The 57,671-nt window shown below is 70.0% G+C and carries 36 protein-coding genes and 1 pseudogene (1 of these 37 running past the window's edge); 18 read left to right on the top strand and 19 right to left on the bottom strand.

Features of this window, described 5'->3' with window-relative positions:
* Positions 1–201, bottom strand: partial view of an ABC transporter permease gene (locus tag ACH4U7_RS48120; RefSeq protein ID WP_398534077.1) — the start only. The gene continues 801 nt to the left of window position 1, outside the view; the window shows 201 of its 1,002 coding nt (coding positions 1–201); the start codon lies at positions 199–201; its stop codon lies off the left edge, out of view.
* Between the two features lie 12 nt (positions 202–213).
* Positions 214–2,223, bottom strand: coding sequence for an ABC transporter substrate-binding protein (locus ACH4U7_RS48115; protein WP_398534076.1), 2,010 nt, complete (start codon positions 2,221–2,223; stop codon positions 214–216).
* Between the two features lie 315 nt (positions 2,224–2,538).
* Between ACH4U7_RS48115 and ACH4U7_RS48110 the strand changes: the two genes are divergently transcribed.
* Together ACH4U7_RS48110 and ACH4U7_RS48105 are read left to right on the top strand one after the other, a co-directional pair.
* Complete coding sequence (locus ACH4U7_RS48110; RefSeq protein ID WP_398534075.1) at positions 2,539–3,267, top strand: GntR family transcriptional regulator; 729 nt, start codon at positions 2,539–2,541, stop codon at positions 3,265–3,267.
* Positions 3,268–3,334: 67 nt separating this feature from the next.
* Positions 3,335–5,263: a glycoside hydrolase family 127 protein gene (locus tag ACH4U7_RS48105; RefSeq protein WP_398534074.1), complete on the top strand. Its 1,929-nt coding sequence runs from the start codon at positions 3,335–3,337 to the stop codon at positions 5,261–5,263.
* Position 5,264: 1 nt separating this feature from the next.
* Here the strand turns inward: ACH4U7_RS48105 and ACH4U7_RS48100 are convergent, their stop codons facing one another.
* The 8 genes from ACH4U7_RS48100 to ACH4U7_RS48065 all read right to left on the bottom strand — a co-directional run bounded on the left by ACH4U7_RS48100 (position 5,265) and on the right by ACH4U7_RS48065 (position 16,862).
* The gene (locus ACH4U7_RS48100; RefSeq protein WP_398534073.1) at positions 5,265–7,550 is read right to left on the bottom strand and encodes an Ig-like domain-containing protein; all 2,286 of its coding nucleotides are present in this window, start codon (positions 7,548–7,550) and stop codon (positions 5,265–5,267) included.
* A complete protein-coding gene (locus ACH4U7_RS48095; RefSeq protein ID WP_398534072.1) occupies positions 7,547–8,767 on the bottom strand; it encodes a carbohydrate ABC transporter substrate-binding protein in 1,221 nt (406 codons plus the stop codon). The genes ACH4U7_RS48100 and ACH4U7_RS48095 overlap by 4 nt, the downstream gene beginning before the upstream one ends.
* 257 nt (positions 8,768–9,024) lie before the next feature.
* A complete protein-coding gene (locus tag ACH4U7_RS48090) occupies positions 9,025–10,899 on the bottom strand; it encodes a right-handed parallel beta-helix repeat-containing protein (protein WP_398534071.1) in 1,875 nt (624 codons plus the stop codon).
* Positions 10,900–10,928: 29 nt separating this feature from the next.
* A complete protein-coding gene (locus ACH4U7_RS48085; protein WP_398534070.1) occupies positions 10,929–11,696 on the bottom strand; it encodes a ribonuclease activity regulator RraA in 768 nt (255 codons plus the stop codon).
* A 69-nt stretch (positions 11,697–11,765) separates the two neighbouring features.
* Positions 11,766–13,688, bottom strand: a complete 1,923-nt coding sequence (locus tag ACH4U7_RS48080; protein ID WP_398534069.1) for a hypothetical protein — start codon at positions 13,686–13,688, stop codon at positions 11,766–11,768.
* A gap of 3 nt (positions 13,689–13,691) precedes the next feature.
* Positions 13,692–14,495, bottom strand: coding sequence for a carbohydrate ABC transporter permease (locus ACH4U7_RS48075; RefSeq protein WP_398534068.1), 804 nt, complete (start codon positions 14,493–14,495; stop codon positions 13,692–13,694).
* Between the two features lie 77 nt (positions 14,496–14,572).
* Positions 14,573–15,496, bottom strand: a complete 924-nt coding sequence (locus ACH4U7_RS48070; protein WP_398534067.1) for a carbohydrate ABC transporter permease — start codon at positions 15,494–15,496, stop codon at positions 14,573–14,575.
* Between the two features lie 91 nt (positions 15,497–15,587).
* Positions 15,588–16,862 (bottom strand): ABC transporter substrate-binding protein, encoded by a 1,275-nt coding sequence (locus ACH4U7_RS48065; RefSeq protein ID WP_398534066.1) that lies wholly within the window; start codon positions 16,860–16,862, stop codon positions 15,588–15,590.
* Between the two features lie 201 nt (positions 16,863–17,063).
* Here ACH4U7_RS48065 and ACH4U7_RS48060 point away from each other — a divergent pair, with 201 nt between their 5' ends.
* Entirely contained in the window at positions 17,064–18,206 is a 1,143-nt protein-coding gene (locus ACH4U7_RS48060; RefSeq protein ID WP_398534065.1) for a helix-turn-helix domain-containing protein, read from the top strand.
* A 19-nt stretch (positions 18,207–18,225) separates the two neighbouring features.
* Here the strand turns inward: ACH4U7_RS48060 and ACH4U7_RS48055 are convergent, their stop codons facing one another.
* The 5 genes from ACH4U7_RS48055 to ACH4U7_RS48035 form a co-directional block, all read right to left on the bottom strand.
* Positions 18,226–19,458, bottom strand: a complete 1,233-nt coding sequence (locus tag ACH4U7_RS48055) for a hypothetical protein (RefSeq protein WP_398534064.1) — start codon at positions 19,456–19,458, stop codon at positions 18,226–18,228.
* 9 nt (positions 19,459–19,467) lie between these two features.
* Complete coding sequence (locus ACH4U7_RS48050; protein ID WP_398534063.1) at positions 19,468–21,009, bottom strand: pectinesterase family protein; 1,542 nt, start codon at positions 21,007–21,009, stop codon at positions 19,468–19,470.
* Between the two features lie 142 nt (positions 21,010–21,151).
* Positions 21,152–22,483: a Gfo/Idh/MocA family protein gene (locus ACH4U7_RS48045; RefSeq protein WP_398534062.1), complete on the bottom strand. Its 1,332-nt coding sequence runs from the start codon at positions 22,481–22,483 to the stop codon at positions 21,152–21,154.
* Positions 22,480–23,997 carry a glycoside hydrolase family 28 protein gene (locus ACH4U7_RS48040; RefSeq protein WP_398534061.1) on the bottom strand — a complete coding sequence of 506 codons (1,518 nt, stop codon included), beginning with the start codon at positions 23,995–23,997 and terminating at the stop codon, positions 22,480–22,482. The genes ACH4U7_RS48045 and ACH4U7_RS48040 overlap by 4 nt, the downstream gene beginning before the upstream one ends.
* Before the next feature lie 27 nt (positions 23,998–24,024).
* Positions 24,025–26,553, bottom strand: a complete 2,529-nt coding sequence (locus ACH4U7_RS48035; protein ID WP_398534060.1) for a glycosyl hydrolase family 95 catalytic domain-containing protein — start codon at positions 26,551–26,553, stop codon at positions 24,025–24,027.
* A gap of 205 nt (positions 26,554–26,758) precedes the next feature.
* Between ACH4U7_RS48035 and ACH4U7_RS48030 the strand changes: the two genes are divergently transcribed.
* Positions 26,759–27,463, top strand: a complete 705-nt coding sequence (locus tag ACH4U7_RS48030; RefSeq protein WP_398534059.1) for a signal protein — start codon at positions 26,759–26,761, stop codon at positions 27,461–27,463.
* Position 27,464: 1 nt separating this feature from the next.
* On the opposite strand, the gene ACH4U7_RS48025 is transcribed toward ACH4U7_RS48030, so the two are convergent.
* A complete protein-coding gene (locus tag ACH4U7_RS48025; protein WP_398534058.1) occupies positions 27,465–28,058 on the bottom strand; it encodes a TetR/AcrR family transcriptional regulator in 594 nt (197 codons plus the stop codon).
* A 198-nt stretch (positions 28,059–28,256) separates the two neighbouring features.
* Between ACH4U7_RS48025 and ACH4U7_RS48020 the strand changes: the two genes are divergently transcribed.
* Together ACH4U7_RS48020 and ACH4U7_RS48015 are read left to right on the top strand one after the other, a co-directional pair.
* Entirely contained in the window at positions 28,257–29,276 is a 1,020-nt protein-coding gene (locus ACH4U7_RS48020; protein WP_398534057.1) for an aldo/keto reductase, read from the top strand.
* 25 nt (positions 29,277–29,301) lie between these two features.
* Entirely contained in the window at positions 29,302–30,192 is an 891-nt protein-coding gene (locus ACH4U7_RS48015; RefSeq protein ID WP_398534056.1) for an LLM class flavin-dependent oxidoreductase, read from the top strand.
* 31 nt (positions 30,193–30,223) lie between these two features.
* On the opposite strand, the gene ACH4U7_RS48010 is transcribed toward ACH4U7_RS48015, so the two are convergent.
* Positions 30,224–31,735 carry a glycoside hydrolase family 3 protein gene (locus tag ACH4U7_RS48010; protein WP_398534055.1) on the bottom strand — a complete coding sequence of 504 codons (1,512 nt, stop codon included), beginning with the start codon at positions 31,733–31,735 and terminating at the stop codon, positions 30,224–30,226.
* Between the two features lie 258 nt (positions 31,736–31,993).
* Between ACH4U7_RS48010 and ACH4U7_RS48005 the strand changes: the two genes are divergently transcribed.
* The 5 genes and pseudogenes from ACH4U7_RS48005 to ACH4U7_RS47985 all read left to right on the top strand — a co-directional run bounded on the left by ACH4U7_RS48005 (position 31,994) and on the right by ACH4U7_RS47985 (position 37,359).
* Positions 31,994–33,067 (top strand): phytanoyl-CoA dioxygenase family protein, encoded by a 1,074-nt coding sequence (locus ACH4U7_RS48005; RefSeq protein WP_398534054.1) that lies wholly within the window; start codon positions 31,994–31,996, stop codon positions 33,065–33,067.
* Positions 33,049–34,374: a DUF6271 family protein gene (locus tag ACH4U7_RS48000; protein ID WP_398534053.1), complete on the top strand. Its 1,326-nt coding sequence runs from the start codon at positions 33,049–33,051 to the stop codon at positions 34,372–34,374. Before ACH4U7_RS48005 ends, ACH4U7_RS48000 begins: the two co-directional genes overlap by 19 nt.
* Positions 34,371–35,609: a type III PLP-dependent enzyme gene (locus ACH4U7_RS47995; RefSeq protein WP_398534052.1), complete on the top strand. Its 1,239-nt coding sequence runs from the start codon at positions 34,371–34,373 to the stop codon at positions 35,607–35,609. The genes ACH4U7_RS48000 and ACH4U7_RS47995 overlap by 4 nt, the downstream gene beginning before the upstream one ends.
* Positions 35,606–36,037, top strand: a pseudogene (locus ACH4U7_RS47990) (GNAT family N-acetyltransferase); the annotation flags it as partial. The gene ACH4U7_RS47995 and the pseudogene ACH4U7_RS47990, both read left to right, overlap by 4 nt.
* A complete protein-coding gene (locus tag ACH4U7_RS47985; RefSeq protein WP_398534123.1) occupies positions 35,965–37,359 on the top strand; it encodes an MFS transporter in 1,395 nt (464 codons plus the stop codon). The pseudogene ACH4U7_RS47990 and the gene ACH4U7_RS47985, both read left to right, overlap by 73 nt.
* Here ACH4U7_RS47985 and ACH4U7_RS47980 read toward each other — a convergent pair.
* Together ACH4U7_RS47980 and ACH4U7_RS47975 are read right to left on the bottom strand one after the other, a co-directional pair.
* Positions 37,325–38,761, bottom strand: a complete 1,437-nt coding sequence (locus ACH4U7_RS47980; RefSeq protein ID WP_398534051.1) for a glycoside hydrolase family 28 protein — start codon at positions 38,759–38,761, stop codon at positions 37,325–37,327. The two genes, ACH4U7_RS47985 and ACH4U7_RS47980, sit on opposite strands and share 35 nt — an antisense overlap.
* Before the next feature lie 75 nt (positions 38,762–38,836).
* Positions 38,837–41,818, bottom strand: a complete 2,982-nt coding sequence (locus ACH4U7_RS47975) for an alpha-L-fucosidase (RefSeq protein ID WP_398534050.1) — start codon at positions 41,816–41,818, stop codon at positions 38,837–38,839.
* Positions 41,819–42,025: 207 nt separating this feature from the next.
* On the opposite strand from ACH4U7_RS47975, the gene ACH4U7_RS47970 reads away from it, so the two are divergent.
* The 7 genes from ACH4U7_RS47970 to ACH4U7_RS47940 form a co-directional block, all read left to right on the top strand.
* Complete coding sequence (locus ACH4U7_RS47970; protein ID WP_398534049.1) at positions 42,026–43,030, top strand: LacI family DNA-binding transcriptional regulator; 1,005 nt, start codon at positions 42,026–42,028, stop codon at positions 43,028–43,030.
* 155 nt (positions 43,031–43,185) lie between these two features.
* Positions 43,186–45,021: a flavin-containing monooxygenase gene (locus ACH4U7_RS47965; RefSeq protein ID WP_398534048.1), complete on the top strand. Its 1,836-nt coding sequence runs from the start codon at positions 43,186–43,188 to the stop codon at positions 45,019–45,021.
* Between the two features lie 35 nt (positions 45,022–45,056).
* A complete protein-coding gene (locus ACH4U7_RS47960; protein ID WP_398534122.1) occupies positions 45,057–46,727 on the top strand; it encodes a hypothetical protein in 1,671 nt (556 codons plus the stop codon).
* Between the two features lie 526 nt (positions 46,728–47,253).
* Positions 47,254–48,414 (top strand): acyl-CoA dehydrogenase family protein, encoded by a 1,161-nt coding sequence (locus ACH4U7_RS47955; RefSeq protein ID WP_398534047.1) that lies wholly within the window; start codon positions 47,254–47,256, stop codon positions 48,412–48,414.
* 9 nt (positions 48,415–48,423) lie between these two features.
* Complete coding sequence (locus ACH4U7_RS47950) at positions 48,424–51,591, top strand: amino acid adenylation domain-containing protein (protein ID WP_398534046.1); 3,168 nt, start codon at positions 48,424–48,426, stop codon at positions 51,589–51,591.
* Positions 51,584–56,215, top strand: a complete 4,632-nt coding sequence (locus tag ACH4U7_RS47945; protein ID WP_398534045.1) for a beta-ketoacyl synthase N-terminal-like domain-containing protein — start codon at positions 51,584–51,586, stop codon at positions 56,213–56,215. The genes ACH4U7_RS47950 and ACH4U7_RS47945 overlap by 8 nt, the downstream gene beginning before the upstream one ends.
* Positions 56,212–57,671 (top strand): beta-ketoacyl synthase N-terminal-like domain-containing protein (locus ACH4U7_RS47940; protein WP_398534044.1); only part of this gene is annotated, 1,460 nt, incomplete at its 3' end. The genes ACH4U7_RS47945 and ACH4U7_RS47940, both read left to right, overlap by 4 nt.

Genomic DNA, 57,671 nt, shown 5'->3' with positions numbered 1-57,671 from the left:
GAATGGCTGGTCGAGTCCGTACCGCTGGCGCAGCGCGATCAGTTCCGCGTCGCTCATGAGCTCGCCGCGGTTCTCCGCCTCGGCCTGGAGGGTCGAGACATAGTCGCCGGGCGGCAGGCTGATGATGAAGAACGAGGCGAGCGAGACGGCCCAGAGGGTCAGGACCATCAGCAGCAGTCGGCGGATGAGGAAGGACAGCATGCCGGCGGTCCGTCACGCCTTGCCCGAGATGAAGTACGTCGAGGGGTTGCTGGGCCCCGGCGCCTGGTGCATCACGGCCCCGCTGAACTTCTTGGGCACGTTGTGGACGTTCTTCTTGACGATGCCGTATTCGGAGGGCGGGGTGGAGATGCCGAGGTAGTAGAACTGTTCCTTGGTGATGGCCAGGACCCGCCGGGCAAGGGCGAGCGCCCGATCCGAATCGAAGGTGAACCGCATCTGGTCGAAGAGATCCAGCTGCTTTTCGATCTCGGCGGGCGGCTTTTCGCCGTCCTTCCCGTTGCGGGTGTACCACCTGGCCCAGGCGCCGCCGTAGCGAGAGGAACCACGGGGGTTGGTGGGCAGGTAGTAGTGGTCCCCGCCCGGGCCGGTGCGCAGGTCGAAGGGGCCCCCGGCCCAGGTGGCGGCCTCCGACGCACCGGCCTCGACGCGCTCCCAGTACAGCGTCTCCGCGACCCGCTGGACATTGGCGTCGACGCCGGCCTTCTTCCAGTCGGTGCGGATCAGGTCGAGCGCGTCCACATGGTCGGGCATATCGGAGACGACCAGCACATTGAACGCGACGGGGGCGCCGTCCGCGGTGCGTCTGATGCCGTCGCCGCCGCGCCGGGTCAGCCCGGCCCGGTCCAGGGCCTCGTTGGCTTTGTCGATGTCGTACTCGGTGTACTGGCTGCCCAGTTCCTCGTCGAAGAGTTCGTTGCCGGGGAGCGGGGCGCACTGCCAGGGGCGGCCCTGACCGCCGTAGAAGGTGTCGATGATCTTCTGCCGGTTGATCGCGTACGACAGGCCGATCCGGAAGTCCTTGGTGGCGAACAGCGCTCGCTTGGCCTTGTCGGGGTGGGTCTGGTTAAAGCCGATGATCATGGTGTTCACCAGGTCCGGGGCGATCTCGATCAGTTCGTAGCCGCCCTTGCTCCGGTTGCGGGCGACCACCGGTTTGTTGCGGACCGTGCCGAAGTTGTAGAGCTGCATGCCGAGGTCGCCGTTGGACACCTTCAACACCTCGACCTCGACGTCCTGCACCACATCGACGATGACCTTGTCGATATACGGCAGTTGGCTGCCGTCCGGGTCCACCTGCCAGTAGTAGGGGTTGCGCTCGGCGACCACGCTGCTGCCCTCGCCTACCGCGTTTCTGGCCACCCACGGGTTGAGGGTGGGCAGGTCCGGGTTGGCCCAGGGGTCCGCCTGGATGACCATGTAGTCGATCCAGCGATTCTGGCCCGCCTTCTTGGCCAGGGCCTGGGCGCCGTCGTTGTGCCCTGCGTGGAACTTCTTCAGATAGTGGGCGGGCAGCACCATCGTCACACCGGAGGTGCCGGCGATCTCCTCCAGGAAGCCGGGCTTGGGCTCCTCGTACACATAGCGCACGGTGAGGTCGTCGACCTTCTCGAAACGGGCGGGGCGGCCGGACTTCGACAGCCACAGCTCGTAGACGCCCGTGGTGTGCATCTCCTTGTCGGCGTTGAAGTCGGCGAAGGCGAAGGCGAAGTCGTCGGTGGTGACGGGCTTGCCGTCGGACCACTTCAGACCATTGCGCAGATGGAAGACGAACTCCTTGCCGCCGCCGCGCACTTCGTACTTCTCGCAGACGTTCGGCAGGATGTCCGTACGCGCCACTCCCCGCCACTCGGGCGCCCAGCGCACCAGCGGCTCGTATCCCATGCTGTAGCGCAGCCAGTTCATGTCCTCCTGGGTGAGCATCGCCGAATGCCAGGTGCCGCCGTAGACACCGGCCTTCTCCAGCGGTGTTACCTCGCGGGGCTTGTCGGGCAGGCGCTCGGCCACCGGAGGCAGGTCGCCCGCGTCGACCCGCTTCTTGAGCGAGGGCGCCTCCTTGCCCTTCTTCCCTTCCGACTCACCGTTGTCGGCATCCGTCTCGAAGAATCCGCAGCCGGGCAGGCCGGCCACCGCGAGCATGCCGACACCGGCGCGCAGCAGGGCGCGTCGATCGAGAGTGGCGGCGCGGTACCGGGTGGCCCCGGGGGTACGTTCGGGAGTCATCTCCACGCTCCAGATAGTCCACGGGGTGGGATTCCAGTTCGCATTCCAGTTGGCATTCCAGTGCGGACCGATCCACCGCGCCTCACGCCGTCGTGATACGGGACGGCAGAGCCGATGTTCCCGTGCAGCAGGCTCTGGACGGATGCTTCAAGGGGCATGTCGGTGGTATGCCATGAGTTTGTTGGCGGTCTGAGGGAGCGTCAACCCCCCTCGCAGGAGTATTTCTTTGCCTCCGCCAACCCGCAGACGCCCGGTCTACCAGCGGCATACCATAGGGGCGGCACATCGTTCGGGAGTGGGAACAGGGGAGGCGGCATGATCCGACCGCGAGCGGCGGGGGCCCGCGAGGAGGAGTCACCGGCTCCGGAGCCCGGCCCCGCCGAGAGCCTGGAGACCCGGGCCCGCACGGCGATCGTGGAGTGGCTGACCAAGGAGAACCCGGCGCCCGGCCAGGCCGTGCCGGTGCGGGAGTTCGCCCGCCGCCTCGGCATGAGCCGCACCCCGGTGCGCAGCGCGGTCGGCCGGCTCTACGAGCGCGGTCTGCTGGCGTACGACGCCTCGGTCGGCTTCACCGTCGCCATACCCTCCTTGTCGAGCCTGTACGAGCTCTTCGAGCTGCGGCTGATGCTGGAGTCGCACAGTCTGCGGCTGTTCGCCGAGCGCACGGACCGCCAGGTCCCGGCCCGGCTGCGGGAGCTCGTGGACGAGGCGGCCGAACTGGCCCGGCTGTCCCTGGAGGACCCCAGCCGCTATGGGGAGTTCCGGGAGAACGACGCCCGTTTCCACCGCGAGCTCGTCCGTCTTGGCAGCCTCCCCATGCTGCTGGAGCTTCACGACGATCTGCATCTGAGCCTGCATGTGACCCGGGCCGGCATGGAGGCGCCGATCACCGCCTCCCGGCTGGACATGGCCGTCGCGGAGCACCGCGCCGTGGTCGACGCACTGGAGGGCGGCGACCGGACGCGGGCCAGGGATCTGCTGGAGGCGCATATCCTGCGGGTCCGCGACCAGATGATCGCCTTCCTCGCCCGGCCCCGTATGTAGCGCTCCGCACCCGCACACCGCACCCTTCCGGCAAGCCCTCACGCCCTCTTACACCCAGGAGGCAACCGTGGACGGCCCCGTACTCCCCTCCCCCGGCGCGCGTACGGCACACCGCCCACCGCGCGGCGGGCGGATCCGCGTGACGGGCGGCCTGTGGCGGCTGTGGCAGCGGGTCAACCGCAGCAGCAGCGTGCCGCTGGCCCTGCACTGGCTGGAGAAGTCCGGCGCCCTGGCCAATCTGCGCATCGCCGCGGGCGAGGAGCAGGGCGCCTACCGCGGGCCCGTGTACGCGGACTCCGATGTGCACAAGATGCTGGAGACGGTGGCCTGGGAGCTCCAGGCGGGCCCGGAGGACACGCTGGCCGGGTTCCTCTCCCACACCACCGGGCTGCTGGAGCGGGCCCAGCAGGACGACGGCTACCTCGACTCGTACTACCAGGTGGCCGAGGTCGGAGCCCGCTACGGCCGGCTGGTCGACAGCCACGAGCTGTACTGCACCGGCCATCTCCTCCAGGCCGCCGTGGCCGCCCACCGCGCCACCGGGGACGGACAACTGCTCACGGTGGCGCGGCGGTGCGCCGACCACCTGTGCGCGGTGTTCCTCGAGGACCCCGGGCCCGGTCTCGACGGCCACCCCGAGGTGGAGACGGCGCTGGTGGAGCTGTTCCGGACCACCGCCGATACGCGGTATCTGACCCTGGCGGCGCGGCTGGTGGAGCGGCGCGGACACGGCCTGGTGGGACGCCATAAACACGGGGCGCGGCACCGTCTCGACCACCTTCCGGTCCGCACGGCACCGACGGTGACCGGGCATGTCGTACGGGCGCTGTACCTGGAGGCCGGGGCCGTGGACGTGGCGGTGGAGACGGGCGACGACACGCTGCTCCAGGCGTCGGCCGCTCGCTGGGAGGACATGGCGGCGACCCGGACGTCGCTGACCGGCGGTCTTGGCTCACGCCAGGTCGGGGAGGTCTTCGGCGAGCGCTACGAGCTGCCGCCCGACCTGGCGTACAACGAGACCTGCGGATCGGCGGCGAGCATCCAGTGGAGCCGGCGGCTGCTGCTGGCCACCGGCGAGGGGCGCTACGCCGATCTGGTCGAGCGCACCCTGTACAACGCCTTCGCGGCGGCCCGCTCGCTGGACGGACGGAAGTACTACAAGGGCAATCCGCTGCAGCGGCGCCCCGACCACGCGGAGGCGGTCGGCGATCCACGCAGCCGCGACGAGTGGTTCTACTCCGCCTGCTGCCCGCCGTCGGTCACCCGGCTGGTGGCCTCGCTCCCCCACTACGCCGCGACCACGGCTGGGGACACGCTCTTCCTCCATCTGTACGCGCCGATGGCCCTGTCCTGCGCCCACGCCGGTGGCACGGTGGGGCTGCGGATCGACACCGACTATCCATGGCACGGGACGGTCACCGTCGCCGTGGAGCACGCGCCGGCCGACGAGTGGGCGCTGGGGCTGCGGATTCCGCCGTGGAGCACGCGGACGTGGCTGACCGAGCCTGGCGGCGTACGAGAGCCGGTGGTCGGCGACGCACAGGGACGAGTGGTGGTCAGGCGGCGCTGGCGGGCCGGGGAGCGGGTGGTGCTGGAGCTGGACATGGCGCCGCGGCTCACCGTGCCGCATCCGAGGATCGACGCGGCGCGCGGCTGTGCGGCGATCGAGCGGGGGCCGCTGGTGTACTGCTTCGAGCAGTTGGACCAGCCCGCGGACACGCTGGTGGACGAGCTGGCGCTGTGCGCCGACACCGCGCTGCGGGTGCGGGACGAGGCGGACCTGCCGGGTCTTGGCCGTACGGTGACGATCGAGGCGGACGCGGTCGCCGTCACCGGCCCGCACGAGGCGGGGCTCCCGTACCGCACCCACGGCGCCGTCGACACGCGTCGGCCCACCACCGCCACCGCGGTGCCCTACTTCCAGTGGGACAACCGCGGTGACGGCGCCATGCGGGTGTGGGTGCCCCTGGACGAGAGCGGCCAGGTCAGCCGTTGATTCAGTTGTTGATGCGGACCTTGCTGAACTTCGCCGTCGGGTAGTGCGCGACGTCGTTCGCCTCCTTGTTGCCTTCCACCACCAGCCCGGCGTAGACCCGTGGCCCCATGGGGACGCGTTCGTAGCCGACGCGTGTCCACTGGAGGGAGTCCGGTGAGACCTCGGCCGTGAACTCGTCCCCGCGCAGGGTGATGCGCAGCCAGTACGGCTTGTTGTTGAGCATCTCGTCCTCCTCCCAGGGGTAGTTGCCGACGTTCATCTCGGTGCCGTGGGAGTGCATACGCTTGGCGGTGGCCTTGATGCCGCCGTTCGCGATGTAGATGCCCATGAGGCAGAACGGGGAGTCGGGCGTCAGGTTTTCGCGGATCATGATTCCGGCGAGGACGTCCTGGTACACCACGCTGATCGAGTCCAGGCGTGCGATGAGCTCGACGACCTCGTCGTCGGGGGCGTCGATGGCCCGGTACACGAAGTGGCAGGAGTCCTGACGGCCCTTGATCTTTCCGGAGCCGCGCACGGTGAACACCCCGCCGTCCAGCGCCGCGGCCCCCGCGATGGGCACCGCGCCGATGTCGACCGCCGTCCAGGGCGCCACCGAGGTGGAGCGGTTGACGTGGACGGGCACCATGCTCGATGTGGTGGCGGTGCCGGTGCTGTCGGTGGCGCGGGCGGTGAGGTGGTGGGTGCCGGCGGGGGCGCCCTGCCACACGATCTCGTGCGGGGCGGCGGTGGTTTCGCCGAGCTTCTTGTCGTCGGCGTAAAAGGCGACGGAGGCGATGTTCGCACCGTCGGCGGCAGTGGCGGTGGCGCGGACGGTGAGGTCGCTGGTGCCGCTGTCACTGGCGAATACCTGGTCGATGGCCGGGGTGGTGAGGGCGACGGCCGGGTTCGGGGCGCCGGTGGGCCCGATGGAGTTCAGATAGAGCTCCAGGTTGCTGTAGCCGGTGTCCGGGTCGATGGCCCGGCCGTCCGCCGGATCGTCGGGGTCGAGGCCGTGTGCGCGCTCCCAGTCGTCGGGGATGCCGTCGTGATCGCTGTCCTTGGGAGGGTCGGCGGAGACGAGCGGCACCGGACCGCCCACCTCCTTCTGCGAGTTGATGCTGCGTCCGGTGCCCTTGTGCACATCGTTGACCAGCCGCGCGTCGATCGCGTCCCGGCGCGGCAGGGTGGCCCCGGCGCCCGCCAGGACCGCCTTGTACGCCTGCTTCGGGGTCTGCTCCACGATGGGGCTCGGGAAGGCCACGGGCTCGTCCAGCAGGGTGGCGCCGCCGGGCGGGAAGCGGACGCCGAGCCGGTTGTCGGCGGTGACCTTGCGGTGTCCCTCGATGAGGTTCCCGTCGACGTACCAGATCCCGCCGCGGTTGGGGGCGATGATGACGGGCGCGATCTCGGCGACGGTGTTCGGGCCCGGCTTGTAGTAGTTGCCGACGATGTTGATGCCGTCGGCCCACTCACCGCCGTACGCGGATGTGTAGCCGTAGTTGTAGATCACGTTGTTGCGGTGGTCTGCCTTGAGGGCCATGTCCTCGACGAAGCTGAACCGCGGATTGCGACCGCCGTTGTGGACCAGCAGGTTGTGGCGGTACGTGACGTTGTCACCGCCCCACAGCCCGCCGTAGCCGTGTCGTCCCTTCTCGTGCGCGGACATGGTCAGCCCCTCGGCGATGACGCACCACTGCATCGTCACGTTCTCGTTGCCGTACGGCGAGCACACCTCGTCGACCGCCCAGCTGAAGGAGCAGTGGTCGATGATGACGTTCTCGCAGCGCTCCATGCCGAAGGTGTCGATGGGGGTGCCGAGGGTGTCCGTGCCCCGGAACCGAAGATGGCGCAGGATGATGTTGCCCACGTCTCTGATCTTGGTTTCATTGCCGACGACGCAGATGCCGTCGCCGGGCGCGGTCTGGCCGGCGATGGTGAGGTTCGACCCGGTGATGTCCAGGCCGCCCTTGAGTTCGATGGTGCCGGAGACCCGGAAGACGATGGTGCGGTCGCTGCCGGACACCGCCTCGCGCAGCGAGCCCGGACCGGCGTCGGCAAGCGTGGTGACCTCGTAGACCTCGCCGCCGCGGCCACCGCTGGCGTATCTGCCCCCGCCTTCGGCCCCGGGGAAGGCCAGGACGCCGTCCACGGCATCGGCGGCCGCGGCGAGCTTGTCGTCCGCCCGTGCCGACGGCGTCCACAGTGCGGCGGCGCCCAGCAGCGCGCCGGTGCCGGCCACGAACGCGCGCCGGGCCAGCGGCGGCGCCCCGTCCCGTGGCGCCTCCCGTCTGTTTCCTTCGCTCATGTCCCGTTTCCCTTCGGTCGCAGCAAGCGGTCAGGTCGCCGTGTCCGGTCGCGGAAGCCCTCGTTGAGTTCGGTCAGCAGCCGGCCGAGTGGCCGCCCGTCGGCCAGCCCTTCGCGCAGCAGCCGGGAGGCGGACCGCTGGAAGTCCGGATAGCCGGCGGCGCGCGGACGCACCCAGGCGCGTTCGACGGTGGCGAGGGTGGCGCGGTAGAAGCCGCCCCAGCGGCTGTTGGTGCGCGGGTCCAGCCAGGCGGCGCGGTCGGACGGCTGGCCGCCGGTCACCGGAAACAGCTCGCACTGCACCGGCTCCGCGAGCAGCCGCCGCAGATGGTCGCGGATGGCCTCGCGCACCAGCGGGTCGTCGGTCCGGCGGCGCGAGACGGCGAGCCCGGCACCGCCGAGCACGCTGCCCGGCCGTCCTCCAGGGTGGTGGGCCGGGGCGTCGGCGAAGGTGAGCGGGTACGGTCCCGACTGCGTGGCGGGGGCGTAGCCGTACACCAGCGGGCAGTAGGCGGGCCCCTCGGCGGAGGCCATCGCGGCCAGCAGCCCGACCGGGCCGAGCTGCCACAGCCGCGGGTCGCCGCGCGCCAGCAGCCGGGCCATGGTGTCCAGGGCCACCCCGCCCGTCTCCCGCGAGACGAACTCCGGTCCGCGGCCCGGCTCCTCCCCCAGCGCCACGCACAGCGCGCAGAAGGTGAGCAGGGCGTGCGGGCCGCCCAGGCAGAGGGTCAGCGGGACGGGCAGCGCCAGCACCTCGTCCCAGGTCCGCGGCATCGGGTGGCCGGCCATCAGGTCGGGGCGGGCCGCGGCGACCTGGGCCGCGGCGTCCAGCGGCAGCGCCCAGAGCCGGCCGCCGAGCACATGGCTCTCGTAGCAGGCGCCGACGGTACGGCCGCGCCAGTGTTCCAGCTGGGCCGCCGGGAACAGGTCGTCCATCGCCACCAGACATCCGGCCTCCACCGCGGCGCCGAGGCCGATGTGTTCGACGACCAGGAGGTCGTAGTCACCGGCGAGGCCGTCGATCGGCGCCGTCTCGAAGGCGGCCGGTGGCTGCCTGTCCCAGCGCAGCGGCAGACCGACGGTCTCGCAGCCGGGCGGGACGGCGGCGTCCAGCCGGGCCAGTTCCTCCAGCGGCGCGTAGCCGCGCGGGTGGTCCCAGGTGAGTCCGCGCAGCTCGTCCGTCACGGCGGGCGGCGAGCCGGTCGGCATGATGTCCATGTCATCTCCTGACGGGCGTGGGCCGGGGCCCGCCGGGCCGCTCGCAAGGGAGTGGCGGCCCGGCTAGGGCCTGTCGTCAAAGGGGGCGGCCGGCCGCGAGCGGTGTCTGGCGCGGTGGATCGCAAGGCGGAGCATCGTCCTCGTACTGGGCGTACTCGGGCGGTGCGACAACGCAGCGAGGCGCCGTGCCAGGCGTCGGGAGCAGGGCGCCCCCTTTGACGACAGGCCCTAGGGCCCACGCGGGTGCGCCTGTGCGCTCAGCCGTCCGAGCCGGGCAGCGGATAGGGGAAGGAGGGCTTGACGCCGATCTTGTCGTACCTCATACGGGAGGGATCGAAGCCGTCCTGCCAGTTGGCGTTCTCCACGGTGTTGCACTGGTAGCTCTGGTACTTGTCGTCGGTGACCTTGCCGACCTGGATGTCGGTGAAGGTGAAACCGCAGCCGCCCGCGTCCATATGCACCCCTCGGGTGCCGCTGTCGGGCATGGAGTCGTCCGGTATGACATCGCCGATGACGAGCTGCGAGACGCGGTTGTTGCTGGTGTGCGGCTCGGTGTTGTCGACGCCGTAGGTGTAGAAGGCGCCCATGTCACCGCTGTCCAGACCAGCTTTCTCGATGCGCAGATACTTGAAGGTGTTGTTGCGCGCGTACGAGTCGCCGGGCCCCACCTCGGGCATCACCTCCAGGGTGACGCCGTAGCGGGCGCTGTGCTCGAAGTAGCTGTAACTTACTTCGTTGGAGCCGGTGTTGACGAGTTCGACACCGGCCGCGTCGCCGGGGACGAGCTCTCCGTAGTGGGTGATGCAGTTGTCGGTGAACAGGTGGTGGCCGGAGATATCGCCCTCGCCCGGGTAGCCACCTTCGACCTTGATGCCGTCGCCGCCGAGGTTTTCCAGCAGGCTGTCGCGGACGGTGAGGCGGTCGTTGGCGAAGAGCGCGTAGACGGCGGTGAAGCCGGTGTCGGAGATCCGCATCCGCTGGAGGGTGATGCCACTGCTGTTGGTGACCGTGACGGCCCCGAAGCGGTTGCGGTTCATCTCGATCTGCCGGTCGTACACCGGGTACTTGTGGACATCGCCCGAATCCCCGTCGCTGATCCAGCCGTAGCGGTACCAGTCGACGAAGTCGGTGTACTGCAGGGCGAGGCCGTCCAGGGAGATGTCCGCCACCCGCCGATCGGCTGCCGCTCCCGCGAACTTGAACAGCGTCTTGACCGTGGGGCGCATGATGGTCACGTCGTCGATGTCGCCACGGGGCTTGTAGTACAGCTGCCCCTTGCCGTAGTCGAGGTAGTACTCCCCGGGCTGGTCGAGGAAGTCCAGGGAGTTCTGGAGGAAGTAGCGGGAGCCGCTGCGGGAGTTCATCAGCGCGTAGCGCGTCCAGTGGGACAGCGTCATCTGGTTCTTGGCTGGGTTCCAGTCCCTGATGGGCACGGTGTCGGTGAACCAGCTCCAGCTGCCGCCGGACCAGACGACCGCCTGCGCGTTGCTGAGGTCCCAGGAAGCCTGCCAGTCACCGGGCTTGGAGTACAGCCACTGGTGCACGGCCTCCTTCTCCGGCTCCTTGAGCACGGAGAAGAGGTACGGGGCCCAGGTGTCGTCGGTCCCGCGGTTGGGGTAGCGGGCGGTGGTGGCCCGCTTCCCGTCCTCGAACAGGGTGTAGAAGCGCCGGTCGGTGCCGACGTCGGCGCGGTAGATGCCGTCCTTGTACGCGGTCCAGCCCGTGACGGGCGCGGCGCCCAGGACGCGCGCCTTGCCGGGCCCGTCGTACGAACGGTAGACGACGCGGTGGCCGCCACTCCCGGAGTCGCGGTCGTCGAACTCGACGGTGCGGCTGACCGGGTAGTCGCCCGCGCGCAGGTTGACCACGATGTCGCAGCGCATCTTCCCCGGCCGGTTGAGGCCCTTGCCGCGGATGTGGTCGCGGGCCTGCTCGATGGTCCGCCACGGGGCGTCCTTGCTGCCCTTGGCCGTGTCCCGGCCGTCGGGTGCGACGAAGAGCTGCGTGGGCCGGCAGCCGGTGGCGGCCGCGTCCGCGCGGTGGCCGGGCAGCGCCGCGCCGCCGATCAGCAGCAGCGCGCCCGCCACCGCCAGGGTGAGCCTGAGCTGTGGTCTACGGATGGTGCGCAACACGGTCGTAGTCCTCCTTGTGTGGGGGTGCGTCAGGCCAAGTCCTGGTCGCGCCAGCGCTCGTACTCGGCGCGGGTGTCGGCCGTCAGCGGGTAGTAGTCGGTGAGGGCTCCTCCCTCCTCGATGCGGGCGCGGCTGAAGCGCTCCCACTGCTCGTGCTCGCGCGCGGCGGCGATCACTGCGGGCGCGGTGCGCCGGGGCACCACCACGGGCCCGTCGTCGTCGGCCACCAGCAGATCCCCGGGCAGCGCGAGCACTCCGCCGCAGGCCACCGGCACGTCGTACGCCCAGGGGAAGAGCTCGGCCTGGGAGGCGTAGTGGGGGGTGACGCCGGTCGCCCAGACGGGCACGCCGGTCTCGCGCACCCGGGGCGCGTCGCGGATACAGCCGTCGACGACGATCCCGGCGCCGCCCTTCTGCCGGAAGTAGCGCACCAGCATGTCGCCGAAGCAGCCGGTGTACGGGGAGCCGTAGGCCTGGACGACGAGGACGTCGCCGGGTTCGATGGTCTCCAGGACGGCCCACAGGGCGGTGTGCCGCTCCACGTACTCCTGGCCGAGGCCGGAGGCGATGTCCTCGCGCTGCGGCATGAACTGCAGGGTGCGGATCCGGCCGGCGATCTTCAGACCGGGGGCGAGTGGCCGCGGTCCGCAGACGAAGGTGCGGCGGATGCCCTGTGCATGCAGTTTTGCGCAGGCGGTGGCGGCGGACACCTCGGCGAGCCGGGTCAGGACCTGGGGGTCCGCGGGCCCGGGGGCGTCCCCGCGTACCGGCAGGTCCCACACGGGTTCGTCGTCCACGAACGGTCTCCTCACTGTCGCGTCACTGTCGGGGCGCTATCGGGTCACTCGCAGGGGGGTCGGGCCGGTCTACGGGGAGGGCTGGTGTGCGGGGCGCTGGGCCCGGGGGGTGAGCCGCAGATCGAGCCGGACGCGGCGGCCCGGGGGCAGCTGCACCTCGATCCGCGGTCCGCCGACCGGTAGGTCGACGGTGCTGATGGCGGGGTCGGGGGCGGTGTACGAGCGGGGGTCGCCGGGGTAGCCGGGCGCGGCCGTATCGACCAGGGCGCGGTCGATGCGGTGTTCGCCGAAGGCACCGGCCTGGACGACCACCGTGCGGACACCGGATACGCCGGTGTGGACGAGTTCGACGCGGACCTGGTCGGCGGTAACGGTGTCCACGAGGGCGGCCACGTCGGGTGGCAGGCCCGGACGGCCGCGCCCCACGTCGTAATAGGCGAGACGGGTGGGCAGCAGACCGCCGTTGTAGAGCACCTGCGGGGTTCCGGTGGTCAGTTGCAGCAGCGCCTCGGTGAGGACGGGGTTGAGGCGCTGCCAGTGGTGGATGTGCAGCTCCGCCGGGTCGGTGGTGTCGGCGTCGATCAGCGCCATGCGGCGGGCGGCCTGGCCGAGGGCGGTGCGCAGGATCACGGCCGGGTAGCCGGGGTTGTCTCCGCTCAGGTAGGCCAGCCAGGGGGCTTCGTGGCCGCCCTCCTCCTTGTTGCGGAAGGCGCGGACCGTACGCCAGTCGTAGCCGCACACCTCGCGGAGGCGTCGCAGGCGGTCGTGATCCTCGTCGGCCAGCGAGGCGTGCCATAACCACAGGGGAAGGGCGATCTGGGGCGGCTGGTAGTCGAACCAGCCGCCGTCGTCGTACCGGTTGGGGACCAGGAGGGTGGGGCGGTCGGCGTCCTCGCCGAGTTCGGCGAGCCAGCGGTCGGACGTGCTCATCTCGGTGTCCGTGACCGCGCCCCTGACAGCGTGGGCGAGGACTTCGTCGAACGGTCCGCGGCCGAGGGCGAGCAGGTCGGTGGTGCCGGTGAGGAGGACGGAGTTGACGGCGGCGATCACGGCGGTGTTGCCGACGCTGTAGAGGCCATGCGGCCAGGTCCACCCGTACAGACCGCCGTACCAGCGGCCGCCGTGGTCCTCGCCCACCTCGCCGGAGGGTCCTACGTTGTCGGGCAGAAAACCGCCGTGTGTCTGTGCCCGGTGCTGCCAGGCGGTGAGGTAGTCGAGGGCCCAGTCGCGGTGGCGGTCGTCGTGGTCGTACAGCCAGGCGTTGACGGCGAGGCTGGTGGCGGCGAGGTTGACCGCGGTGTCGCCGCGGCCGAGGCGGGCGTTCATGGCCTGGCCCATGCGGCGGGCGCGGTCCGGGTCGGCCAGGTCCTCCCAGGTGCGGATGGAGTCGAGGTCGCGCAGTGGCAGGCCGTAGGGGCGCATCACGGCCAGGTCCGCGCCGTAGGAGGCCCACTCCTTTTGCAACCCGTACCGGGGGCCCGCGGCGCCGTTGTGCGGGGCCCGGATGGTGTGCGTGGCCGGATCGTAGTTGCCCGCCCGGGAGCCAGGCAGATACAGGTCGGCGAAGCGCAGGGCGCGGGCGCGGAACTCCTGGTCGGCCGGGTCGGCGGCGCAGATGCCGTAGAACAGCAGCATCGACTCGCCCAGGTGGAACCAGTCGTATCCGCGCTCGAACTCGTCCACGGCCAGGCCGAGCTCGGTGAGCTGGGCGGTGACTCCGGTCCAGTGGTGTTTACAGGCGTCCAGCAGATCGTCCGCGCCGCCCAGTTGGTACAGGACGGGCCAGTTGAAGAACGCCTCGTAGAAGTCGTCGCCGCCGTCGCGGTCGGCCACCGGTCCGCGGTAGCGCAGTCGGCCGTCGGACTCGCAGTAGCGGTGGGCGAAGGCCCGCCACGCCTCGTCGAGCACATCGAACAGCCTGCGCTGCAGCACCGCCCACTCCGGTGGTTCGCCGAGCGGAACGGTGGCGGTCACCCGGATGGTGTGCCTCATGGGTCAGCCCCTTGTCGCCCCGGCCGTGAGGCCGCTGATGATGTGCCGCTGCATGAACACGAAGAAGACCAGCAGGGGTGCGATGGCCAGCAGGAGGGTGGGGAAGACGACGGTGTAGTCGGTCTGGTACTGGCTGACGGCCGCGTATACGCCGGTGGTGACCGTGTACAGACCGCTGCCCGGGCCGAGGATGATCTGCGGGTTCACGAAGTCGTTCCACACCGAGAAGGTGTTGAGGATGACCATGGTGGCGACCACGGGCCGCATCAGCGGGAAGACGATCCGCCAGAAGGTGCGGATGCGCCCTGCGCCGTCGACGGCCGCCGCCTGGTCGAGTTCGCGGGGGATGGTGGCGATGTACCCGGCGTACAGGAACACCGAGAACGGCAGCGTCAGAACCGTCTCGAAGAGGACGAAGCCACGGACGGTACCCATCAGGCCGAGGGTCTTGAGGACGTAGACGACGGGGATCACCAGCACCTGGCCGGGGATGAACGTCCCGGCGAGGAAGAACAGCATCAGCGCCCGGTAGCGGCGCCGTGTGCTGCGGGCGATGACGTACGCGGCCGGCCCGGCCAGTACGAGGGACAGGACGTTGACGCACACGACGAACAGCAGGGTCACCGCGTAGCCCCGCACCATGTCGAAACGCTCGCTGTCCAGGGTCCGTTCGAGGTACTGGAGGGAGCCGCCGCCGTCCGGCAGGCCGAAGGGATCGGTCAGGATCTGCTGCTGGGACTTGAAGGCGTTGACGACGAGGACGTACAGCGGCACCAGCATCAGCACGCTGACGGCGCCGAGGAACACCAGTCTGAGTGCGCCGCTCGGTCTCCGCCTTCGGGCCGGGGCCGCTTCACCACGGAGGCTCGCTTCACCACGGGGGCTCATGAGTACACCGCCATCTCCGACCGCCGCCGCAGCCGGGTCACAAGGAGGGCGAGCGTGGCCGTGACGGCCATCAGGACCACGGACTGCGCGGAGCCGAGTCCGAGGCGGCCGTCGTGGAAGGAGTTCCAGAGGATGAGATACGCGATGGTGCGTGTCTCCCCGGCCGGTCCGCCCGCGGTCAGCGACACCACCAGGTCGTAGGTCTTGAGCAGGGTCACCAGGGACAGAACGATGTTCACGGTCACCGCCGGCCCGAGCGCGGGCAGTGTGACATGCCGGAACACCTGCCACTTCGTGGCGCCGTCGATACGGGCCGCCTCGGTGAGGGAGCGGGGCACGGCCTGGAGCCCGGCGAGATACAGGACCACGTTCACGCCGAACGCCGACCACACCACCAGGGACACCAGGGTGGCCAGCGCCCAGTCGGGATCGGCGAGGAACGGCAGGACCTCGCCTCCATGGGAGGTGATCAGGCTGTTGACGGCTCCCGTGGTGCCGAGGATGGCGCTCCACAGGAATCCGATGACCAGCGCGCTGAGGACATGGGGGTAGAAGAGGACCATCCGGAAGAAGGCGTTGACGCGCGAGGAGCCGTTCAGCAGCAGCGCGAAGCCGAGGCCGAGCACGTTCAGGCCCACTGTGCCGAGCCCGGCCAGCAGCAGCGTGACGGTGACCGCGTGGCGCAGATCCGGATCGTCCAGCAGGGCGGTGTAGTTGGCGGTGCCGACGACCGACGGGTTGGCGCTGAAGCCGTCCCAGTCGGTGAGGCTGAGATAGCCGGCCAGCGCCACCGGTACGGCGAGCAGCCCGGTGTAGAGCACGGTGGCGGGGAGGACCATGATCGCGGTGGCCAGCCCGCCCCCTCGTACGCCGGACCGCCGGCCGCGGCGGGTGAGACCGGTTTCCCGATCGATGCGCATCGTGTCCCTTCCTGTGCGCTCGCGGACATGGTGTGGCTCAGGAGGAGGGTTGCTCAGCCCCTGGCGACCCGGGGTCTGGAGAGAGGGGCGTTCAGGAACGGTCGCGGACCCAGCGGTCGACGGCCTTCGCCGCGTCGTCGGGCGAGCGCCCGGTGTACAGGCTCTGCACCGCGGTGTTCCAGGCGGCGTTGAAGCCCCGGGGCAGGGTGTTCTCGCCGTATCCCTCGCCCTGTGCGACGCTCGCCGGAGCCTCGTCGAGGATTTTCTGTATCTCGCGCTCCAGCGGGCTGAAGGTCCGCTCGGAGCCACGGCGGAAGTTGCCGTCCTGCCGCAGTTGGCTGTCGACGGCCTTCTCGTCGGTGACCAGCCACTTGACGAGTTCGAGGGCGAGTTCCCGCCGCCCGCTGTCCTTGAGGATCATGTACGGCATGGACATCGTGGCCCCCTGTGGGCCGGGATGGCGCTGCCCCTCCTCCACCGGGGCGGGGAACACGCCCACCTCGAAGTCCTTGTCGGCCTTGGCCTCCGCCGCGGTGAACCAGCTGCCCATGACGTACATCGCTGACTTGCCGGAGAGGAAGTCGGTCTCCGCGTCGGCGTATTTGAGCCCCAGCGCGTTCTTGTCGAGGTATCCGCGCTCCAGCCAGGTCTTGTAGAGCCGCAGATACGGGAGCATGACCTCCCCCACCGTGAGCTTTTCGTCGCGCACCTGCCCGTACCAGCCGGGGCGGCTCTGGGCGAGGGAGGGGTCGGAGAGCTGGAGCAGCTGCAGCCCGGTGACGAAGTCACCGGCGGTCCGCAGCGGCAGGCGGCCCGCCTTCTTCAACTTGCCCATCGCCTCGGTCAGCTCGTCGAGGGTCCTGGGCGGCCGGGTGATCCCGGCCTCGGCGAAGGCTTCCTTGTTGTAGAAGACGAGCGACTGCGCCTGCTCGCCCACGCCGACGGTGTAGGCCTTCCCGTCCAGCATGGCCTCCTTGGCCAGCGGGGTGTCCGCGACCCAGGGCTGGTCGGTGAGGTCCAGCATCTTGGGCGCCAGCGTCTCGTCCACGACCAGGGTTTCGACGATGTCGGGGGCGTCACCGGCGGCCAGCTGCTGCTGGAGGGTGTCGGCCACACCCGTGCCGGTCGGCGCCTCGATCTTGACGTTCACCCCCTGGTGAGCCTTCTCGAAGGGCTCGACGAGGTTGTTCCAGAACTCCTGTGTGAGGTTGGGTGTGATGTTGACCAGGACCCGGAGCGTCTTGTCCCGCCCGCCGTCGCCACCGGAGCCGCCGTCGGAGAAGCCACCGCCTCCGCATGCCGTGAGCCCCAGGGCCAGCAACACCATCGCGGCGCCCGTCTTCCGTCGTGTCCGTCGTCGGAGCATCGGTCCTCCAGGAGGGCTCAGGTTCAGGGACTCTTTGGGACTCCAGGCTTTTATTGGGTCAGTTATCGAGCAACGATTACTTCATAAGTGCGTTGTGACACGATGGTCAAGTCGGTACGCACAGCCAAAAGTTGATGACATAGATGCTGCAGGTACATGTCGTGACCCATAAGTTCCTAACACACGGGAGGGGGATGGCTCATGGGCGCGCCTGAGGAGTCCAAGGAGTCCAAGGCGCCGCGGATGCCCCGGCTCGGCGCGGCCGACCGTGACACCCTTCTCCAGTGGTCGGCGCGGGACTCCGGCCCGCTGTGTCTGCGCAGCCGTATCGTGCTCGCCTGCGCCGAGGGCCACTCCACCCGTCAGATCGCGCAGCGGCTGGGCGTCAGCCCGGCGACGGTGGCCAAGTGGCGGCAGCGTTTCCTGGCACACGGCCCGGCGGGGCTGTCCGACGCCCGCCGCTCCGGCCGCCCGCGCAGCCCGGGGCGCCAGGACGCGGAGCGCCGCGTCGCGGCGGTGCTGGACCTCGCGCACGAGGGCGAACCCGTGCCGTCGACCCGGGACCTGTCCGAGGAACTAGGCCTGTCCCAGTCGACGGTCGCCCGCATCCGGCAGGAGCAGGCCGGCCGGCGTACGGCGTCGTCCGCCGCCTCCGGCCCGGTCCCGGGGCCGGCACGTATGGCCCCCGACACCCCGCTCCCCCGCCAACTGCTGTCCGACCACGTGTACGCGCGGCTGCGCGACTGGATCGTCTCCGGCGAGCTGGTGCCGGGCCAGCGCGTGGTCGAGTCGGAGATCGCGCGCCGGATGGGCACCAGCCAGGCTCCGGCCCGCGAGGCCATCAAACGGCTGGCCCACGAAGGGCTGGTGAACTCCCTGCCGCGCCAGGGCACGTATGTGACCCAGGTGTCCGACCGACAGGCGCGGGATGTGCGCGAGATCCGTGTGATGTTCGAGATGTACGCGGCCCGCAGGGCGACCGGCCGCCTGGACGCCGAGTGTCTGCGGCGCCTGGCCGAGGACATCGACGCCATGCGCCGCGCGGCGGACGATGGCGACATCGGGGACTTCCGCGACGCCGATATGTCGTTCCACCGCACGGTGTGCACGGCCGCCGGCAACGCGGCGCTGCTGCGGCTGTGGCACATCATCGAGCCGAGCATGTGGGGGCTGCATGTGCTGGGCAACCCACGCTACCGGGGGGACTGGCGGGCGATGGCCGAGCTCCACGCGGAACTGCTCGCCGCGCTGCGCGACGGCGACCCGGACGAGACCGCGGCCCTGTTCGCCGCTCATGCGGCGGGCGAGGCATCCCGCTATCGCCGTGGCCACCTCCCCTCGTAAGCGGGGCCCTCGTAAGCCGTCAGGGCTCCCGGGCGCAGTTGACCTCGAGATCCCACAGGATGACGGAGAGGGCGAAGGGGCTGATGGTGTGGTCGCCGTGGGTGGCGTCCTCGAGCAGTTCCCAGTGGCCACTGCCGATGAGCTGGACGCGCTGCCGCACCACGGGTTCGTAGGCCCGGTGTCCGACGCCGTTGAAGCAGCATGAGTCGAACCGGTTGAGGATCTGCGTCTGACGGCGGTGCTCACCGACCGACGCCAGCGCGTACAGGTCCGGGAAGTCGCAGATCCCGTAGAAGGCGGGGTGCCGGTCCCGCCGCTGCTCCCAGTCCCCCGTCGTCGGCCTCGGGCTGGGCGGCGCCGAGCGCAGGAAGAACGGCAGCGACCCGGCGGTCGGATAGCTCCGGGTGATCCGTGGGTCGAGCGCCGGGTACACGGTGGTCGCCCAGCCTCCCCCGGAGAACCCGATCATCTGCAGCGATGGCGGCTCGTACACCCTCCGCACATGGTTCACGGCCACCGCGAGCGGTTCCAGGAAGAAGCGCAGGGTGGAGAAGTCCGCGCTCTCCCAGGGCCCCAGATCGTTGTGCGACTCCACGACGACCGAGGTGTCGGGGTCGGTGGGCTCGCGCAGTTCCTTCGGGTTCCAGTGGTACAGGGGCATGGCGAACAGCAGCACGCCGTACCCGGCGTCAAGCAGCGCCTGGGCGGTGCGCCGCATGGTGTCGGGCACCTCGCCGTGGCCGTTGTGGTAGAGCGCGAAGCGGCCGTGCGCCGTACGGCGCGGCAGCAGCAGGAAGACGACGGAGGTCAGCCCGTACGGCAGACGTACGGTGAGCCGGTCGATCCGGTGCACTCCGCTGAACTCGGGCAGCTCCGGGGCCGTGACCCGGCGCTCCACCTCGGGCAGCGCCTCGGGCAACCGCCCATCGGTGGACTTCCACACCTCGGCGATCAGCTCGGTTCGCAACCGCTCGATGTCCGCCCGCGTGTGCACCGTCATCAGCGCCTCGACGTCGACGCCGACGGCTTCCTGCGGCAGCGACTTGTACGCCGCGCTGTGGGCGTCCGCCACCTCCTGGTTGACGGGCGCCACCGGGCGCGGCCGGTCCCGGCCTCCGCGAGGCGCGTCCGCCGCGTCAGCCGCGTCAGCCGCGTCAGCCGCGAACGCCGCGCCGGGGGCGCCGAGCGCGGCAAGCGAGCCGGCCGTCCCCAGGACACTTCCCAGAACACTCCTCCGGCGCATGGGCAACATGCCGGTCCCTCACCTTCCCTCTCGTTGATCGCTCGCGTCGCGCGGGTCCCAGCCGTCCAGCAGCGCCGCGGGGTCCCGCCACCGTTCGGCCTCGGCCGCGGTGAGCTGACGGGAACAGGCCAGCCGCCCGGCGGTGTCGACGGGCCGGCCCGCCAGGTCCTCGCTGCCGTACTCCTGGAACCGCAGCTTCTGGCCCGACGAACAGTCGAACCCAGTCAGCCCCCAGCCCACGGGCGCCACATGGGAGTCCATCCGGGTGTCGATGAACACCGCCTGGCTGCCAGGGAAGCGGCTGTCGATGCGGCTCAGCAGCACACTTCCGTCGGGCACCCCAGCCGCGCGCGTCAGCCGGGTGTTCACGAACACATTGCCCGGGCCGTCCTCGCCGTTGCGGACCTGGCTGAGGTAGCCGCGGTCGAGCGCCTTGAGCTCGGAGTCCTGGATGAAGACCCCGCCAGTCCCCCAGACGAAGTCGACATCGCCCTCGACATAGCTGTCGGTCACGAAGGCCCGCCCCTGCAGACGCAGACTGTCCTGGTAGCTGAGCACGCGAACTCGGTCGAGCACGATCCGGTCGCCGTTGCCCCGGAACGCCTCGGCCTGGGAGCCCCCCTCCGGGGTGAGGTTGTGGACGGTGGCGTCCTGGAGCCGGAAGTCGTCCGCGTCCACGCCGAAGGCCGCGCGCCAGCAGTTGTGGCGGTCGGGATACGGAAGCACCCGGCGCGGGCAGTAGCTCTGCTCCGGCGGTACGTCGGCCATCGCCGCGTCGCCGTTGAGGACGCTGTTGTTCGGATAGCCGATGACGGTGCGGCGCGCCCCCGCACCGCGCACGGTCAGATGCGGCCTGGACTGGGCGACGTACACGATCTCCCGGTAGAACCCCGGCGCCACGTCGATCCGCACCGGACGGGTGTTGCCCTCCGGTACGGAGTCGACCGCGCCCTGCACCGTACAGAAGTCGCCGCCGCCGCCCCGGCCGTTCACGGTCAGCCGGGAGGACCCGGGCACCGGGGCGCGCCGGGTGCGGAAGCGCCAGGTGTCGGGGGATTCGATGCCCTGGTAGCCCTCGAAGAAGCCGGGCTCCACCGTCACGTAGTACTCCTGGCCCGGGGCCAGCCGCCGGTGCAGTTGGACGGAGGCGGTACGGCCGTCCACCACCACCGGTTCATAGGTCCAGCGGTGCACCTCGCCGTAGTCGGACCGGGCGCCGCCGATGGAGCGCTGGTACGTCTCCGGATCGGCGAGATCGACGACATCGGCGAGGTCACCGTCCGCCTGGTGGACGCTCAGCCGCCCTTTGGCGCCCAACCGTACGGCGGTCCCGAAGGTGAACCGCAGTGAGGTGTCAGCGCACACCGCTCGGCCCAGCCCCCGCGGTTGCAGCGCGACCGCGGGGCGCCCGTCCGCCGGCGCGCGAGCATCGGCGGACGGGGCGGCGACGGACGGGGCGGCGGCCAGCGACAGCAGCAAGGCCACGAGCACCGCAAGGCGTTTCCGGCGGCGGAGCGACGGGGCACGGACCCGGGCTGCGAACGGACGGAACGCTCTCATGGAACCTGCTCCTCGTCTCCGGCATGCCTGTGGCATACCAGGCATGGAAGCACAACGGCCGCGCGCTGAACACCCCAGGAACCAGGGGAAGTTACCCGTCGCCGAAAGTTACCCGTCGCCGAAAGTCATCCGCCGCCGGAAGCTATGCGCCGCCGAGGGCCAGCCGCAGGTCCGCGATGTCCACCGCGCGCCGCTCCGCGAGCGAGACATTGCCGGCCATGCCCACCGCGACGGCCCGCAGCCCGTCGAGGTACCCCGCCTGGTGACCGAGCGGATCCTCACCGTCCGGGCCGACGAAGATCTCCCGGAGCATCCGGATATCGCCGCCGCCATGGGCCCCCTCGCCCCGCGGGATCGTCACCTCCCGGGCGTCCTCCCAATGGCGCTGCACCACCAGCCGCTCACCGGGCGCGCGCACCGCGGCGGCGCGCCCGCCCCGCTCGTCGACGGTGCTGGGGTCCACCGCGTCCGCCACGGGGTGTACCGCGGCCCGCTCGACGACGGACAGTTCGGCCCTGCCCTCCGTGCCGTTGACGCAGACGCGGTAGCCCTCCCACGGCGCATGGGCGTTGAGGGAGTAGGAGAGGGTGGGTCCGCCGGCGTAGTCGACGACGGCGCTCAGGTTGTCCTCGATCGAAATGCCCTCGTCGAAGACGTCGCGGTCGCGCAGATAGCCGTCGCGGTGCTCCTGGTCGAGGTACAGCGACTTGAGCGCCGGGTCGCCGCGCAGGTCCAGGCACCAGGGGTCGCCCGCGGCCGACTCCGCGCTGCCGCGCGCGGGCCGGGGGCCGAGGTCCCGGTCACGGGCGTTGCCCGCGCCGTAGAAGAACAGCCCGCCGCTGGCGTACACCCGGACCGGGGTGTCGCCGAGCCACCAGTTGACGAGGTCGAAGTGGTGGGAGGCCTTGTGCACCAGCAGCCCTCCGGAGCGGTCCTTCTCGCGGTGCCAGCGCCGGAAGTAGTCGGCGCCGTGCCGGGTGTCGAGCACCCACTCGAAGTGCGCCGACGTGGGCCTGCCGATGGCGCCCGAGTGCACCAGCCGCTTGAGCGCGCTGTTGCGGGGCGAGTAGCGGTAGTTGTGGGTCACGGTCACCCGGCGGCCCGTACGCTCGACGGCGCGCGCGATGGCCCGGCCCCCGTCCGCGTCGATGGCCAGCGGCTTTTCGACGACGACGTCGGTGCCCGCCTCGAGGGCGCGGACCACGATGTCGGCGTGGGTGTGATCGGGCGAGGTGACGACGATGCGCTCCACCCCCTCCTCGTCGACCAGCCGGGCCAGGTCGTCGGGGTGGTAGCGGGCCGGGGTACCGCCCCCGGCGGCCGCCACGCGGTCCGCGTAGTGCCGCATCCGCCCTTCGTTGGTGTCGCAGAGCGCCACCAACTCGGCGACACCGTGGTGCGGGCCGGTGATGGCATCGGTGTAGAGGCGGGCCCGCATCCCCGTGCCGACCAGGCCGTATCGTCGCTTTGTCATCCTGCCTCCCTTGCTCGTGTCGGCTCCGTCGTCTCCGCCGGGTACGGGCTGCCCCCGACCAGTACGTTGCGTACGGTGACACCGGTCGCGTTCTCGATCAGCGGATCCTTCGCGGGCCGGGGGAAGGTGAGGCTGTCCAGACTCACCGTCCGCACCGGGGCCGCGGGAACGGCGCGGATCCGGAAGGGGGTTTCACAGGGGCCGCCGACGGACCAGTTCCGCGCCGACAGCCGCGACACCTCCGGGTAACGATCGCCCCCGGATCCCCCCATGTACTGAAAGGTGACCTCGAAGGGCACATAGGTCCACGCCGGGCAGGCCACATCGGTGACATGCACGTCTTTGATGTACCCGCCGCGCGTCGAGGTCGATTTGACGTTGAGGATCCAGGCGACGCTGGGCTCGTCGAGCGAGCTGTCGTACGGGATCCGCAGCCGACGGGCGACCACGTTCTCCACTCCCCCGCTCATCTCGCTGCCGACGGCCACCGCAGCGCCACCACCGAGGTAGCGGCAGTCCTCGATCAGCACGTTCCTGGACGGGACGCCGACGCGCCAGCCGTCCTGGTCCCGGCCCGATTTGATGGCCACGCAGTCGTCGTGCGTGGCGAAGGTGACCCGTCTGATGACCACGTTCTCGCAGGAGTCGGGGTCGCAGCCGTCGCCGTTGGGCCCCATGCTCTCCACGACGACGTCCTGCACGGTCACATTGCGGCACAGCACGGGGTGGATGTTCCACATCGGCGAGTGGCGCAGCGTGACGCCTTCGATGAGGACGTTCCGGCAAGAGCGGGGCTGGATGAAACTGGGGCGCAGATAGTGGCCGGCGCCGAAGACGCGCTCCTCGACCGGCACTCCTTCCACGCCCATGCGCTCCAGCGCCGCCCAGTCCGCCCGCTGGTTGGGCATCCCCGGCTGCCATCCGTACTGCCCCGAGCCCACCCAGAACCACCAGTGCTGGTTGTCGCCCTGTGCGTCGAGGACACCCCGGCCCGTCACCGCGATGTCGTGCCGGCCGTCAGCGTGGATCAGCGGCGAGTAGTTGTAGAGCTCGACGCCCTGCCAGCGGGTGCGGACCACGGGCAGATAGGCGGCCGGGTCGGTGCTGAAGAGCAGGGTCGCGCCCCGGGCGATATGCAGATCGACGCCGCTGAGCAGATGGATGGCCCCGGTGGCCCACCGCCCCTCGGGCACCAGGACATGGCCGCCGCCGGCCGCGTGGCAGTCCTTGATCGCCCGGTCGATGGCCTCGGTGCAGTCGGTCGCCCCGTCGCCGACGGCCCCGTGTCGGGTGATCGGAAACCATGCGTCGGGGAAGCTCGGACGAGTGACGCTCTCGCTGATCCTCCTGGCACGTTCGCCCAGGTCCCGGTCGAGTGAAGCGCGATGCCGGTCTGGTGTGCCCTGTCCTTCCGTACGGTCGGCAGCCCGGCTCGGTGCGCTGCCCAGCAGTGGTATTCCGCTGGTCAGCAGTGCGCCGAGGCCGAACAGCCGCCGCCTGGCCAGGTCTGCCATGGTGACCTCCCAGGTTGCCGGAAATGTTCAGGCGGTGGCGGGCCGGATGTCGTAGGTGGCGCCTCGACGGGTGGCGAAGACGGTGAAGCCCGCGCCCGGCCGCCAGGGCTGGTCGACGCGCACCGCCCTTCCGCCCGAGGTGACGGTCACCGGCGACGGCGTGCGCAGCCTCAGTTCATGGCCGCCGGTGGACCGGATCTCGGCCCGGTGCAGGGCATGATCGCGCCACGCGAGGTCGACCGTGAACCCGCCGCGGGCCAGCAGCCCCCGCACCGCGCCGTCCGGCCATGCCTCGGGCAGGGCGGGCAGCAGCGCGACCTCTCCCGAATGGCTCTGCAGCAGCATCTCGGTGATCCCCGAGGTCCCGCCGAAGTTGCCGTCGATCTGGAACGGCGGGTGGAGGTCGAACATGTTGGGCGCGGTGCGGGCCGGGACCAGCAGGTTGGCCAGCCGCTTGTACGCCTCGGCGGCGTCGAGCAGCCGCGCCCAGAAGTTGATCTTCCAGGCGAGCGACCATCCCGCACCGGCCTCACCGCGCAGTTCGAGCGTGCGCCGGGCCGCCGCGGCGAGTTGCGGACGGGTCCGCGGATTGATCTCCTCACCCGGGAACAGACCCCATAGATGCGAGATATGCCGGCTGCGCGAGAGGGCGGCGTCCCCCTCGTAGTCCTCCAGCCACTCCTGGATCTGACCGAGATAGCCGACTTGGGTCGGGGCGAGCCGGCCACGGGCGGTTACGGCGGCACGGCGCATCTTCGGGTCCTCGCCCAGCGCCTCGGACGCGCCCTCGAAGGCGGTGAACAGCTGCCGCAGGATCTGCATGTCCATGGTCGGTCCGGCGCACATGCTGACGTTCTCGCCGTCGACCTCGTGGTGGCCCACCTCGGGAGAGTGCGAGGGGTTGGTCACCAGACAGCCGGTCCTGGGGTCTTCCTGAAGCGTGTCGAGGAAGAACTCGACGGCGCCCCTCATCAGCGGGTAGTGCCGTCGCAGGGTGTGTCTGTCGCCGGTGTAGAGATAGCGCTCCCAGATGATGCCCGCCAGCCAGGCGCCACCCGTGGGCCACACGCCGTAGAAGGCGAAGTCGACCGGTGCGGTGCCGCGCCAGCCGTCGGTGTTGTGGTGCGCCACCCAGCCCTTGGCGCCGTACATCTGACGCGCCGTGCGCGCCCCGGTCTCGGACAGGTCGTGGATCAGGTCGAAAAGCGGATCCCAGCACTCCACCAGGTTGGTCGGCCCGGCGGGCCAGTAGTTCATCTCGCAGTTGATGTTGAGCGTGTACTTCGACTCCCAGGCCGGTGTGAGGCTGTCGTTCCAGATGCCCTGGAGATTGGCGGCGTGCCCCGGAGTGCGCGAGCTGGAGATCAGCAGATAGCGACCGTACTGGAAGTACAGGGCAGCCAGCTGCGGATCGGTGTCCAGCTGTCGGCGGGCGATGCGTTCGTCGGTCGGCAGCAAGGCCGCCTCGGACGTACCGAGGTCGAGGTCGACGCGGCGGAACAGCGCCCCGTAGTCCTTGATGTGCGCCTCGCGCAGCGCGCGGTACGGCCGGGCCGAGGCGCGCTGGAGATGGCGCCCGGCGGCGGCGCCGGAATCGCCGGCCACGTCGTCGTAGCCGCGGTAACTCGTGCCCATGGAGATCAGGAGCGTCACGGCGTCGGCGCCTTCGACGATCAGCCGACCCCCGTCGGTACGCACCGTTCCGCCGTCGGCCTCGGCCCGGGCCAGGGCCTGGAAGCGCACCTCGCCCGGGCGTCCCTGCCAGGCGGCGCTGATGCCGTCGAGCCGGATCGTGGCGGCGCCCACGGAACCCGTGGTGCTCTGCTGCGGGCTGGAGAACTCCGCCTCGAACGAGACCGAGGCCCGCCGATCGGCGCTCAGCCGCACCACGATGACCTGGTCGGGCAGGCTGGCGAACACCTCACGGGTGTGCCGCACTCCATCGCTGGTGTACGTCACCGACGCGATCGCCGTGGTGAGGTCCAGCTCCCGGCGGTAGTCCGTGTACTCCCCCGCACCCGGAAACGCCAGCCGCAGATCGCCCACCGGCTGGTACGGCGCCTGCTCGCTCGGGACGCCCATGAACGACGAGTCGGCCAGCCGCTGCGCCGCGCCCCACTCGTCGGCGAACACCAGCCGTCTGATCTCCGGCAGCACGTCCAGCGCGCCCGGCGGGTCGTAGTCGTGCGGGCCGCCGCCCCACACGCTGTCCTCGTTCAGCTGCAGTCGCTCGACGGTCACCCCGCCGAACACCATGGCGCCCAGCCGGCCACAGCCCACCGGCAGCGCCTCCAGCCACTCCTGGGCCGGCCCGCGGTACCACAGCCGCCAGGGCTCGGGCCGCGCCTGGTCCCGCGGGGTGGCGGCGGCCGCGTCGGCCGGAGCCACCGTGCCGGCGGCCACCGCGCCGGCGGCGACACCGGCGCCGGTCCGCAGAACACCGCGGCGGGTGTAGTCATTTGTCCGCGGTGCGTTTGTCCGCGGTGCGCTCGTCTCTGATGCGCGCGTCTCTGATGCGTTCGTCTGTGGTGTGTTCGTCTGTCGTGCGAAGGACATGAGTTGCACTCCCTGGGAATGGAAGGACACCGGGGGTACAGCGCCCGGGAGCGGCGCACTCGGCCACCGTTCACCTGGGCGCCTGACGCTTCAGACGATCCATCAGACGATCGCACGGATGGCCCGCTCTGGACAGACAGCGATGCCACTCCGTGCGCCGACACGCCGGGATATATCGTGTCCGATGCCTGAGAGGAGCGGGGAAATGAGCAGCCGGACGGGATGGATAGGGATCGCCGCCGCAGCGGTGGTCGCGGTCGCCGGATGCGGCGGAGGGGACGACGGCGGATCGCGGGCCGCGGAGTCGGACCGGCCATCGGAACCGCAGCGGACGTCAGCGGCGCCCTCCCCATCGGCACCGTCGCCCTCGGCTTCCTCACCCTCGGCACCGGCCGCCAACCGGCTCTCCCCCGCGGACCTTCAGGGACGGTGGTGGACATGGGCGGCGTCGGAAGAGGCATCGACGAACCCGGTCGCCGACGAGGACGGGCGGTCGTGCCACCGTAACCAGCCGGACGACGTGTGGTTTCTGGCCGGGACCTTCGGCGGGCAGGTCGAACGGGCCTGCACCGTGCCAAGTGGCCGCCCCGTCGCCTTTCCCCTCATCAACCTCGTGGGCGGCTCAGCGGACTGCGCCGACTTCATGGAAACGGCCTCGGGTACGGCGAGCCTGGACGGCCGGGACATCAGCCCGGATCGCTACCCCGGGACGACGATCACGGTGACGGCCGCGCCCGGGAACCCCGTGACCGATTCGAGCGGCCGCTTCAGCGGGACGGGATGCGGGCTGTGGGTTCAGTTGCCCGCGCTCAAGGCCGGGAAGCACACGCTGAAAATCCGGGGCAGGTCGGCGGACTTCACGGTCGCGGTGGACTACGCGTTGACGGTGGCGGCGCCCGGCACCGCCTGAGTCACCCAGGCGGCAGGCGTAGTCCCGCGATGAGGAGTTCGACCAGTCGTCGTGCGTCGTAGTCGGGATTGTGCTCGGCGCCGATGCAGAGGTTTCCGACGCCGCGCATGAGCTGGATGGCCGCCACGTCGGATCGGATCTCGCCGGCATCGACCGCGGCGTCGAGCAGCTGGGTGCACACGGGCACGAGGCGGTCGAGGAAGTAGGCGTGCAGCGTCTCGAAGCCGGCGTTGTCGGACTGCAGCACGGCGGCGAGTCCGTGCTTGGTGACCAGGAAATCGACGAAGAGGTTGATCCACTGCCCCAGCGCGGCATGCGGAGTCGCGCTGCTCGCCAGCAGGGCCGGACCGGCCTCGGCGCATGCCTCGACCTGGTGCCGGTAGACGGCGATGATCAGATCCGCTCGCGTCGGGAAGTGGCGGTAGATCGTGCCCACCCCGACGCCGGCCTTCGCCGCGATGTCGCGTACCGGCGCTTCCACTCCTGACGCGACGAAGACCGAGGCGGCCGCGTCGAGCAGGGTCTCCTGGTTGCGCCGGGCGTCCGCCCGCTTGGACCGGGCCGCGCGTCCCGCACCCTCGTCGCTGTCGTTCACCGCACCGCTCCCTCCACCGCCAAACCGCTGCCGAGCCATGACCTGGTCGGGCTTGCCAAGCGGAACAACGTTCCGTATCGTCTTTTCCGGAACGAGGTTCCGCTTGCTCATGATGCCAGAGCAGGGACCCGGCAGCCAAACCACGCATTGTCATCACGCGATACCGCCACGCTTCATCCGCAGTGGAGGAACACAGTCATGCAGTACCGCACCTTGGGCCGCACCGGTGTGCAGGTCAGCTCTCTCGCGCTCGGCGCCATGAACTTCGGCAGGATCGGGCGCACCACCCAGGACGAGGCCACCGCCATCGTCGATGCCGCTCTCGAAGGCGGGATCAACCTCATCGACACCGCCGATATGTACAGCGCGGGCGAATCGGAGGAGATGGTCGGCAAAGCCATCGCCGGCCGCCGCGACGACATCGTGCTGGCCACGAAGGCCGGCATGCCGATGAGCGACGAGCGCAACCATCGGGGCAGTTCGCGCCGCTGGCTGGTCACCGAGCTGGACAACAGCCTGCGCCGACTCGGTGTCGACCACGTCGATCTCTACCAGATCCACCGCTGGGACCCGAACACCAGCGACGAGGAGACGCTGTCGGCGCTGACCGACCTCCAGCGTGCCGGAAAGATCCGCCACTTCGGCTCCTCGACGTTTCCCGCATACCGCATCGTGCAGGCCCAGTGGGCCGCCCGTGAGCACCACCTGAGCCGCTATGTCACCGAGCAGCCCAGCTACTCGATCCTGCAGCGCGGTATCGAGAGCCATGTGCTGCCCGTGACCGAGCAGTACGGGCTCGGTGTGCTGGTGTGGAGCCCGCTGGCCACGGGCTGGCTGTCGGGCGCGATCCGCGAGGGCCGGGAGATCACCACCAGCCGCTCGACGTTCATGCCGGAACGCTTCGACACCGCCATCCCCGCCAACCGGGCCAGGCTCGACGCCGTCGAGCGGCTGGCCGAAGTCGCCGACGAGGCCGGTCTGACCATGATCCAGCTCGCGCTCGGATTCGTGACCGCGCATCCCGCCGTGACCAGCGCGCTCATCGGCCCCCGCACCCTGGACCATCTGCACACGCAACTCGCCGCCGCCGACACCGTGCTCTCGGCCGATGTGCTCGACGCCATCGACGCGATCGTCGCGCCCGGTGTCGACCTGGCCGCGCACGAGAAGCACGACACTCCGCCCGCGCTGCTCGACCCGTCGCTGCGGCGCCGCTGACCGTACGGAAAGGATCAACAGCTCCATGCCGCACACACCCCGGCCCCGTTTCGGCATCATGACCGCCCCCATGCAGGTCGACTACCACGACGTCCTGCGGGTCTGGCGCGAGGCGGACACCATCCCGGAGATCGAGCACGCCTGGTTGTTCGATCACCTCATGCCGATCGGCGGCGACCCGAACGGACCGACGTACGAAGGCTGGACACTGCTCTCGGCCCTCGCCGCCCAGACCCGTCGGCTGCGGCTCGGCCTGCTGGTGACCAGCAACCGGTTCCGGCCGCCCGCGATGCTGGCCAAGATCGCCACGACCGTCGACATCGTCTCCGGCGGACGGCTCGACTTCGGCATCGGCGTCGGCTCACGCCCCAGCCCTCCCGCGGCCCACCGTGAGTACGCGGCACACGGCCTGCCCTTCCATGACACCGCGCACGCCGTGGGGAGCCTCGCCGAAGCCTGTACGGTGATCCGGCGGCTGTGGACCGAGGAGGAGCCGTTCGACTTCGACGGCACCTACCACCAGCTCACCGGGGCGTTCGGCAACCCCAAACCCGTCCAGCGCCCCCATCCGCCGATCCTCATCGGCGGACGCGCGGCCTCGACACTGCGCGTGGTCGCCGAACACGCCGACATGTGGAACATCCCCGGCGGCGACATCGACGACGTCGTCAAGCGCAGTGCGCTGCTGGACCGCTACTGCGCCGAGATCGGTCGCGACCCCGCCTCGATCACCCGCTCGATCCACCTGTCCGTCTCGTACGACCGGCCCGGCGCCACCCGGGACGCGATCGACGAGGCGATCGACGCCGGCTTCGGACACATCGTCCTCGGACTGTCGACGCCCTACCCCGTCAACGCGGCGCGGTGGGTCGCCGACGAGCTCATCAACACATCGGCCCGGGGCAAGTCGTCGTAGCGCCCGCGTACGGGCCGTGGCGCGCGGGGCCCTACCTCGTCCCCGCCAGGACCTCCGCCGCGGCCACCCCGGACGCCGTGGTCGCGCCATGAGTGGAGATGTGCACCGCGCCGGGGGCGGTGGCGCCCGGCAGGCCCATCTCCACGACGATCGCGTCCGGGCGCGCGGTGACGAGGTCCGCCAGGGCGCCGCCCATCCACGGGTGCCGCGAGGCGTCCCTGACGACGACCACCAGCGGGCGTCCGGAGGCTGGGGTCAGCGCGGACGCCTCCAGAGTGGCGGCCCGCGTCCGCAACTCCTGCGGGTGGATCCGGACCGAGGTCGTGCCAGGAAGTCGCTCGCTCAGCGGTGCGGCGACGCCCCAGGGGGTCTCTTTGCCGATGGCCAGGTTGGTGGCGGGCACCAGCTCCACCACATGCGGCGGCGCGGCCAGGGGCAGCGACTCCGCCACGGAGCCGGTCATACGGATGGCCCGGCGGGCGGCGACGAAGCCGATGGCAGCGTCGACCGCACCGGCCGGGGCGGACCGGCCCAGCTCCGTCGACCACTCGGCGAACGCCCGGACCCGCTCCGACGCCTCCGCCAGCCGCTCCTCGGCGAGTTCCCCGGCGGCCACGGCATCGACGAGGGCGGTGGCGAGCAGTTGCGCGGTGGCCTCCTCGGCGCTCTCCCCGCCGACGCAGATGGCGTCGGCCCCGGCGGCGAGAGCATGCACCGTGGCCCCGTCGATCCCGTAGCGGTCGGCGACGGCCCCCATCTCGATGGCGTCGGTGACGATCAGCCCGTCGAATCCGAGCTCCTGGCGCAGCAACCCGTCGAGGATTCGGCGGCTGAGGGTGGCGGGCAGGTCCGGGTCGTAGGCGGGCACCAGGAGGTGGCCGCTCATGACCGCGCGGACCCCCGCGTCCAGTGCGGCGCGGAACGGCGGCAGGGCCTGGGCGGCGATCCGGTCGAGGTCGGCGTCGTAACTGGGCAGGCCGTGGTGGGAGTCGACGGCGACGTCCCCATGGCCGGGGAAGTGTTTGGCGCAGGCGGCGACCCCGGCCGACTGGAGTCCTTTGATCCACGCGGCGGCGTGCCGGGACACCGTTTTGGCGTCCGCCCCGAAGGACCTGACCCCGATGATGGGGTTGTCCGGGTTGGAGTTGACGTCCACGGTGGGCGCGAAGTTGAGGCTGATGCCCGCTCCACGCAGTTGGCGGCCCAAGTCGGCGGCGACGGACTCGGTCAGCTCGGTGTCGTCCACCGTCCCGAGGGCGAGGTTGCCGGGGCGGGTGGAGCCGGTGGCGGACTCGATCCGGGTGACATCACCGGCCTCCTCGTCGATCGCTACGATCAACGACGGGTTCTCGGCGCGGAGTTGCGCGGTCAGCCGGGCGAGCTGGTCCGGGGATTCGATATTGCGCGAAAAGATCACGACGGAGGCCAGGCCGTTACCGATGTCACGCAGGATCCACTCCGGCGCCTCCGTGCCCACGAACCCCGGTTGCAGGACGGAGAGCGCGAGTCGTCGCAGGTCCGTGCCGGGCTTGCTGGTGGACATCGACCACGCCTTTCGGAGAACGCCAACACACCGACAACACCGACGCCGCCCACAACATCGATGATCTTTGGTACAGACCAACGGATACTCGCCCAGCTGAATCGCCGGTGTCAAGGCGCGGACCGCCGGGGCCCGCTGTCAACAGGCCTAGGGAATTCCCTTGTTGACAACGTATATGGTCTAGTCCATTTTTATGAAGGCGTCAGTACCTCACGGAGCGCAGTGAACACTACGCCCCGGCACGTTTTGGAGCACTGCATGCCAAAGCCCGACCATTACTTGTTTCGGTCCCCCTCGGACGTCCCCTACTTCAGCTCGGACGGCGAGACCTACCTCGCCCGGACCCAGCTGCGGGACCTCACCAAGACCCGCCGGCTGCGCGTGTTGTCCGAGGACGACTTCGCCTTCTGGCAGACCTACGGCTACGTCGTGGTGAAGCAGGCGATTCCCGCCTCGGCGGCGCGCGCGTTACTGGACTTCACCTGGGACTTCCAGGGGCTCGACCCCGACCGCCCGGACACCTGGTACCAGGACCGCGAGTGGCGGTCCGACCTGGACCGTGAGCTGCACATCTACGGGTTCGTCGAGGCGTACCACCACCAGCTCATCTGGGACAGCCGCCAGACGCAGCGGGTCTACGACGCGTTCGTGGACGTATGGGACTGCGAGGAGCTGTGGGTCAGCCTGGACCGGCTGAACCTGAACCCGCCGAACGTCAAGAACCGCGACCGGGCACTGATCGCCCCCACGGAGCGGGGGTTCGACATCACACTCCACTGGGATGTCGACACCACCCTCAGTGTGCTGCCGCAGCGGGTCCAGGGCATCATCGCCCTCCATGACACCGAACCGGAGCTCGGCGGCTTCCAGTGCTGCCCCGAGTTGTTCCACCGGTTCGACCAGTGGCGGGCGCTCCAGCCGGCCGACCGCGATCCGATCCGGCCCAAGATCGACCGGGCCGAGATGCCCGTCGTACGGCCGCAACTCGAGGCCGGGGACCTGCTCATCTGGAACGGGCTGCTGGCCCATGGAGTGGCGCCCAACACTTCGCAGAACGGTGTGCGGGCGGTCCAGTACCTCGCGATGATGCCCGCCCTCGAATCCCACGAGGAGCTGCGGCGTTCGCGAGTCGAGTCATGGCGCCACCTCACCACGCCGACCTGGAACGGCACCCTGCTCGGCGACGCCGACAAACCCGAAGCCCTCAGGTACGGCACCGCCACGCTGGACGATCTGGGCGCCAAGCTGCTCGGACTCACCTCGTGGGACGGGACGGACATCAACCAAGGCGAGCGAAGCGGCGAGGAAGTAGCGTGCGACGCATCTGCCTGACACTCCCCACCAACCGGGCGTGCCCCGCGATGGTCACCGCCATCGGTGAGGAAGCCGCCTACGCGGCCGCGCACTTCGACGTCGAGGTGCATCTGCTCGTCCTGGACTCCTCCGACGCGTATCGGGAACACGCACGGGCCCTGCACTCCGCGCACGGGGTGCCGCGGGTCGTCGTCCACCACCTCGACGAGGCGGATCAGCGCGACTTCCTGCGCCGGGTGATTCACCGGACCGAGCACACCAAGCATGAGCTGCTGCTCGACCTCATGCTTCCGGCCGGGCTCTCCTACGGCGCCTGCACCAACCGCGCGTTCCTGATCGCCGTGGCCCTCGGATGCGAATCCGTCCACCGCAGGGACTCCGACAGCCGCTACCAGGTGCTGCGCGGCGAGACCGTGTTCCCCGTCCACCAGGAGCTCCTGTCGCTCGGCAAGCGCGCGGCCGACGCGGCGCACGGTGTCGGTGAGACGGCGCTCGCTCCCGAGAACACCCACAAGCGGGTGGCGATGGTGGCCGGCTCCTTCCTGGGCGAGCTGTCCGTGGACATCGACGAGATCCGTCGGCTCGATCCGGAGGTCTACTACGACGTGGTCGGCCTGTGGGCGCCCGGCCACTGGTCGGACGAGCAGAAGCGGGAACTCGTCGAGGAGTCCTTCCAGGGGCCCAGGACCGGCCCGTTCACCGGCGACCGGACGACCTTGACCGTCGTCGACCCCATGCATGTGGACATGTGCAACATCAGCTTCCACCAGGTGCATGAACGAGTGCCGCTGCCGCCCGCCACCGACACCATCGGCAGCGACTACTTCCTCATCCACCTGGTCCATGCCGCCGCGCTGCCCGGCGTACTGCACAACCGCCACATCGTGAACTTCTACACCGGGGAACGCCGCACCGACCCGGGGTTCATGGCCTACCAGCTGCGGTTCGCCAAGTTCTTCCTGTCGATGCTCTACTTCAACTTCCTCTACGACGAGATGGCCGAGGCCGGCGAAGCGCTCCTCGACGACCAAGGACAGGTTCGGGCGTCCGCCATCGCCGAGCTGGCCAGGAAGAGCACCCTGCTCGACCAGGCGGAGAACGTCCAGCGCCTCGACACCATCGAGGCCGCGTACCGGAAACTCGGCGGCAGATACGCCACCTTCGCCGCCTTGCTGGCGTCGCGCCGCGAGCGTCTGCTCGACGAGGCGGCGAGCGACATCGCCGACTTCGCCCTGCTGGTCGAGGCGTGGGAGGCGCTGGTACGGGCGGCCCGCGACACCGCCCTCTCGCAGGCTCCGGAACGTCCGGGGCGAAGGTCACAATGACGCACGAGGGCATCGCAGGCACAGAGCCTGCAGTGGGCATACGCTTGTCCGCCGCGCTCGCGGCCACCACCGACGACCGGATCGTCTTCGACCTCACCGGGATCGAGGAGCGGTACGAGTCCCTGCTCCGGGAGTTGCCCGGGGTAGCCGTCCGCTTCGCGATGAAGGCATGCCCGGTCGACGAGGTGCTGACCCGGCTGGCCGGGGCGGGCGCCGGGGTCGACGCGGCGAGCGTCCCGGAGCTGGAACAGGCGCTGCGGGCGGGTGTGCCGATCAGCAGAGTGCACTACGGGAACACCGTGAAGTCCGACCGGAACATCGCCGACGCCCACCGGCTCGGCATCAGGGACTTCGCGACCGACAGCCTGGAGGACGTAACAGCCATCGCCGAACACGCCCCCGGCGCCCGGGTGTTCTGCAGACTCACCACCGACACACGAGGAGCGCTCTGGGCGCTGAGCGACAAGTACGGATGCTCGACCGCCGACGCGGTGACCATCCTGGAAACGGCGCGGAAGCTGGGTCTGGTGCCCTCCGGACTCTCCGTACACGTCGGCTCGCAGCAGATGACACCCGAGGCCTGGCGCGACGCCTTCGAACGCCTCGCGGACGTCCTGGCCACCCTGGACCGCCACGGGATCGCCCTGGACCACATCAACCTCGGTGGCGGCCTTCCCGTCCCGGGATATCTCGACAAACACGGCAGACCGCTCGATCCCCCGATCGACAAGTTGTTCGCCGTCATCCGGGAGGGCATGGCCCACCTGCGCACCATCGGCGGACACCACCTCGACTTCATCGTGGAGCCGGGCCGCTACCTCGTCGCCGGACAGGGAGCCATCCGGGCACATGTGTCCCGGCTGTCCGCGCGGCGGGGCCCCGACGGGCGGCGCCAGTACTGGCTGTATCTGAGCTGTGGGAAGTTCAACGGCCTGTACGAGATGGACGAGTTGCAGTACCCACTCGTCTTCCCCACCCACGACGGCCCCGGCACCCGCCGGGTGCCCGCCGTCGTGGCCGGACCCACCTGCGACAGCGACGACGCCTACTCCCATGAGCACGGTCTGGTCCAGGTGCCCGAAGCCCTGGCGTCGGGCGACCCGGTCTGGGTGCTGTCCTGTGGTGCGTATGCGATCAGCTATACGACCCAGGGCTTCAACGGCTTCGGCCCGCTCCCGTACACCTGCGTCGACGCCAACCCCGCAGGCAGGTCCGGGAAGGCGTGTGACGGATGAACGACGAGGTGCGCATCCGCCATATCGCAGAGGACGACTGGGACGGCATCGCGGCACTGGAGTCCCACACCTACACCGGTCTCGGGCTGTCCGAGGGACGGGTGGCGCTCGAATCCCGCGCGCGCGTATCGCCCGCCACGTGCCGCGCGCTGGAGGTGGGCCCTCGGCTGGTGGGCTATGCGCTGGCGCTGCCCTATCCGATGTACCGGTACCCGGACCTGGAACGGCCCGAGGAGACCGCGTACCCGTCCACCAATCTGCATCTGCACGACCTGGTCATCGCGGAGAACTTCCGGCGCAGGGGGCTGGGACGGCGCCTGCTGCGCCACCTCACCGCGTCCGCCAGGGCACACGGATACGAGCAGATCTCGCTGGTCGCCGTCGGGGGCAGCGCGACGTACTGGTCGGCGCGTGGCTTCACCGCCCACCAGGAGGTCGTCCCCCCGGACGGCTACGGCCCGGACGTCATCTACATGTCGAGGGCGGTGCCGTCCGGCGTGTCCGCTCATGGCGCGTCATCTCCTGGCGCGTCATCGCAGAAGGAGCAGGTTTGATCCACATACCGCGGGTCCGAGATCCCTTCCACCGGAGCCAACTGGCGATCGCCGCGCTGTTCTGCTCGCTCGGTTTCCAGTACGCCACCTGGGCCTCGCGCATCCCCGCCCTCAAGGCCGATCTCGGCCTGACGGCCGCGGAGGTGGGCTTTCTGCTGATGGCCGCGGGGATCGGCGCGAGTGTGTCGTTCCCTCTTGTGTCGGTGCTGATGAGGCGGCTGGGCTCACAGCGCCTCGGGCTGCTGTCGGCCCTGGGCTTGACGCTGGTGCTCATCGCCCTGGCCATGGCGCCGAACTATCCGGTCGCCCTGGCGGTCGTGTGCTGCGACGGGGTGCTCGTGGGCTGTCTGAACGTCGCCATGAACGCACAGGGCGCCGCGCTCGAAGTCCGGCACAAGCGCAACGCCATGGCCAAACTGCACGCGACGTTCAGCGGCGGCTCGCTGCTCGCCGCCCTCCTGGCCTCCGGTGTGAACGCGATGACCTCGACGGTCGCCGTGCACTTCGGCGTGGCCGCCGTCGTCCTGCTGCTCCTGTTCGGCTACGCCCGCACCGGGCTGCTGGCGGAGGACGAGGCCGCCGAGGAGAAGCGGGACGAGACGAAGAGCCGCAGCGGGTGGTCCCTGCCGACCCGTATGACGCTGTGGATGTGCTGCGCCATGGTCTTCGGCACCGTCACCGAGGGTGCCATCAACGACTGGTCGGCCCTCTATATGACGGATGTCGTCAAGGCGTCGGCACAGCTGGCACCCCTGGGGATCGCCGTCGTCTCGGGCATGATGGTCCTGGCCCGGCTCTTCGCGGACGGCTGGCGCGCCCGCTGGGGCGATGGGCGGGTCGTCGTCCTCGGCAGCGCCCTGGCCGGGACGGGGCTGGCCCTCGCCCTGCTGAGCGGCGGTGTGGTTCCGGCCCTGATCGGGTTCTCCTGCGTCGGCCTCGGCATCGCGGCCGTGACCCCTTGCGTCTATGTCGCCGCGGCGAAGCAGGGCCCGGACGCTCTGGCCCTGGTCGCCGCCATGGGCACGACGGGCCTGCTGGCCGGGCCCCCGATCATCGGATTCGTGGCGAACTCCAGCAGTCTGGTGTGGGGCCTGGGCGTCGTGGCCGCTTCGGCGGCCGTGGTGTCCCTGTGCGGTACGCGCGTCCAGTGGACGCCACCCGCTAACGCCTTGGGAACGGAAGTTCCTGGCCGTTGACGTAGACCCGCCGGAAGGTCAGTTCGTCGGTGTAGGCGATGCTGTCGGGGCTGAGGATGCCCGTGAAGGTGGAACGGGAGAGGCTGACGCCCCGCAGATGGTCGGTCTCCAGGCCGACCAGTTGCAGCACGGCGCGGGCACCGTCGATCTCCATCCGGTCCATGCGGATGTTCCGCACGGCCACCGGCTGTGTCCCGCCCTCGCCACCGTTGTAGTTCATGTTCACGAACACCACATCGCGCTCGACGTTCTGCCCGGTGAAGTTCCGGATGTGCACCCCGTCGATATAGCCACCGCGCTTCTTGCTCGCCTTGACGTACAGCGCGTGCTTGACGGGGTAGCGGCCGAGAAAATCCGGCGAGTTGATCTCACAGTTCTCGGCGAAGACATCGCGCACCCCGCCGGACATCTCGCTGCCGACCGTCATCCCGCCCCAGCGGCCGGAGAACCGGCAGTCGCGTACGACGATGTTCCGGCTCGGCACGCCGACGCGGTGGCCGTCCTCGTCGCGGCCGGACTTGACGGCGACGCAGTCGTCGTTGGTGTTGAAACGACAGCCGGTGATGAGCACGTCGGAGCAGCACTCCGGATCGCATCCGTCGGTGTTGTAGAGCGTGCTGTCGACGGTCACATCGCGCACGGTGACGTTGTGCGACAGCACCGGGTGCACGGTCCACATCGGCGGGTCGACGATGGTCAGGCCGCTGACCAGGACATTGCGGCAGCGGTAGAACTGCACCATCTTCGGCCGCAGATAGTGGCCGTCGCCGAAGACACGCTCGGCCACCGGCACCCCGGTGGAGCCCATCTGGCGCAGCAGGCTCTGGTCGGGACCCTGCAGTCCGCTGGTGCGGTACCAGCTCTCCCACGGCCCGAGCCGCGCCTGCCCGTCGAGTGTGCCGGGACCGGTGACGGCGACGTTGCGCTCACCGTAGGCGTAGATGAAGGGCGAGTAGTTGTAGCACTCGGTGCCCTCCCAGCGGGTGAACACCACCGGCAGGAAGTCGCGCGGATCGGGGCTGAACGCGATGGTGGCGCCCTCGGTGACGTGCAGGTCCACGCCGCTGCGCAGATGGATCGCGCCGGTGAGGAAGCGCCCTTCGGGGACGAGGACATGGCCGCCACCGGCGCGGTGGCAGGCAGCGATGGCGGCCCGGAATGCCTCGGTGTTCATCGTCCGCCCGTCGCCGACCGCGCCGTAATCGGTGATGGCGAAGGTCCGGCGGGGGAAGGCGGGCGGCCTGATCCGGGCCAGGATCTTCGGCACCGGGCTCCACGCCCCGGTGTACGGGGCGGCCGCGTATGCGGACCCCGCGGCCGCGGGCAGTTGGGGAAGCAGCGCGCCTGCCGCGAGCAGACCGCCGGTGCGCAGCGCGGAGCGGCGGGAAGGTCTCGGGTGCATGGCCTGACTCCTCGGCGTCGTCGGTGTTCCAGGAGCGTTCCAGAACCCTTTCGCGACCTTGATCAGCGCTCGGACTCAGCCGAGGGAGATCCGGTCGAGGTCCGGGGCCGACTCGGTGGCGTTGGAGATCTCGATCGTGTTGGCGCCGGGTTTCAGGGTGACGGGGACGGAGGTCGTACGTGGGGTGGTGTTCCCGGTGTCGGTCACCGTCACCGCGGTCGGCGGGCCGCCGTTGACGCTGATCTGGAACGAGCGGGTGCCGTTGACCGTGTAGTCGAGGTAGAGCGTGCGCTGCCCGCCGTCGGGGACGACGACGTCGGGGAAGGTCACGGCCGCCCGTTCACTGCCGCCGATGTTGCGCACCTTCTCGGCACCGGAGCAGGGTCCGCAGCTTGTGATGCCGGTGCTGCCCAAGTGGTTGGCCGAGTCCTCCGCCTCGCGCGCCCAGATCCGGCCGGCGGGCAGCGGCCGCACCCGGACGGGGTCCGAGACGGACTTCTGCCGGCCGAGCAGCGTGAAGTCCGCCGTGACGGGGATGTCGGGCGAGCCTGCGTCCTGGCCGGGTGGCGAGGTGAGGGTCCAGCTGCCCGTCAGCGTCTGGCCGAGCCGCAGCGACCGGGCCGTGACCGGACCGCCGTCCGCGGTCCAGCCGGCCGGCAGCCGCGGGGCGAGGCTGACGCCGTCGAGCTGCTCGTCGTCGTCGAGCCGGAGCGACGCCGTGACGGTGATCGACCGCTGGCCGGGGCCGACCCACTGCAGGCCGTGTGGCCGGACGGTGAGCGTGGTCTTGGGCGTGTACGAGGCCGGGGGCAGGGGCGCGACCGCGATCCGGTCGAGGCCGGGACCGCGGACGGCCGTGGAGAAGATCCGTACGGTGTTGGCGCCGGCCTTCAGCGGCACGGAGACCGCCGTGCTCTCCGGCACCCCTCCTGCCCTGTCGGGGTTGTTCGCGACGACGGGCACCTCGACCGGCGCAGCGCCATTGACGCTCACGGACAGGGAGGAGGTGGCCGCCGCGGTGTGGTCGAGCTGGAGCCGGTAGTCGCCGTCCTCGGGGGCGCGGACGTCGCGGTACGTCACGGAGTTGCTCAGGCCCCCACCGAGCCCGACGACCCGCCGCGCACCCGAGCAGGCGCCGCACTCGACGGAGCGGGCCGCGCCCGTCAGCCGGTTCTCCCGTGCCTCGGCCTCCAGCGGCAGCCGGGTGCGGGTGGGCTTCGGGCGGCCGTACGCCACCTGGATCTCGTCGATGCGCAGCTGGTTGAAGAACTCCGGCGCCTGCGGGCCGCCCCACAAGCTGCGTACCTCCAGCTTGAGATAGCGGGCGTCTTGGTCGCCGATGTCGATGGTCTGCACCCCGCGGGCGCTGCGCAACGCGCCCGCGCGCACCTGCGTCCAGCGCTTGCCGTCGCCACTGGCGTAGACGCGGTAGTCCTTGATGCGCGCGGAGTCCTCGGGACGGCCGAAGGACGACCGTGCGTGCGTCGGGGACCATTCGCGCTGGTTCACCGCCAGAGCCGTGGCGCGTTTGCGGGCGCCGAGATCGAGCGTGACGGAGACGGGCAGCTCGCCGTCGCTGTCCCAGTAGGTCTCGTGGTTTCCGTCGGCGAGGTCGGCCGCCAGGTGCCCGGCGCGTGCGGACGAGGCGGTGGCGTCGACGCCGGACTGCGGGTAGTAGGGCTGACGGCCGTCGGTCTCGACCTTGAACACCGTGTCGTACGGATCCCAGTCGCTGATGCCGAGGATCGACAGGTGGCCACCGGACTGGCTGAAGCGCATCGCCTCGCCGGTGCGCAGGTCGGTGACGCGGCGCACCGCGTAGCCGTTGTCGCGCAGCCGCACCAGATCGGTCCGCGGCCGTGTGACCACGTGTACGTACTGGGTGCGGTCGCCTTCCTCGCCCCGGCCCACGGTGACCACGCCGTGGGCGCCGTCGTTCCAGAAGCCGGGCTGCATACCGCCGTACATATAGCCGCCGCCCTCGACGCCGTACACCGACTCCCGGACGGGTTCGACCCACCGGCCCATGAAGTCGTTGAACTCCTCCTGCTGTGGCGGCAGTTTGCCGTTCACCATCGGTGTCTCGGCCATGAGCGATTTGATGGAGGACCCGGCGTTGGTGATGTAACGGCCGGTGCTGAGCCGGGCGTCGACCTGGTGGTCGCCGCCGTCGTACCACCAGTCGCCAGCGGTCGGCAGCTTGTAGTCGGCCTCGGTCAGCCGTGGCATGGGGACGGTCACGGCGGCGGGGTAGTCGTACGCCGGGGTCATGCCGGTCTTCTGTTCGTTGCTGACCGTGTCCATGATCGGCGTGTCCTCGTTGTTGTTGCTCAGCAGCCAGGACGGCCGGCGCTCACGGATCTGCTCGTAGAGGCCCTTCTCCTCCCAGTACTCGTTGTCGTTGTCGATCCAGAAGCCCGACAGGTCCGGGTAGTTCTCCATGACCTCGAAGAACAGGTCGTAGCTGAACATGCCGAAGCCGCGGCGCGTGGTCAGGTCGACCTGCCGGCCCTTGTACGCGGAGTAGGCGGCCGAGTCCAGCGTCTCGGTGCCCGACTCGTTGTGCCACTGCGGGTCGTCGGTCATGTAGAGGATGATGTGCACGCCCTTGGCCTTGCCCGCGGCGACCAGTTCGCCGAGCAGATCGCGCTCGGTGGCACAGCTGCCGGGGATCTTCGAGGGCCAGGGGCGGGCGTAGCCCAGCCTGCTGTGGAAGGTCGCCAGCACGATGTACGAGGCGCCGAGCTTACGCGCCTCGTCCACCCAGTAGTCCGCGCTCCAGCCGCCCTCGGTGACATCGCGCTCCCACTCCCGGCAGTTCTGGTGCTTGGGGTAGGTGAACATGCCCCAGTGCAGAAATAGGCCGGCGGTGGACGCGCGCAGCCACTCCTGCCGCGGATGCTGGACCTCGGCGTCGGCCGCGGGGGCGGAGAGGAGGCCGACGGCCAGGGCGAGTACGAGTGCCGCGCACAGGGTGCGCCAACAGGTGCGCGCGGCGCGTGCTGCTCGGGCTGCTCGGATGTGTAGGGGGCGGAGCGGGATCCTCAGCGTGGGCATGTCCTGTCCTCCGTGAACGTTCCCGTGAGCGTTCACGGAGCACTGTCCGGCCCACTCGGCCGCTGTGTCAATATGTGTGAAACGGCGGGATGTTACGCGGATGCGATCCATTGACGCCCGTCGTCGCCGCGGCGATGATCGGGGCGGGAGCGTTCACGTGAGCGCTCTCGTACGCCACGTACGCGGGGTGGGGAGAGGGGTGGGGCCGTGCCCCCGAACGCCAGGTCGCGCCGTATCACCATCGACGACGTGGCGCGTTCGGCCGGGGTGTCCCGGCAGACCGTCTCCCGCGCGGTCAACGACAAACCGGAGATCGACCCCGCCACGCGGCAGCGGGTGCTTGAGGTGGCCCAGGCCATGGGCTACCGCCCCAGCCGGTTCGCCCGTGGCATGGTCGGCCCGGGACTCACCACGCTGGGCCTTGTCATCGCGGATGTGCTCAACCCCTTCTTCCCCGAGGTGGTCTCCGGCGTGCTGGCGGCGGCCGACGAGCGCGGCTGGCAGGTCGCCATCTACAGCACCGGGTCCGCCCTGGAACGGGAGACCGCGGTGGCCGCGACCGTGGTGGACCATGTGGACGCCTGTGTCGCCTTTCTGCTCGACCCCGCCGCCATCGAGCTCGTCCAACGCTCCGGTATGCCCTTCGTGCTGCTCGACAACGAGCACCGGCCACCGGCGGTGAGCGGGGGCCGGATCGACTTCGCCACCGGGATGCGCCAGGCGGTCGGCCACCTCGTGGAGCGCGGCCACCGTCGGATCGCGATGCTCGACGACCGCGGACGCCCGGACGCCGGGGACCGCGGCACCCGGCACTCGCTGTTCCTCCGGGCCGCCACGGAATTCGGGCTGCCCGCCGAGGAGGGATGGGTGTTCCCGGCCGTCAACTCCCTCGACGGTGGGGCGGCGGCCATGGACGATGTGCTGGACACCGGTTTCGGGGCGACGGCCGTGCTCGCGTACAACGACCTGATCGCCATCGGCGCCATGCGCCGCGCCCGCGACCGCGGGGTGAGCGTGCCGAAGGACTGCGCGTTCGTCGGCTGCGACGGGCTGACCCTCAGTCGGCTGGTGGACCCACCGCTGACCACCCTGCTGGTCGACAAGGAACTCCTCGGCCGGGCCGCGGTGCAGCAGGTCGCCACGCTGATGACCGGCGCCCAGGCGCGCGAGACGGTGATCGTGCCGCGCCTTGTCGTACGCGCGTCTTCCTGATCCGGTTCCTGATCCGCGCCCGGCCTGTCGCCGTCGCTGTGGCAGACGCCGTGGCAGACGCCATGGCCAAATTTAAATCAATCGATTGACTGATTGAAGTGCATTGGGTTGACTGGCGCGCAGACCGCAATCATGGAGCAAGGAGACTTCCCCTCGTGAGTGGCGTTCCCCCCACACCCACCGGCCTCACCCCCACCGACCCCGAGCAGCTTGGCTTCGATCCGGACGAGTTGCGCGCCCGCTACCGCGCCGAGCGTGACCGCCGGATCCGCCCCGACGGCAAGGCCCAGTACCAGAGCACCACCGGCCAGTTCGGCTACTTCGAGGACGACCCCCACGCCGACCGTGGGTTCACCCGCGAACCGCTGCGCGACCGGGTCGAAGCGCTGGTCATCGGCGGCGGGTTCGGCGGCCTTCTCGCCGCGGCGCGGCTGCGCCAGGCCGGCGTGGAGTCGATCCGAGTGATCGAGAAGGGTGGCGACTTCGGCGGTACCTGGTACTGGAACCGCTACCCGGGCATCCACTGCGATATCGAGTCGTACATCTATATGCCGCTGTTGGAGGAGGTCGGATACGTCCCGAAGTGGCGGTACGCGCCGGGAGAGGAGATCCGGCTGCACGCCTGCGCCATCGCGCGCCGCTTCCACCTCTACGACGACGCCTGCTTCCAGACGCAGGCCACCGAACTGCGCTGGGACGAGGCCGAGTCGGAGTGGATCGTCTCCACCGACCGCGGTGATGAGATGCGGGCGCGCTTCGTCGCGGTGGCCGGCGGGACGCTCAGCCAGCCCAAGCTTCCCGGCATCCCCGGGATCGAAAGCTTCAAGGGGCACACGTTCCACACCAGCCGCTGGGACTACGCCTATACCGGAGGAGACGCGGGTGGCGGCCTGGACAAACTCGCCGACAAACGCGTGGCCCTCATCGGCACGGGCGCGACCGCCATCCAGGTCGTGCCGCATCTCGGGGCCGACGCACGACACCTGTACGTATTCCAGCGCACACCGTCCTCGGTGGATGTGCGCGACAACCGGCCCACCGAGCCGAAGTGGGCCGAGTCGCTCGGGCCGGGCTGGCAGCGGCGGCGCATGGAGAACTTCCTCAAGGTCGTCACGGGCGTACGGGCCGACGAGGACCTGGTGAACGACGCCTGGACCAGCAGTGCCCGGCTGTACGAGAAGATGATCCCGACCAACAGCTATGCCCACATCGGGTCCGAGGAACGGGAACGCGCCTACGAGATCGCCGATTTCCAGAAGATGAACGAGTTGCGGGCCCGCGTGGACACCCTCGTGGAGGGCCCGGAAACGGCGGAAAAACTCAAGCCCTGGTACCGCTATATGTGCAAGCGGCCCACCTTCAGTGACACCTATCTCCAGACCTTCAACCGGCCCAATGTCACCCTGATCGACACGGCCGACACCCACGGCGTGGAACGGATCACCGAGACCGCGGTCGTGGTCGGCGGGGTGGAGTACGACGTCGACTGCATCGTCTTCGCGACCGGATTCGAGGTCGGTGTCTCAGGGGTCATGTCCGGGAAGCTTCCGGTGTACGGCAGGGGCGGGGTGTCCCTGATGGACTCCTGGAAGGAGGGTCCGAGGACGCTCCACGGGTTCTACAGCCACGGCTTCCCCAACCTCTTCCAGCTCGGCCCGGTGCAGAACGCCAGCGCCGTCAATTTCGTCCACGTCCTCGACGAGCAGGCGCTCCATATCGCCGAGGTCGTTGCCGAGGCGCGCAAGCGCCGGGCCCGGTATGTCGAGCCGACGGTCGCGGCGCAGGACCAATGGGTGGCGACAATCCGCGAGAAGGCTGCTGACCTGCAGAAATTCCATGCGGAGTGCACGCCCGGCTACTACAACAACGAGGGCCGGCCGCGTAAGCGGAGCGAGTCCTACGGCGACGGCCCGGTCGCGTTCCATGAGCTGCTGCGGCGCTGGCGTGGTGCGGACGGCGGGATGAACGACGTCCTCATGGAGGCCCAGTGAAGACCGGGGGTTCCGAGGAGGTGGGCAACGACACGATGGTGTCACCCAGCCGGTTCGACGCGACCGGCCGCAGCCGAGCCACCAGCAGCCATTGGGAGGTGGAACGGCTCAACCAACCCAACCGGCTGTGGGGTTCCAACGGCGTCGCCTTCGGACCCGACGGGCGGCTGTACGTCGCCCAGTTCCTCGCCGGGCAGATCAGCGCCGTCGACCCTGTCACCGGGGACGTCGAGGTGATCGTGCCGATGGACAGTCCGGTCCAGTCACCGGACGACCTCGCCTTCGGGGCGGACGGCTCGATGTACATCACCGACCTGGTCCCCGGCCGGGTGTGGCGCCGCAGCCCCGAGGGGGCGTACACCCTCGTGTCCGACGAGGTCACCAACCCCAACGGCATCACTTGCATCGGCGACCGGCTCTTCATCAACGAGATGAAACCCGACGGCCGCCTGATGGAACTCTTCCCGGCCGGCGGTGGCCCGGTGGTACTCACCGAGGGGCTGGCCATGGGCAATGCGATGCAACTCGGCCCGGACGACCATCTCTACTATCCGCATATGCTCAGCGGCCAGGTCTGGCGGATACCGCCGGACGGCGGTACGCCCGAGGTGGTCGCGGAGGATGTGCACCAGCCGGTCGCGGTCCGCTTCGACCAAGGCGGTGTACTGCATGTCCTGTCGCGGGGCGTGGAAGGCATCGTGACGCGCATCGATGTGCACGGCACCGGGTCTCGGGCGCTCGTCCACAGCGGTGTGGTGGGCCTGGACAACGCGGCGTTCGACACCGAGAACAGGATGTTCCTCTCCAGCTACGCCAGCGGCGGCATCATGGAGATGCACTCCGACGGCAGGACCCGCGAGATCGTGCCACGCGGGCTCGACGGGCCCTACGGGGTGACTGTCGATCTGGGTGGCACGGTGTACGCGGCCGACCACTACCGGCTGGCGAGCCCCGCCGTCTCCCTCGACATCTCCCGGGAAACCTCCCACGAAAGCTCCCACGAAGTCTCCGTCGACGACGAGCCGGGCACCGTGGCCACATCCGCCTTCCTGTGCTTCTCCCATGGGATCGCTGCCGACGCCGAACTGCTGCACCTCACCTCGCAGTTCGGCGACGTCCACACCTACGACCCGGTGCACAGGACCACCCGGAACCGGGCATCCGGGCTGAAGCAGCCTCTAGGGATCGCTGTGGGGCCGGACGGCTCGCTCGTCGTCGCCGAGGCGGGCGCCGGCCGGGTCGTGGCCATCGACGACAACGGCACCATCACTCCGCTCGCCGAAGGGCTCGACCACCCCGTGGACGTGGCCTTCGACGAGGAGGGGCGCTGCTATGTGAGTGACGACCGGCTCGGGGTGGTGCACCGGATCGACGACGGGGAGACGGTGACCGTCGCGGACGGTCTCGGGGCGCCGCAGGGCCTGGCGGTCATGGGTGACGAGCTGTTCACGGTGGAGACCGATCACCGCAGGCTCCGGGCGATCTCACTCACCACGGGGGAAAGCAGAATCGACGCGGAGGACCTGCCGGTCGGACCGCCCCCGGGCGTCGTCCCCCGCACCCAGCCCGCGCTGTTCGCCGGCGGCCTGCCGGGAATGGCCATCCGGTTCGCCGGCCTCGCCGTCGCCCCGGAGGGCTCCCTGCTCCTGTCGGCCAACGGCGAGGGCACCGTACTCCGGCTGACCCCGGCCCGGACCGGCGCCTGACAGCTGCCCCGGGAGAAGCGGAGGAAGAATGACGCTCGCATCGTCGTCCGGGCTTCGTATAGGTCCAGACGGCGGTGGGCGACGCCTCTCCGCATAACCTTCCATTTGACACCTTCCCCTCCTTCCCATCAGCTTTGCCGGAAGCATTGCCGCCAACGGAGGCATGGGTTAGCCTCTTTAGCTGTTGTGGAGTGACGGGCCTGAGCGACCTCATCGTGCATGTTTGTTGAAAGAGTTCCGCCCATAAAGACGCCGCCCGATATTGGGAATTGGCGCGGCTGACTGGGATCACCCCGTTCCGCTTGGCACAGCAGGAACCTGTGGGAACAGCCGACCAGAGCGGCGACGCCATTGCATCGGGCCGACTCAGCCCGAATGACATGTCATGACATGTTCTCTTCAACCTTATCGGCCGTTGGCCCTTCTTGGCCCACGCCCGACCTCCCCGAGCCTGGAGCGCCCACCGCCGCGCTCACCACGGGGCTGCTGAACAGTGCCTTCACCCCAAAGAGCGGAGAAACCACTGATGATCAGCCAGCTGACGACGGGACAGCGAGAGAACTGGAGGCGGTTCCGGAAGTTCGCGGATACGGCCCTGGCGCCCCGGGCGGATATGTGCGACGCGGAACAGGAACTTCCGCGGCCGATTGTCAAGGACCTCGCTGATGAAGGATGGATCTCCTCGCTACTGCCGGAGGACTGGGGCGGCTCGGCCAGGGACACCGTGACCTACGGCCTGATGTCCGAGGAGATGGGGCGCGCCTGTTCCACGGTACGCAATTTCGTCGCCGTCGAGGACATGGTGTCCCACTCCATCTGGAAGTGGGGTACGCCCGCGCAGCGCGCACGCTGGCTTCCGGCCGTCGCCGCGGGCGAGGCGGTCCTCGCGTTCGCCCTCACGGAGCCCGGAGTGGGCAGCGACGCCAAGAGCGTAACGACCGAGGCACGGCCCGACGGCCCTGATCTGGTGCTGAACGGCGTGAAGGAATGGATCAGCTTCGGTCAACTCGCCGACGGCTTTCTGGTATTCGCCCAGTACGAAGGGCACCATACCGCTTTTCTGGTGGACCGCGACTCTCCGGGCATATATGTCGAACCGCTGCGAAACCTGCTGGGTCTGCGGGGCTCGATGCTGGCCCGGATCACTTTCGACGAATGCCGTATCCCCTCGGACGCCATGGTCGGCCGCCCCGGCTCGGGGCTCGCGTTCGTCGCGTCGTCCGCGCTCGACATCGGCCGTTACAGCACCGCGTGGGGGTGCGTGGGACTCGCCCAGGCGTGCCTCGACGCGTCGACCGGGTACGCCGAGAAGCGCACGCAGTACGACAGCGTGATCATGGAGCATCAGCTGGTGCAGCGCATGCTCGCCGACATGATCACCGGCGTACGGGCGGCACGGCTGCTGTGCTGGGAGGCCGGGGTCGCGAAGGAGACCAGGGCCGCGGACGCCGTCCATCAGACGCTGGTCGCCAAGTACTTCTCCTCCGCCATGGCCAATCGCGTGGCCTCCGACGCGGTGCAGATCCACGGGGCACGCGGCATCGGCGGGGAATCGCCGGTCGCGCGGCCGTTCCGGGACGCCAAGGTCATGGAGATCATCGAGGGGACGACACAGATCCACCAGACGCTCCTCGGCCGCTGGAGCAGTCGCGTCCACCATCCGGCCGACGACTCGGTCCAGTTATGAGGCAGTCTCATGACGCATCCCTCTTCCCCACGGGCCGCCCTGTCGCCCGCGCAGGAGCAGGCATGGCTGCTGAGCCGACTGGTACGGGACAGCCCGCTTCCGCATGTGGCCTGCCGGCTGGAACTGCACGGCGCCCTCGACCCGGGCGCGCTGGTTTCCGCGTTTCGTTCGGTCCTGTCGCGACACCCGTCGATCGCCGCTCGCTTCGACGCGGCGGACGGCACCCCACTGCCGCTCGACGCACGACCCGACATACCCGTCACACACCATGACGTCTGTCCATTCCCACGGAGCGAACGCACCAGGCAGGCCGACGAGTTGGTGGCCGACACCGTACGGGCCCCCTTCGACCCGGCGCGGGGGCCGCTCGTCCGGGCCGGTCTGATCCGGGGCGGGGAGCGGGAACACATCCTCGTGGTGGTGACGCACCGTCTGGTGTGCGACCGAGCGTCGCTGGAGCTATTGGTGTCGCAGACCGCTGCCGCCTACGAGGCGCGAGTCACCGACCAGCCTGACGCCCCACCACCACATGCCTCAGCGTCGTACGCCCCGGAGCCGCAGGCCCCAGTGCCGCGCTCCCCGGAGAACACCCCCGAACCGCCCCCCGCGCCGGAGCTCCCCTGGGACCGGCCGGTCCCCCTCCGCCGCGATCTGCGCGCCGAGGCCGTGCTCTTCGACATCCCCGAACCGGCCTCGACAACACTCCGCACATGGGAGGGCGACGGCCTCGACGCGGCGCTGCTGGCGGCGTATCTGGTGCTGCTGCACCGCTACAGCGGGCAGACGGATCTGATCGTCTCCGTTCCTGCTCCGGACGGCAGACACCCAGGCGACGCCGGTGTTCCGGGCTGCTTCGAGTCGGAGGTCGCGGTACGGTGCGCGATCCGGGCCACGCTGCCGTTTCGGGAACTGGTCCGCGAGGTGCGGCGGCAGTTGGAGGCAGCCACCGCCGGACACGGCGCCGCGCTCGGCCATCCCGGATTCTCGTACCGGGCCGCCCCACGGATCGGCAGCGATGTGGCCGGCCTCACCATGACGTACCGGCCGGAGTACAGCCCCGCCATCGTGGGTGATCTGGCTCTCCATCTGACGGATGACGGGGACCGGTTATCGGGCCACCTGCTCTTTGCCACCGATGTGTTCGACGAGTCCACAGCGCGCCGCGCCGTCGGACACCTCAGCACACTGCTCCTCGGCGTGACCGAGGACCCCGATCGGCCGGTGGCCGAGCTGCCTCTGCTCACCGCGGACGAGGAACGCATCTTCGACGAGCTGAACAGTGTCGCGGCCCATCCGCCGGACCGGACGTTCTCCCAGCTCTTCGAGGCGCAGGCGGCCCGTACCCCGGACGCCCTCGCGCTGCGGGCCGACGGCACAACCCTGACGTACCGCGAGCTCAACGCCAGGGCCAATCAGCTGGCCCACCTGTTACGCGAACTGGGAGTCGGCCCCGAAGTCGCCGTCGGCATCCGCATGGAGCGCTGTCCGGAGATGGTGGTGGCGGTCCTGGGCATCCTCAAGGCGGGGGGCGCCTACGTACCCGTGGATCTGCGTGATCCCGTCAAGCGCAGGGACGGCATCCTCAGCGACGCGGGCGTCAGCACCCTTGTGGTGGCAGGAGCGCTCGAGCCCGGGGACCTGGGGACGTACCGGATCGTCGCACTCGACACGGCGTGGACCGCCTTGCGGGGCAGGCCCACACAGAACACGGCCGTCGCACCCGGCGCCCTGTCACACGCCGCCTATCTGCTCTACACCTCCGGCTCCACAGGCAGGCCGAAGGGGGTCGTGGTGGAGAACCGTCAGCTGGTCAGCTACACCATGGCCGTCGTCCGCCGGTTCGGCATCGATGGGCCGATGCGCTGCGCCATGGTGCAACCGCTGTCGGTGGACTCCAGTGTGACCATGCTGACCCCGCCGCTGTGCACGGGCGGTGAGCTGCATCTCATCGCCCGGGACACCGCCCTGGACGCGAACAAGCTGGCGGACTGGGCGGCCGGGTGGGGCATCGACATGCTGAAGATCGCGCCCTCCCATCTGCGTGCGCTCCAGTCCTCGCCCCGCTTCGCCGAGTTGCTGCCCCGGCGACTGCTCGTCGTCGGCGGCGAGGCATCGGATTGGCGCTGGTTACGGGAGATCCAGCGGAGCGCCCCCGCCTGCCGGGTGTTCAATCACTACGGCCCCACCGAGGCCACGGTCGGCGTCCTCACTCTCGACGTTTCCGAGCATCTGGACGCCGAGTGGGACACGGCGCCCCTGGGTGTCCCGCTGCCCGGCACTCAGGCCCATGTCGTCGACGAGGCGGGCCGTGCGCTGCCTGCCGGTGTGGCCGGTGAACTCCTCATCGGTGGCGCCAACCTCGCCCGCGGCTATCACCACCGCGACGACCTCACCGCAACCGCCTTCGGCCCCGCCACCTCCGACGAGCCGAAGGGCCCCCGGCTGTATCGCACGGGCGACATGGTCCGGCGGCTCGCCGATGGCACGATCGCGTTCCTGGGGCGGCGCGACGACCAGATCAAGGTCCGCGGCTTCCGCGTGGACCTGGGCGAGATCGACGCCGCGCTGGGGAGCTACCCCGGGGTGCGGAACGCCGCGACGGTCGTACGCGAGGACGAGCCCGGTGACCGGCGGATCGTGGCGTACTACGAGACGGTGGGCCCGGGCGTGGTCGGCCGCCCCGAGCTCGAACGCCATCTGTACGAACGGCTGTCACCGCATATGGTCCCGCAGTCGCTGGTCGTCCTGCCCCGTATCCCTCTGTCGGCTCACGGCAAGGTCGACCGCGCGGCGCTGCCCGCCCCGGCCGCCCCCGGCGCGGGCGAGGGCCCCGCCCTCCCTCTCGCGAACGAGCTGGAGCGGGTCGTGGCCGCGGTGTGGCAGGACGTACTGCACACCGAGAGCGTGCGGGCCGACCAGAACTTCTTCGACGTCGGAGGGCACTCCCTGCTGCTGGTGGAACTCCAGCACCGGCTGCAGGCCGCGGCCGGCCGGGAAGTGGAGTTGCTGTCGCTGTTCCAGCACACCACCGTGCGGGCACAGGCCGCGCTCCTGTCCGGGCAGCAACGTCGCACGGAACATCCCCGTTCCGAGCGGCAGTCCGAGGGGGTCCAGCAGAACGCGTTGTTGAAACGCCGCCAACAGCAGTTGCGAGCGAGACGAGGTCAGCATGAGTGAGCAGTCTCCCGGAGCTTACGGCGAGTTCGAGGACGACCTCGACGAGGACACTCTGGACATCGCGATCGTGGGGATGTCCGGGCGTTTCCCGAAGGCCGGGGACATCGACGCGTTCTGGCGCAACCTCAAGGCGGGCGAATGCGCGGTCACCCGCTTCGACAAGGAAGAGCTCGCCGCGCGTGGGGTGGACCCCCGTACGCTCGACGACCCCCGGTTCGTCCGCGCCGGCTATCTGCTCGAGGGCAGCGAGACGTTCGACGCGGCGTTCTTCGGCTACTCCCCCCGGGAGGCCGAGCTCATGGACCCGCAACACCGGGTGCTGCTGGAGTGCGCCTGGGAGGCGCTGGAGAGCGCCGGGCACGCCCCGGGAGGCTACGACGGACTCGTCGGCGTCTACGCGGGCGCGGGTCACAACACATATCTGCTGTTCAACATCGGTACGCGCCCCGGCGCCCACGAGACGATGAGCGACAAGGAACTCGTGATCGGCAACCGGCCCGACTTCCTCAGCAGCAGGGTCTCGTACAAACTGGGCCTCGAAGGCCCCAGCGTGACGGTGCAGTCGGCCTGCTCCACCTCCCTGGTGGCCGTCGTCCAGGCGTGTCAGAGCCTGCTCGCCTACCAGTGCGATATGGCCCTGGCGGGTGGTGTTTCGGTGGACGGCATGCGGCGCAACGGCTATCTGTACAGCCAGGACGGCATCCTCTCCCCCGACGGCCTCTGCCGCACCTTCGACGTCGAGGCGCGCGGAACGGTCGGGGGCGACGGCGTCGGCATGGTCGTGCTCAAGCGTCTCAAGGACGCGATCACCGACAACGACCACATTCATGCCGTCATCAAGGGGGCGGCGGTCAACAATGACGGCGCCAACCGGGCGGGTTTCAGCGCGCCCAGTGCCGTCACCCAGGCCAAGGTGATCTCCACGGCGCTCGCCAACGCCGATGTGGCGCCCGAGAGCATCCGGTATCTGGAGGTGCATGGCTCCGCCACCGCGCTCGGCGACCCCATCGAGGTGGCCGCGCTCACGGCGGCGTACGAGGGGGTGCCGACCGGTCATTGTGCGCTCGGCTCGGTGAAGAGCAACATCGGCCATCTGGACTCGGCCGCGGGGGTGGCCGGACTCATCAAGACGGTTCTCGCCGTGGAACACGGGCAGATCCCGCCGAGCCTTCATTTCACGGAGCCCAACCCACGGCTCGGCCTGGCGGACAGCCCCTTCTACGTGAACACCGAACTGCGGCCCTGGCCCGAGGGAGACGGTCCGCGGCGCGCGGCCGTCAGCTCCTTCGGACTCGGCGGGACCAACGCGCATGTGATCCTCGAGCAGGCGCCGCACACGGCGAAGGACACCGGGCAGACCGCCGACACCGGGCAGATCGCCTACACCGGGCAGACCGCCGATCAGGAACAGTTGCTGGTCCTCTCCGCGAAGACCCCGGAGGCCCTTGAATCGGCCACGGACCGGCTGCTGACGCATCTGCGCGCCCATCCCGGCCAGTCGCTCTCCGACATCGCCTTCACCCTCCGCGACGGCCGCAGCCACTTCCCGTACCGCCGCACCCTGGTCTGCGCGGACACCGCCGACGCCATCGGCGCGCTCGAGGCACGGGACGACGGCAGGCTGCTCAGTGGCACGGCGGCGGCTCTGGCCCACCGCCCCGTGGGGTTCATGTTCACCGGGTTCGGCGCCCACTTCCCGGGGATGGCGCGTGGGCTCTACGCGCGCGAGCCCGCGTTCAGGAACACCGTGGACCGCTGTGCGAGCCTGTTGGAGCCGCTGCTGGGCCAGGACATCCGCCCGTTGATGTTCACCGCGCACACCGACGGCAGGCCCTCCGCGGAGGGCGGGGCGCAGGCCGAGTTCAGGCAGATGCTGCTGCAACCGGAGCGCGGTGAGCATCCGCTCGACGAGCCTCGTCCGGGCCACGCCGCCCTGTTCACGCTGGAGTACGCGCTGGTCGCGCTCTGGGACGCGTGGGGCGTACGGCCGGATGCCATGATCGGCCACAGTCTCGGCGAGTACGTGGCGGCCTGCGCGGCCGGGGTGTTCTCCCTGCCCGACGCGCTGCGCTTCGTGGTCGAGCGCGCCGCGCTCATCGAGAAGCAGGGTGAGGGGGCGATGCTCGCCGTGCCGCTGGCTGAGGAGGAGGCCCGCCGGTACACGAGTGACGACCTCCATCTCGCCGCGCTCAACGGCCCGCAGACGTCCGTCCTGTCCGGAACTCTCGCCGCCGTGGAACACGCCGCACATCAGCTGCGTGACGCCGGGCTGGTGTCCCGTCGGCTGACCAGCCGCCACCCATTCCACTCACCGGTCCTCGATCCCGTCGTCGCACCCTGCCGGGCGCTGCTCCAGAAAATCCGGCTCAGCCCGCCGACAGTCCCCTTCATCTCCAATGTGAGCGGTACGTGGATCACTGACGAGGAGGCCACCTCTCCCGACTACTGGGCGGAACACGTCCGCACCCCGGTGCGTTTCGCCGACGGGCTGCACGCCCTGTGGGGCGTGCCGGACATCGCGCTGGTCGAGATCGGCCCGGGCCAGACGCTCACCACCGGGGCCCTTCAGCACCCCGCCGGGTCCGGGACGGACCGGACCGTGGTCCCGTCCCTGCCCGGTCCCTTCGAGAGCCAGTCCGATCGGGCGACAATGCTCCGCGCGGCCGGACGGCTGTGGCTTGCGGGACGCGAGGACCCCTTCCCCCGTACGGAGGGAGGTACCCGTGTTCGGCTGCCCACGTACCCCTTCGAGCGCCGCACATACTGGCTGGAGCCGGATGTTTCGGCGCCCACCACGAGCTCCGCGCCGCGCCGACACCACGAGGTGTCGAAATGGTTCTACTCGCCGTCCTGGCAACGGCTGCCGGCCGCCACGGCCGGCTCGCCCAGTGCGCTCGCCGCCCACAAATGGCTCGTGTTCGCCGACGAGACCGGGGTCGGCTCGGAGCTGGCCCTACGCCTGGCCGACCTCGGGGCCGACGTGCGGACGGTGGCGGCCGGCGACGCGTGGGGCGTGCGGGGCGAGGACGGATATGTGGTGGACCCGGCACAGCCGGAGCACTACGCCCGGCTCGCCGCCGCGCTGCGGGCGGACGGCGCCCTGCCGGATCGCGTGGTGCACTGCTGGGGCGTCGGCCACGACGCCGACCGGACCCGGTCCGCCGAGGATGTCGCGGGGCTGCTGTGCCGCGCGTACGACAGCCTGGTGCGCTGGGCCCAGGCGGCCGAGGCGGATGTGATGCTGCGGCCGCAGCGCTGGGACCTGGTGACGAGCGAGGTCTTCTCAGTGGTGGGGAACGAGCCGCTGTGCCCGCCGAAAGCGGCGGTGCAGGGGGTGGCCAAGGTCCTCGCCCAGGAGTATCCGTCGCTGACGTGTGCGCAGGTGGACCTCCATCTCGACGGTGCGGAGGCGCCCCGGGCCACGGTCGGGAGACTTCTGGAGGTTCTGGGCCGGGAGCCGGTCGAGCGGACCGTCGCCCTGCGCGGCCGACATCGATGGGTGCCCACGTACGTCCCGTGCGACCTCCCCCCGCTCGCGGCACCGGCGGTCCGGCGGAACGGCGTGTATCTGATCACCGGAGGGCTGGGCAAGATCGGCCTCCTGATGGCGCGCGCCCTTGCCGAGCGGGAGCCCGTACGCCTCGTCCTCAGCGGCCGTACGGGCCTGCCGCCACGAACCGACTGGGACGATCCGGAGCACCCGGCGCGGATCCGGTCCGCAATCGAGGCCGTAAGCGCCATCGAGGAGCTGGGCTCCGAGGTGATGGTGGCCGCCGCCGATGTCACCGACGCCCGGGCCATGGGTGAGTTGAAGGAAGCGGTACTGCGGCGGTTCGGCGCGTTCGACGGTGTTCTGCACTGTGCCGGCACAACCGGTCCCGCCGCACATCGGTCGGTGTCCGAGCTGGGGGACGACGAAAGCGCCTGGCACTTCGGTCCCAAGCTCTACGGTCCGCTGGTGCTGGAGGACATGCTCGCCGACCAGCGCCTCGACTTCGCCCTGCTGTCCTCCTCCATCTCCGCGATCCTCGGTGGTCTGGGCTTTGGCGCGTACGCCTCCGCCAACGCCGTGCTCGACGCGTTCGCACAGCGCCATCACTGCGCCGACCGGCCATGGTCGAGCATCAACTGGGACGCGTGGCTCTTCACCCAGCGGGCACAGGACGACAGCGGCTTCGGGGCCGCGATCCGGGAGCTGGCCCTGACGCCCGAGGAGGGGCGTCGCGCGTTCGACGAGCTCCTGAACACCTCCTCGCAGCCTCATCTGGTCGTCTCCACCGCCGATGTGGAACACCGCCGAAGGCTGTGGGCCGCCGGACCGGCCAAGGACGCGCCACCTGCCGCCCGCCGCCATGAACGACCCAGCCTGCGCAATCCCTATGTCGCTCCGAGCAGCGATACGGAGGAGCAGGTGGCGGAGATCTGGCAGGGGCTGCTGGGCCTCAAGAGCGTCGGGGTGCACGACAACTTCTTCGAGCTGGGCGGGAGTTCACTGCTCGGCCTCCAGGTGGTGCACCGGTTGCGCCAAGACCTGGCCGTGGCGGTCCCGCTGACCATCGTCTACGAGGGGCCCACCGTGCGCAGGCTGAGCAGGCTCATCGACGGACTTGGCGAGAGCCTGTGAGCACGGCGCGAGGCGGGGACGGCGGCCGTGGGGGCATCGCGATCGTAGGGATGGCCGGGCGGTTTCCCGGTGCGCGGAATCTGACGGAGTTCTGGTCGAATCTGCGGGACGGCGTGGAGTCGATCGTGCCGCTGAGCGACGAGGAACTGCTCTCGGCCGGGGTCGCACCGGACGTGTTCAACCAGCCCGGCTATGTGCGAGCGGTCGCTCGATTCGACGGCGTGGACCTTTTCGACGCCGAGTTCTTCGGCTACACGGCCGCCGAGGCGCGGGTCATGGACCCACAGCACCGGCTGTTCCTGGAGACGGCCTGGGAGGCGCTGGAACACGCCGGGTGCGACGCGGCGCGCTACGACGGCAGCATCGGCGTCTACGCGGGGGCGGGGGCCAATCGATATCTCCCGCTCATCGAGCAGGACCCGCACCTCAGGGACACCGTGGGGCTCACCCAGCTCCTGGTCGCGAACGAACTCGGGTTTCTGTCCACCCGGGTGTCCTACAAGCTGGACCTCAAGGGCCCCAGCCTCTCTCTGCGCACCGCGTGCTCGACGGCTCTGGTGGCCGTGCACAGCGCGTGCCTGGGGCTGCTGAACCACGAATGCGATATGGCGCTTTCGGGAGCGGCCAACGTCAACGCGCCGCATATCGCGGGCTATCTCCATCAGGAGGGCTCGTTCCTCTCACCGGACGGCCATGTGCGGCCGTTCGACGCCGACGCGCGAGGGACCGTGTTCGGTACCGGCGTCGGGGTGGTGGTGCTCAAGCGGCTTGAGGACGCGCTGGCCGACGGCGACACCGTGCACGCCGTGATCAGGGGGTCGGCGGTCAACAACGACGGCGCGGTGAAGGTGGGTTTCACCGCACCGAGCGTGTCCGGTCAGGCCGCCGTCGTCGCCGCCGCGCACGCGAGCGCGGGGGTCGAGCCGTCGGAGATCGACTACGTGGAGGCACACGGAACGGGTACGGCTCTGGGCGATCCCATCGAGGTGCAGGCGTTGTCGCGGGTGTTCGGGAACAGCCCGCCCGCGTCGTGTGCCCTGGGCTCCCTCAAGGGCAACATCGGCCACCTCGACGCCGCGGCCGGTATCGCGGGTCTCATCAAGACCGTCCTGGCCCTCAGTCACGAAACCATCCCGCCCACCATCAATCACGACCACCCCAACCCCGATATCGATCTCGGTCACACGCCTTTCCGCATCCACAACCAGCCCGCGCCCTGGAAGCACACGCCGACCCACATCCGCCGCGCGGGCATCAGCGCTTTCGGCTTCGGCGGCACCAATGCCCATCTGATCCTGGAAGAACCACCCGTATCACTTAGAACCGAAGAAACCGAACCCATAACCGATACCACCAGCGATACCGAACACCTCCTCGTCCTGTCCGCCCGCACCCCTCAAGCCCTCGACGCCGCGACCGACCGCCTCGCCCACCACCTCCGCGCCCACCAGCCCGA

It is taken from the genome of Streptomyces sp. NPDC020845 (assembly GCF_044334165.1).
GTDB lineage: Bacteria > Actinomycetota > Actinomycetes > Streptomycetales > Streptomycetaceae > Streptomyces.
The sequence above is the reverse complement of the archived record's forward strand: the minus strand, read 5'-3'. Positions and strand labels throughout refer to the sequence as shown.

Coding starts and splice junctions, on each gene's coding strand:
- ACH4U7_RS48115 (WP_398534076.1), bottom strand. CDS start 2,223: ATGACTCCCGAACGTACCCCCGGGGCCACCCGGTACCGCGCCGCCACT.
- ACH4U7_RS48110 (WP_398534075.1), top strand. CDS start 2,539: ATGATCCGACCGCGAGCGGCGGGGGCCCGCGAGGAGGAGTCACCGGCT.
- ACH4U7_RS48100 (WP_398534073.1), bottom strand. CDS start 7,550: ATGAGCGAAGGAAACAGACGGGAGGCGCCACGGGACGGGGCGCCGCCG.
- ACH4U7_RS48095 (WP_398534072.1), bottom strand. CDS start 8,767: ATGGACATCATGCCGACCGGCTCGCCGCCCGCCGTGACGGACGAGCTG.
- ACH4U7_RS48080 (WP_398534069.1), bottom strand. CDS start 13,688: ATGAGGCACACCATCCGGGTGACCGCCACCGTTCCGCTCGGCGAACCA.
- ACH4U7_RS48070 (WP_398534067.1), bottom strand. CDS start 15,496: ATGCGCATCGATCGGGAAACCGGTCTCACCCGCCGCGGCCGGCGGTCC.
- ACH4U7_RS48065 (WP_398534066.1), bottom strand. CDS start 16,862: ATGCTCCGACGACGGACACGACGGAAGACGGGCGCCGCGATGGTGTTG.
- ACH4U7_RS48060 (WP_398534065.1), top strand. CDS start 17,064: ATGGGCGCGCCTGAGGAGTCCAAGGAGTCCAAGGCGCCGCGGATGCCC.
- ACH4U7_RS48055 (WP_398534064.1), bottom strand. CDS start 19,458: ATGTTGCCCATGCGCCGGAGGAGTGTTCTGGGAAGTGTCCTGGGGACG.
- ACH4U7_RS48050 (WP_398534063.1), bottom strand. CDS start 21,009: ATGAGAGCGTTCCGTCCGTTCGCAGCCCGGGTCCGTGCCCCGTCGCTC.
- ACH4U7_RS48045 (WP_398534062.1), bottom strand. CDS start 22,483: ATGACAAAGCGACGATACGGCCTGGTCGGCACGGGGATGCGGGCCCGC.
- ACH4U7_RS48040 (WP_398534061.1), bottom strand. CDS start 23,997: ATGGCAGACCTGGCCAGGCGGCGGCTGTTCGGCCTCGGCGCACTGCTG.
- ACH4U7_RS48035 (WP_398534060.1), bottom strand. CDS start 26,553: ATGTCCTTCGCACGACAGACGAACACACCACAGACGAACGCATCAGAG.
- ACH4U7_RS48030 (WP_398534059.1), top strand. CDS start 26,759: ATGAGCAGCCGGACGGGATGGATAGGGATCGCCGCCGCAGCGGTGGTC.
- ACH4U7_RS48020 (WP_398534057.1), top strand. CDS start 28,257: ATGCAGTACCGCACCTTGGGCCGCACCGGTGTGCAGGTCAGCTCTCTC.
- ACH4U7_RS48015 (WP_398534056.1), top strand. CDS start 29,302: ATGCCGCACACACCCCGGCCCCGTTTCGGCATCATGACCGCCCCCATG.
- ACH4U7_RS48010 (WP_398534055.1), bottom strand. CDS start 31,735: ATGTCCACCAGCAAGCCCGGCACGGACCTGCGACGACTCGCGCTCTCC.
- ACH4U7_RS48005 (WP_398534054.1), top strand. CDS start 31,994: ATGCCAAAGCCCGACCATTACTTGTTTCGGTCCCCCTCGGACGTCCCC.
- ACH4U7_RS47995 (WP_398534052.1), top strand. CDS start 34,371: ATGACGCACGAGGGCATCGCAGGCACAGAGCCTGCAGTGGGCATACGC.
- ACH4U7_RS47980 (WP_398534051.1), bottom strand. CDS start 38,761: ATGCACCCGAGACCTTCCCGCCGCTCCGCGCTGCGCACCGGCGGTCTG.
- ACH4U7_RS47975 (WP_398534050.1), bottom strand. CDS start 41,818: ATGCCCACGCTGAGGATCCCGCTCCGCCCCCTACACATCCGAGCAGCC.
- ACH4U7_RS47960 (WP_398534122.1), top strand. CDS start 45,057: ATGGTGTCACCCAGCCGGTTCGACGCGACCGGCCGCAGCCGAGCCACC.
- ACH4U7_RS47955 (WP_398534047.1), top strand. CDS start 47,254: ATGATCAGCCAGCTGACGACGGGACAGCGAGAGAACTGGAGGCGGTTC.
- ACH4U7_RS47950 (WP_398534046.1), top strand. CDS start 48,424: ATGACGCATCCCTCTTCCCCACGGGCCGCCCTGTCGCCCGCGCAGGAG.
- ACH4U7_RS47945 (WP_398534045.1), top strand. CDS start 51,584: ATGAGTGAGCAGTCTCCCGGAGCTTACGGCGAGTTCGAGGACGACCTC.